Genomic DNA, 56,459 nt, shown 5'->3' with positions numbered 1-56,459 from the left:
TTCCCCTGCTCGGAGACGGCAAGTTAAGGCTGGTGATGGACCGCACGTTCTTGGGCAGAACAGACGCCCATGAGGACGCTTGCCCGCACCTGGCATTATGGTCAGACTCTGCTGAACATCCTCGTGCTGGGTGCCAGCCTCGGGGGGGCGGTGATTCCGCTGGTGTGGACGGTGCTGCCCCATCAGGGGGGGCAGTTGCACCGCCGCCCGCATCCTTTTGGTTGCTCGACTGCTGGGGGTGCTCCCCGCGAAGCGGTGGAGCGTGCTGATCGCGGACCGTGAGTTCACCCTGCAGGAATGGTGCCAATTCCTGCGTTGGAAACGTATTCGGCACTGTCTGCGCATCTGGGAAAACACCTGCGTCAACGACGAACTTGCCCGTGATCTCTTCATGACGTTGCAACCGGGTGAGGTGTGGACGTTGTTTGAGCGGACGTGGGTGTACGGCGGCTGGATGAACGTGGTCATCACCCTGTCCCCCGCAGGGGACAGAATGATCGTCGCCTCAGATTTGTCTGTCCTGGACGTCCTTGTGACCTATCGGCTCAGGTGGGGAATCGAATCCGCATTTTCCGCACTCAAAACCAGGGGACTGAACCTGGAAGCAACGCACATGACGGCAGCAGACCGGATCTCCAGACTGTTCGGATTGCTGTGCATTGCCCTGGCCTGGATGACCCGGGTCGGGGCGGAGGACCAGCAGGGAATACCGCCGAGACGCGATAACCGGGGGCGACTGGTACTCAGCCTCTCTCGGCAGGGCTGGATGCAACTCAGTCAGGCCGTGCGGTGGGGACTGGACACGTTCTGGACCTACCTTCAGCTCCTGAGGACGCCATTTCCTGCGACTGAAACGTCAATTTCTGGAAGTGTCAGGTGCTGAGGCTGCCCGGCCTTCAGTACTGACACCTTGCTCTCCAATCCCGCTAGGAGCTGAAAAAGCGCAGGTCAGGAGCGTAGTGACGCTGATCAGCATCAATCGCCAGGGGGCAGCCTCAGGCTGCCCCCATTGGGGATGGAGGTCGACGAAATCCTGGTCGGTCAGGAAAACGCCGATTTCGTCACGCAGGCGAAGAAATAGCGCACTTTTGGGAAACGCAGCGCGGGCGATGCGGGCGGTGTCAGCCGGAACCTCTGGAATTGCGGTAGGACTTGAGGTCGATCACGGACGGTCAGCCTACCTCCGTCTGGTTAAGGCAACACAACCCTCTGACCCCCTGGCACCCGAAGTTCTTAGGACTCTACTTCCACCGCTGTCAGTAAGTTGCCAGAACTCTGTTAGTAGAGTGAAGAGTACATGCCTTCAAGCACTCTCGTACGCTGGTCCCTTCTGCTGATCACTTATCTGGTTCTGTATGCCCTGTGGACCCTTGGACACTGGGGCGGGATCCGCGTCACCGCACGCATCGGCGGCACCCCGCTCATTCTTCCGGGCCTGATCGCCACTCTGATGGTGTTCTCGCGGTCACAACAGGAGCACGACGCCCGGACCAGGAGCGGCTGGTTGATCCTCGCGGTCGCTACCGGCATGTACACCGCCGGCTTGCTCATGTGGGGTTACGACACCGTGGTGTACCAGAGAATTCCTTTTCCCACCATCGCGGACGCGCTGTTCCTGCTGTTTCCATGGGCCATGTTCGCCGCACTGCTGCAACTCACCGGCACGCGCCTAGAAGGACTCGCACGGGCCAAAGTGATCACAAACACCCTGATTATGGTGTTTTCCATGGGGCTGATCGAGTGGTCGCTCCTGCTCCGGCATACCGTCAAGACAGCCGACAGTGTCCTGGCTGCCGCCGCAGCCGTCCTATATCCCCTAAGCGACCTGGTGATGCTCGGGGGCGTCGTGTTCATCCTGCAACACGAGTGGCAGCGGGAGCGGCGGTCCATGCTCTGGCCGATCCTGGGCGGCGTGCTGATCTTCGCTCTGGGCGACATCATCTATACGGTTCAGGTGGCCCGGGGAACGTACACCGCCGGATCACCTCTGGACCTGACCTGGGCGACCGCCTTCACCCTCTTTACCTTCGCTGCCCTCAGGGCGAAGTCATTTGCGCCGGTGCCACCAGGTACCCGCACGACTCGCGAAGAAACATCATCGCATCTCATCCTGTTCCTGAAATTTGGATCGTACGCCGCCCTGGCACCCCTGATGCTGGCACCGGATACAGGCGTGGGCGATGCGGCCATAGCTCTTTTGGCTCTGTTCGGCCTAGCGTACTTCATTCACAATCGTGACAGAATCGGCAGGCTTGAGAACCAGGTTCTGGGCGAGGATCTGCTTCAGGCGAACTCAAACCTGATCGAGGCTAACACCCATTTGAATGAGCGCGTCCAGGAAGCGGTGCACACGCTCGAAGTGCGCAACACAGAACTTGGATTACAGTCCCGGATCCTGGAGAAGCGAAATCAGGAGATCCAGACCACGAGTGACGTGGCGGATCTGCTTCAGGCTTGCCTGACCCTTGATGAGGCACGCACCGTTCTTTTGCGAGCGGCAGCAAAATTATTCCCGGGAACTAGAGGGTCTATCGCAACGATCAATTCATCCCGCAACCTGATCGAGGCGTTCGTCCATTGGAGTGCAGTGCCGTCTTCTCCTGAGGAACAGGTGTTCGCACCATCAGAATGCTGGGCGCTGCGCCGGGGACATCCTCATTCCCATGCGCGGGATGGAGACCGCGTCAGTATTCCGTGTCTGCCGCTTGGCCGGGATGTGCCAGCGGCCTACTTGTGCGTTCCGTTGGTTGCTCAGGGCGAGACGGTTGGTGTCCTTCGCCTTCAGACCGAGGATAAAGACCCGCAGGCTCTGCAAGCGATGAACGCAGCCATCCAGAGTATGGCGCGGCATGTGGCGCTCGCTCTGGCGAACCTACGGTTGCGCGAATCGCTGCGTCTGCAGTCAATCCGTGACCCTTTGACCGGACTGCACAACCGGCGCTACCTGGAAGAGACCCTGGAACGGGAAGTCCGCCGTGCCATCCGGGGCGGGCTGTCGATCAGCGTTCTCGTCCTCGACATTGACCATTTCAAGAAATTCAATGATTCGTTTGGTCATGACGCGGGCGATATGGTGTTGAAGGAACTTGCCGGGCTTATGCAGCGCGTCTTCAAAGAGGAGGATGTCGTGTGCCGGTATGGCGGGGAAGAGTTCCTGATTGCCTTACCCGATGCCAATGAGGCGCAGGCCATGATGCGTGCAGAGCACCTCCGGCAGGCTGTGGAAGGCTTGACCCTTTCGTTCCAGCATCAGCCTCTGGGTGCCATCACGATTTCAGTGGGTGTGGCGGCATTGTCCGAGCAGCGCTCGAAGCCTGCAGATCTTATTCAGGCGGCGGATCAAGCCTTGTACCGCGCGAAGAAGGGGGGACGCAACCAGGTCATGGCAGCTGCAGCTGATTCCGTGACCGGAGCGGCCTGAGTTGGAGGGCACCAAATTCCAGGGGCTGGGAGCAACGTGGTCCAGTGGAGCGTTACCGGAAGCGTCGAATTCGACACGCCCTATCGTGTTGCTAAATCGCCGTGGGACGGGGCTGCCCCCGCTTTTTGGTGCCCTCGATGTAACGGGGCAGGTTGACGCCGACTTTCCGGTCATGTCCAGCCCTCAGCCGTTCCGCACCACCCGTTCATACGCCTCCAGATACTGCGGCACGATCAGGGCAGGGGAAAAGCGCGTCACTGCGGCCTGCCGCGCCGCCGCGCCCATGCTGAGGTACAGGCCGCGGTCCCGCAGGACCCGCAGCGCCGCGTCGGCCATGCCGTCCACGTCACCCACCGGACTTAAAAAGCCGGTCACGCCGTTCTCGACGACTTCGGGAATGCCCCCGGCGCGGGCGGCCACCACCGGTACCTCGCAGCTCATGGCCTCCAGGGCCGCCAGGCCGAAACTCTCGTTGCTGCTGGGCAGCAAAAACAGATCGCTGATGCCCAGCACGGTCTCCACATCGGGGAATGATCCCAGAAAATGTGTCCTGCCAATCACGCCGAGTTGCTGGGCCAGCTCGAAGGCGCGTGGGCGCTCGGGGCCGTCGCCGATCATCAGCAGCCGCGCAGGCAGCTCGGAGGCCACGCGGGCGAAGATCCGCACCACATCCTCCACCCGCTTAACCGGCCTGAAGTTGCTGACATGCACCAGCAGCGCTTCCTCCGGATGGGCAAAGCGCAGCCGCACCTCCGGGTCCGTAATGCGCCGGAACCGCTCGGCGTCCACGAAATTGTGAATCACCTCGATCTCGCGGTCCAGACCGAAGACCTCGCGCGTTTGCTCGGCCAGAAAGCGCGATACGGCGGTCACGTGGTCACTGCGTTCGATGGCGTGGCGGGTGGTGTGCCGGAAGGCCGGTTCCGCGCCCACCAGCGTCACGTCGGTGCCGTGCAGGGTGGTCAGCACCCGCCCGGAACCAACGATGGCGCGCGCGTGAATGGCGGCTGTGGCGTGCGGGATCGCATAATGGGCATGCGCCAGCTCCACGCCGTATTCCAGCATCACTTCCGTCAGGGTGTTGGCGGCGGCCAGTTCCGGGTAGGGCTGCTCGAACAGCGCGTAGGCGAAGCCGCTGACCTGGTGAAAATACGGCCCGCGCATGCCGCCCTGGCCTGAAAGGCGAAACGGCTGCGCCGAGCCGACGAAATGTACCTCGTGCCCGGCCCGCGCCACCTGGAGACCCAGTTCGGTGGCCACGACGCCCGAACCGCCCGCGCTGGCATGGCACAGTACGGCGACTTTCACTGCTCTAACCCGGCCTGATCCGTCACGTTCATGGCTGGGAAGTATAGGGCCGCAACTTCAGGTCTGATGCGGCTTGCGGTAAAAGTCCGAACTTTCACCCGGCTGAAAGGAGAAGCAGCGCGTATGCGGTGTGCCGGCGTCTTCCGAGCGTGCCGGAGAAATGCGCTAGCCAGATGCCCCCGGTGCTCTTCCCGGCGGAGCTTTCCACGCCAAAGACATGACGGGACTTCTTGTGGGCGAAGCTTGAGACTCCTGCCGTGATCGCAGTTTTCGGAAAAGCCACCAGAGACAATTCCCTGCAAGCAGCGCACCGGCTGCGAATTCACGTTGCTCCGCAGATCACTGAGGTCCGGGAGCGGCAACTGCTGAACTGGCACAACACCAACTCCTGATTCTCGCCGCGTCCCCCTCTTTTGAATCGATCTACGCCGTCAACCCGTCCGCCTCCAGTTTTTCCAGATAGGCCGCGCCACCCTCCACGTCGGCCTTAAAGCCGGACGCTTGCCCGAAGACCAAAGTTTCAGCCAGCGTCTCGGACATCAGGTACTCCTGCCACGCCTCGGCGGCGGCGCGGGCGTCGCCTCCCAGGTCCAGGTGCAGGGTGATGCGGTCTTGTACCTCGAAGCCCGCCTTCTTGCGCCCGTCCTGAATGCCGCGCACCAGATCGCGTGCCAGCCCTTCCAGCTCCAGCCCGCGCGTTAGTGCCGTGTCGAAGGCCACCAGATACCCGGCCTCCTCCTGCGCGGCGTAGCCTTTGGGGGACTGCGCGTCCACCAGCACCTCGTCCGGCCCCAGCTCAAAGCGTTCGCCGGTAGGGGCGATGACCTCAAACTGCTGGCCGTCCCGCACCGCCCGCGCGATCTCGGAGGCGTCCGCCGCTGCCAATGCCGCACGCACCTGCGGCACCGCCTTGCCGAATTTTTTGCCCAGCAGCGGCAGATTGGGCCGCAGCGCGTAGCTGACCAGTTCGGCATACTGATCGAGCAGCTCTACCTCCTTGACATTCAACTCCTCCCGGATCTGCTCGCCGAAGCGCCCCAGCGCCGCCGTCATCCCCGGCGTGCGGGCGCGCAGCATCACGCGGGGCAGCGGCTGACGCTGGCGCATGCCGCTCTGGGCACGCACCGCCCGGCCCAGGCTGACCACTTTCAGCACCGCGTCCATCTCGCCCACCAGCGACGGCGCGGCCAGCGAGTCGTCCACCACCGGCCAGCCGCCCAGATGCACGCTCTCGGGCGCGTCCGGCGCGACGCTGCGGACCAGATTCTGGTACAGCGTCTCGGCCAGGAACGGCGTGAAGGGTGCTGTGAGTTGCGTGACCGTTACCAGCGCGTAGTGCAGCGTAGAATACGCGCCCAGGTCCACCTGCCCGTCCCCGCTCCAGAAGCGCCGGCGGTTGCGCCGCACGTACCAGTTGCTCAGATCCTCGGTCACGAAGTCCTGCAACGCCCGGCTCGATCCGGTGGGATCGTAGTTCTCCAGCCGCTCGGTCACGGTGGCGATCAGCGCCTGAACCTTCGCCAGCAGCCAGCGGTCCACCTCCGGCCTCTCCGAGACAGGCGGCGCGGCCCGCAAATCCGGTTGGTCCAGATTGGCGTACAGGACGAAGAAGCTGTAGGTATTCCACAGTGTCAGGAAGTAGCTGCGGAACGCCTCGCCCACCAGATTCATGCCGAAGCGCCGCGACAGCTCCGGCGGCGCGGACACGTACATGTACCAGCGCGCGGCGTCGGCCCCGTACTGCTCGAACACTTCCCAGGGGTCCACGATGTTGCCCTTGCTCTTGGACATCTTGAGGCCCTTCTCGTCCAGGATGTGCCCCGAGCAGATCACCGATTTGTACGCCACCGAGTCGAAGACCATCGTGCCGATCTGGTGCAGGCTGTTGAACCATCCGCGCGTCTGGTCGATGGCCTCGGCGATGAAGTCGGCGGGAAAGCCACCGTTCTCGAATTTCGCCCTGTTCTCGAAGGGGTAGTGGTGCTGCGCGAAGGGCATGGAGCCGCTGTCATACCACACGTCCATCACGTAGGGAACTCGGCGGTAGGTTTCGCCCTCCAGCTCGAACGAGATGTCGTCCACGAACGGGCGGTGAGGATCGAAGTCCGGCCCGGTCACTTCGGGCCGCCCGCTGAGTTCCGCCAGCTCCGCGTAGCTGCCGACGACTTTGTACTTGCCGCCGTCCGCCGTCTCCCAGATCGGCAGGGGCGTGCCCCAGTAGCGGCTCCGCGACAGGTTCCAGTCGATCAGGTTTTCCAGCCAGCCGCCGTAACGCCCGTTTTTGATGTGCGGCGGGTGCCAGTCGATGGTCCCGTTCAGCTCGATCAGCCGTGTCTTCATGGAGGTGTTGTTCAGATACCAGCTCTCTGTGGCGTAGTACATCAGCGGCGTGCCGCAGCGCCAGCAGTGCGGATACGAGTGCATGAAATTCCTGTCGCGCCACATGACTCCGCGTGCCTTGAGGTCACGGATGATGTCCTGGTTGGCATCCCGGAAGAACACGCCCTTCCACGGGCCGTAACGGTGCTTGCCCTCCGGGTCCACGCCCACGATCACCGGGAAGCCGTAATTCCTGGCCAGCCGCATGTCGTCCTCGCCAAAGGCCGGGGCGGTGTGGACGATGCCGCTGCCGTCCGAATCGGAGACATACGTATCCAGCCCGCTCATCCAGATCGGCGCGCCGTCGCCTTCCGTCTCATATGCCTCGGTGTACAGGGGCGTGTAGCTCAGGCGGTCCAGCTCTGACCCCCTGAACGACTTCACGACTTCCGCGCCCTCGCCCAGCACCTCGTCCAGCAGCGTGCGGGCCAGGATCAGCACCTTGCCGTCTTTATCCCTGGCGGCAACATATTCAAATTCCGGGTGGATCGCCACGCCCACGTTGTACGGCAGCGTCCACGGCGTCGTCGTCCACACCAGAAACGCCGCGCCTGCCGCCAGCCCGATCTTTTCCGGCTCCAGCAGATCAAGCGTCACGTACACGCTGGGGTCTTGAATATCCTTGTAGCCCTCGCTGACCTCGGCATTCGAGAGCGTGGTCCCGTCCTTCGGGCAGTACGGCGCGACGCGGAAGCCCCGGTACAGCAGCCCCTTCTTCTCCAGCTCGGCGACGCTCCACCACACCGATTCGATGTAGTCCCTGTGCAGTGTCATGTAGGCGTCGTCCAGATCCACCCAGTAGCCCATGCGCTCGGTGAATCTGCGCCACTCGGCCTCGTAGACGAACACGCTCTGGCGGCATTCGGCGTTGAATTTGTCGATGCCGTACGCCTCGACCTCGCGTTTGGAGTTCAGGCCCAGCCGCTTCTCGACGCCGATTTCCACCGGCAGGCCGTGCGTGTCCCAGCCCGCCTTGCGCGGGACGTGAAAGCCCTGCATGGTCTTGAAACGCGGAAACAGGTCCTTGAAACTGCGTGCCTGGACGTGATGGATGCCCGGCTGCCCGTTGGCGGTGGGCGGCCCCTCGTAAAAGGTATAGACCGGGCCTCCCCGCGTGCCTTCCAGGCTGCGCTCGAAGATCTTCTTGTCATTCCACCACTTCAGGGTGGCCTCCTCCAGCGCAGGAAATTTGGGGTTGGCTTCGACGGGTTTGAAGGTGGACATGGGAAAACCTCGGTGGGGGAGAGTGGTTTAGAGCAAAGGCGTCAATCGACGATGAATAACCTGGCTCCGGTCACCGTGCTGGAGCGGTGTGCCTCGGCGTGATCGGCCACCTGATAGCTGTGGCCGGGCATGAGGGTGAAGGTGCGGCCATCTTCCAGTTTGGTGTCCAATTGGCCGTCCAGCACCAGCAGGATGTGGCCCTTGCTGCACCAGTGGTCCGCCAGATAGCCGGGCGAGTACTCCACCATGCGGACGCGAATGCTGCCGAAGTTCTGCGTCCGCCAGTGCGCCACACCCGTGACGCCGGGATGCTCGGTGACCCGCACCGCCGACCAGTCGGTGACGCCAAACGGAATGTCTTGCATCTGCATGGTGACCTCCAGCCAAACTAAAAAAGACGACGCGCCTCAGCCTGAATGCTGGGACGCGCCGCCCCCGTGTCGATTCACTAAGGCGTGTGCGTGGTACCACCCAACTTCGCCGCGAACTGCTGCGGCCTCGTTGCATCGGCCCTCTGCCGGGGGGCGTCCGAACGGGTCTAGTTGGCCCGGTCGGGCCTTTCTTCCGTCTGCGCGGGAGGGGATCTTCGTCCCGGAGGCTGGTCTGTCAGGCTCGCACCGTCCCTGACTCGCTCTTGAGCGACTGCCCTGCCGAAGCTACTGTCCTCGCGTTCGCACTCGAATGACTCACCCCATTTTCAGGAGTGACCTGCATGGTAGGGCGGCGGAGTGGGGCGGGTCAATGCGCCGGATGGCGGAGCCGGCACAGCAGTGCTGGAGGCGAACACGGCGAGGCTGCCGTGCCAGCGAAAGCCTCTGCCCGGAAGCTGCATGTTTTGGGGGTATGCTGGGACCAGTCCCGCCTCCCTCTAACGTTAACTTCGTCAGGATGCCCCAGCATACGGGCGCTTAAAATCCTTGCCAGGAAGTGCCACATGAATGTTTTGATTCCGACCATGCCCTCCAAATCCATTCAGACTGCACCAGGTCATCACGGCGGGGAGGCGGGCGGCGGTGACTGAATTCAGCGGAGCCACTCCCTACACCGCCGCGCTGCCATTTCAGGAATTGCAGCAAAAGATTCTGCCGGAGCTGCACCTGATCGCCGCCGGGTACGGCATCGACAATTACCGCAAGCTGAAAAAAGACGCCCTGGCCCTGGCGATCATGGAATACCAGGCCGACGCCGAGGGCCAACTGCTGGCGCGCGGCTACCTGGAAATCAGCGCCGATGGCTACGGCTTCCTGCAATCGGACCTGCTGGACCCCAACAGCCGCACGGTGCTGGTCACGGCAGGACTGATCAAGTCCAACCATCTGCGCACCGGCGACGAGGTCATAGGCCGCGCCCGCCGCCCACGCGAGAACGAGCGTTTCGGCTCGCTGGTGCAGGTGGAGGCGGTCAACGGCCTGGACCCCGAGGCCGCCCGCCGCCGCCCGCGCTTCGATGACCTGACGCCCACCTTCCCGGAAGCCCAGTTGATCCTGGAAGACCCCGGCAACCCCGATGGGCTGAGCCTGCGCGTGGTGGACCTGCTGGTTCCCATCGGGCGCGGGCAACGGGCGCTGATCGTGGCACCCCCAAAAGCGGGGAAGACGACGCTCCTGAAACAGATCGCCAATTCCATCGTCAAGAATTACCCCGACGTGACCGTGATGGTCCTGCTGGTCGATGAGCGCCCCGAGGAAGTCACCGATTTCCGCGAGAGCGTGCAGGGTGCGCAGGTGGTGGCGTCCACCTTCGACGAGCCGCCGCAGCATCACGTCCGGGTGGCCGAATTCGTGCATGAACGCGCGCGGCGCATCGTCGAGGACGGCGGCCATGTGGTGATTTTACTCGACAGCATCACCCGCCTGGCCCGCGCCAACAACCTGGTCACGCCGCCCACCGGGCGCACCCTTTCGGGCGGTCTGGACAGCAACGCCCTGCACTGGCCCAAGCGCTTTCTAGGCGCGGCCCGCAACATCCGCGAGGGCGGCAGCCTGACCATTCTGGCCACCGCCCTGGTAGAAACCGGCAGCCGCATGGACGACGTGATCTTCGAGGAATTCAAGGGCACCGGCAACGCCGAACTCGTGCTCTCCCGCCGCCTGGAAGAGCGCCGCATCTTTCCCGCGCTGGACATCATCAAGTCCGGCACCCGCCGCGAGGAACTGCTGCTCCAGCCCGAAGTCCTCAAAAAGATGTGGCTGCTGCGCAAGGTCATCAGCGACATGGACCCCGCCGACGCCATGGAAATGCTGCTCTCGCGCATGGGCAAGACCCGTAACAACGTGGAGTTCCTGCAAAACCTGGCGGGCGGCTGAGAATTGCGCCCCGGTTGATCGGCTGACCCAAAAGTGCCGACCACTCCAGCTCTTTTCTCCACATCTGACCCCAGACACTCCATGTTTCTAGCCCTATCAGTGGGGGCAGTTGTGGCCTATGCTCGGTGTATGAGCGAATCAAATCCCACCGCTGCCCAATCCCACCTCAACTTCGGTTTCGCCGAGATGTTCAAGGGCGGCGTGATCATGGACGTGGTCACGGCGGACCAGGCCCGCATTGCCGAGGCGGCAGGCGCAACAGCCGTGATGGCTCTGGAGCGCGTGCCCGCCGACATTCGCGTGGACGGCGGCGTGGCCCGCATGAGCGATCCCAAGATGATCAAGGAAATCATCGCGGCGGTCACGATTCCGGTGATGGCCAAGGTCCGCATCGGTCACATCGTCGAGGCCCAGATCTTGCAGGCGCTGGGCGTGGATTTCATCGACGAGTCCGAAGTGCTGACCCCCGCCGACGAGCAGTTTCATATCCTCAAAACAGAGTTCAAGGTGCCCTTCGTCTGCGGCGCGAAGAATCTGGGCGAGGCCCTGCGCCGCGTGGGCGAGGGGGCCAGCATGATCCGCACCAAGGGCGAGGCCGGAACCGGCAACGTGGTGGAGGCCGTCAGGCACGCCCGTACCGTGCTGGGCGACATTCGCGCCGTCCAGGCCCGGCCCGCCGAGGAACTGATGACGGTGGCCCGTGACCTTCAGGCCCCCTATGAGCTGGTCAAGTCCGTCCATCAGAACGGCAAACTGCCGGTGGTCAACTTCGCCGCCGGGGGCATTGCAACGCCCGCCGACGCCGCCCTGATGATGGTGCTGGGCCTGGACGGCGTGTTCGTGGGCAGCGGCATCTTCAAGAGCGATAATCCCGAGCGCCGCGCGCAGGCCATCGTGAAGGCCGTGACCCACTTCCAGAATGCCGAGGTACTGGCCGAGATCAGCGAGGATCTGGGCGCACCCATGACCGGCATCAACATCGACGAGCTGATCCCCGCCGAGCGGCTCGCCTCGCGTGGCTGGTAAACCGCTCAGAATCGGCGTGCTGGCTCTTCAGGGCGCATTCCGCGAACACCGCCGCCTGCTGGAATCGCTGGCAATCACGGTGCAGGAGGTTCGCCTTCCCGCCGATCTTGCTGGACTCGACGGCCTGATCCTGCCTGGCGGAGAGAGCACGACGATGGCCCGCCTGCTGACGGGATACGCGCTGTGGGAGCCGATCCGCGCCTTCTATATGGAGGGTGGGGCCATCTGGGGCACCTGCGCTGGAGCGATTCTGCTGGCCCGCGAGGTCCGGGGCGCGCCCCCGCAATTTGGCGGCCAGCAGGACAGTCTGAAGCTATTGGACGCCACCGTGCAGCGCAATGCCTTTGGGCGGCAGATCAATTCTTTTGCCGCCCAACTGCTCGTGCAAGGACTGGACGCGCCGTTTCCCGCCGTTTTTATCCGCGCCCCCGCCTTCAGCGAGGTGGGAACCGCGACGGTTCTGGCCGAGTGGGAGGGACAGGCGGTGTTGCTGCGCCAGGACCGTGTTTTGGCGACAGCCTTTCATCCCGAATTGACAGGAGACGTGCGCCTGCACGAATATTTTGTAGCACTGGTCAGCCGAAGAGAGATCGTGGCAAATTAGAGAATCTAAATTTCACGAGCAAGATATATCGTGAATCATTTCACGTGCATGAGTTGCACGTCATCTTCCATCATAATCGCGAATGTTCAGCCGCAAATGCCATGCGGTGAGAGTCTAGCGACTCGAAGAGGGGAGTGGGAGCCTCAGCCTCACCATGCAGAAAGGCCAGCCAGCTCCGCACCAGCCCGCTGTCCCCGCCGCCGTGATTGCCGCCCACGTCCACCGTCCAGCGGTCCACTGCCCCATCCCGGAAATCGTGAAGCTCCAGTTGGCCGAGTTCCATCTGACCGCGCAACTCGCCATGTGTGCCCATCAGCTTGAGGGTGCGGGTGCTGTTGTGTGTAAAGGCGCTGACGGTCAACTGCGCAGTCACCCCGTTCTTGAAGGTGACGCTCACGGCTTGATGATCGGCGACATTGTTCAGTCCCAGATACACGCACTGGCCGTATGGACCCGTCGCCAGCGCCTCACCCAGACTCTGGCCCCCGGCGGTCAACACTGTATTGGGCCAGATCTCCTGTGGGAAAGAAGCGTAGATGCGGCGGGCATCGTAGGGGCACCCCACCACCGAACACGTCACGCAACGGTCCGAGGCAGCGGGGGGTGCATTCTCCGGGCGGAAGTGGAATAAACCGCCCTGACTGTGCACCCGTGACGGCGGCGCGTCCGCGAACCAGCGCAGCAGATCGAGGTCATGGCAGCCCTTGGCCAGCACGAAGGGGGCCGCTGGAGGAGAGGACCGCCAGTTGCCCCGCACAAAGGAGTGCGCGTAATGCCAGTACGCCACGTTCTCCGCGTGCTGGATGCCCACCAAGCGCCCCAGCCGCCCGGAGTCCAGGACCCGCCGGACCTCCTGAAAGAACGGCGTGGCCCGCAGCACATGACAGACGGTCACGCTCCCGGCAGACTGGGCCTCGGCGGCCAGCAGCAGGTCCAACTCGGCCTCCTGCAAGCAGACCGGTTTTTCCAGCAGCACGTCGTAGCCCAGCGCCAGCGCCCCCAGACATGGCCCGACGTGCTGATCGTCCGGCGTGGCGATCACCACCGCGTCGGCCACCCGCCCCAGCGCAAAGAAGGCGTCCCAGTCGGAGAAACAGACCGGTGGTCCCAGCCCATGCCGGGCGGCCACCTCCAGGAGACGGGCGGCGCGGGGGTCCACCAGATGCGTGATGCGTGCGCCCAGCGCGGCCAGATGACGGGCGTACACATCGCCGCCCCGGTTGCCGCAGCCGATGATGGCGACGGTAATGCCATTCAACGCCGCTCCACCCCCCAGCCCGGCCCCGGCGGCCTGGCCAGCTCGCCCGCCGTCCAGTCCAGCCCGGTAAACGGATCGTCGGCCAGCAGCAAGGCCCCGTCCAGATCGGCCCAGTCGCACAGTCCAGCCAGATGCGCGGCGGCGGCGATGCCCAGGCTGCTCTCGATCATGCAGCCGATCATGACGCTCAGGTCGTGGGCGCGGGCCAGCCGCAACGCCGCGAGCGCCTGCAACGGTCCGCCCAGCTTGGCGAGCTTGAGGTTCACGCCGTCAAAGGCCTCGGCCAGCGCGGTCACGTCGCGGACGTGGTGCAGGCTTTCATCGGCCACCAGCGGCACGCGCGACAGGCGGCGCAGTTCGGCGTGGCCTGCCAGATCGCCTGCCGCCAGGGGCTGTTCCAGCAGTTCCACGCGGGCGGCGTCCAGCACGCCCAGCATGCGTTTGGCCTGCGGGCGCGTCCAGCCGGCGTTGGCGTCCACGCGCAGGGCCACGTCGGGCACCTCCTCGCGCAAGGCTCCCAGAATGGCCTCATCGCGCGCCGTTCCCAGTTTGACCTTGAGAACCGTGTGCCCGGCCCCCACCGCCTCGCGCGCTTGTTGCCGCATCTCCGGCACCCCGGCCAGGCTGACCGTGAAGCTGCTGCGGGGCAACGGGGCGGGGGAGAGGCCCAGCAGTGTCCAGACCGGCAGGCCCACCGAGACGGCACAGTATTCCAGCGCCGCCATCTCCAGCGCGCACTTGACCGAGGGGTGGCCCTGCGGCATCCGTGCCGATAGACGTTCGTGCAAACCGTCCCAGTCCCAGAGATCAGTGAGCGCCCCGGCCAGCAGGGGCAGCACCGCCTCCACCGTACCCCGCGTCTCGCCGTAAAAGGCGTTGGGGGCCGCCTCGCCGCGCCCCGAGAGGCCGTCCTGCGTGAAGGTGACGACCGTGCGCGGATAGACACTGTGCGTCCAGCGCGCGATGCCGAAGGGCTGGGCGGTGTGCAGTTCCAGCGTCTCCCAACTGACGCTCACGGGGTCCACCGCCCAAACCCGCTGCAATTCGCTGCCAGCCGCTGCCCGTAGTCGCCCTCGCCGAAAGTTTCCACCGTCACGCGCATATGCGTGGCGTTGGCGTGGACCATCTGCCGCGCGTCCAGCATCAGCCCGACGTGACCGGGAAAGAAGGCCAGATCGCCGCGCCGGGGCGTCGTGACCGCCTCCAGCGCCCGCTGCTGCTGATCGGCGTCGCGGGGAATGGCCCGGCCGAACGTGCCAAACACCAGTTGAGTCAGCCCCGAACAATCCAGCCCCCACGCGCTGCGCCCGCCCCAGACATACGGCGCGTCCAGAAAGCGCAGGGCCAGCGCCGCCGGGTCCGGGTCAAGGGTGGGGGAGAGGGCGGCCTCTCCCACCCAGCCGTCGCTGTCGCCGCGCCACCACACGCGCGCCCAGCGCCGCCCGCCTTCCATCACCAGATCATCCGGCGTGCGCTTCACCCTGGCTCCCAGACACAGTTCCGCCACGATGGGCTGGCTGACCCTCGGTCTGGCAAAGGCGTGGGCACGGGGAACGGTAATACCCGCCGTCTCGCCGTTCAGCAGCTCCGTCAAACCGTCCGCCGGAGTCCAGCCCAGGTAGCCGTCATGCACCGTGCGGACGTAGACCCAGCCGTCTGCACCTTCCCACAGCAGTTCCAGCGCCTCGCCGGGGAGCGCCTCGGTGACCTGCGGGGCGTCGGGGCGGGGCCGGGCGCGCAGGCCCAGGCGAGCGGCGGCGGCCCTGGGGCGCGGGGAGACATAGGTCCAGTCGCCCCCGCCAAGCTGGCCACGCAGGGCTTCCTCGGCCAGCCGGGTATTGGCGAGATAGGCGTGGGTGCGGGGATCGGGGAGGAGCATGTGGAACAGGGTAGCGGGAAACGGGCGCTAGAGGTACGCCCTCAGCCAGCGCAGCCAGTTCTCGCCCGCAACCCCCGAGCGGTGCTCGCCGGGCAGCCCGTCCAGAAAGCGCGGCAACTCCGCGTACCGTCCGATTCCCACGGGCGTCTTCTCGGCCCCGAACCCGCCGTCCATATCGCTGCCGATGGCCACCCGGTCCCAGCCGATAAGTTCCGCGTAGTGGCAGGCGTGAGCGGCCAGCTCGTCCAGAGTCGCGCCCGTTTCCGCGCCCTCTTTGATGAACTGACTCAGGAACACCAGCCCGATGACGCCGTCCTGATCGGCGATGGCACGGGCCATCTCGTCGCTCAGGTGGCGGTGGCCGGAAACCAGCGCGCGTGAGTTGGAGTGCGAGGCGATCATCCTCGGCCCGATCCTGGCGGCTTCCCGGAACGCGGCGTCGTCCAGGTGCGAGGCGTCCAGCGCGATGCCCAGGTCACGCATGGCGGTGACCAGCGCCCTGCCCGCGTCGGTGAGTGGCCCCGGCGCACCCGTACCGCCCGCATAACGTGTGCCCCCCCACGCCGGGCCGATCAGCCGCACGCCCGCGTCCACCCAGAACGGCAGATCGTCGGCGTCCCGCACCGGGTCCGCGCCTTCCATCAGCAGCACCACGCCCAGCGGTGCGCCGGTGTCGGCCAGATGCGCCGTGACCTCGGTCCCGGAGCGCAGCAGCCGGATAAAACCGTCGTCCTCCCAGCGGCGGTACACGTCCAGTTGGGCCAGTGCCTGCGCCCGCGCCCCGGCGGGATCGGTATAGCCGCCTGGCGAATCGGGCGTGCGCGGCGCGGCAAACAGCGTGCCGAAACACACCCGCGCCCCCGCCGCCCGCAGCTCCGAAAAAGTGGTGGTGGCGGTCTGCCCCTGCACCGGATCGCCCGCCCGCAGGGATTCGAGGTCCAGGGTCAGATCGCGCCCAATCAGCGCGTTGTAGGCCAGGTCCAGATGCCCGTCGATCAGCATCAGCCGCGCACCACGTCGCCGACCAGGTCCAGCACCGCGCGCAGGTCGTGAATGGCGTCCTTCTCATGGCCGCGCAGGTCGATCACGCTGCCCTGCATGCCCAGCGCGCGGGCGGCGGCCACGTTCTCCAGCTTGTCGTCCACGAACAGCACCTCAGCAGGGCGCACGCCCAGCGCCCCCGCAGCATGAAGGAACGCTCCCGCGTCCGGCTTGTGGACGCCCACCACGCACGTCGCCACCGCCACGTCCACCAGATCGGCCAGCCCCACCTGCTCCAGCGTGCGGTCGATGCTGGGCAGTGTGTTGCTCAGCACGCCAATCTTCAGGCCACGGGCACGCAACCCCTGCAAGACCTCGCGGGCGTGCGGCACGGGCTTCATGAAACGCTCGTAGGGATACTCGGCCATGAACCGCTCGGCGTCGGAGGCCGGCAAACCCACCCGTTCCACCAGCTCCAGGCCGTACCTCTCCCAGAAGGCCGTCTCGTCGTCCTCGGTGCGCAGGTCCCACCACGTCAGCGCCCGCGCCTGCCACTGCCCCAGCATCGCCTCGCCCACCGCGCGGGCCTCCAGTCCGTATTCCCCGGCGGCCCAGCGCGCGGCCTCGCCATACACCTCGCGGTCCGTGTAGGCGATGGTGTCGTCCCGGTCGAACAGGACCGCTTTGAGCGAGACGGCAGGAAGCGGCGGCGTGGAGGTCATGCCGCCAATCCTAGTGGGTTTGATCGTGGAACAGATGACGGCGAACTGAATTATGCCTGAAGTTGGGAGCAGGCAGCTCGAATGGCATGTTTTCAGAAAGTTTTAGCAATTTTAGTGTCTCTTCTCAAATTTTGTGAGGATCAAACGCAACAGGATTGCTAAAGCGATCTCTAGACTCTATTCTCTAGCCATGCCCCTGGACGCCTATCCCGAACACATCCTGCTGACCCCCGGCCCCACCCCGATCCACCCGCGCGCCATGCACGCCATGACCCGCCCGATGCTGGGCCACATGGACCCGGAAGTGTTCGCCCTGAACCGCGAGATCCAGGCCGATCTGCGCGTGATGTACGGTGCGGAACCCGAGTGCTTCACCGCCTTGCTGGCCGGAACCGGCAGCCTGGGCATGGAGGCGGGATTTGCCAATCTGGTGGAGGAGGGCGACGAGGTGCTGGTCTGCGCCAACGGCAGCTTCGGGCGGCGTATGGCCGAGATGGCGGCCCGCTACGGCGCGCGGGTGCGGCTGGTCACGGCCCCGCTGGGCCAGGCAATCCGGCCAGAGGACGTGGCCGCCCAACTGAAACAGGCGGGCGACGTTCGCATGGTGGCGGTGGTCCACGGCGAGACCAGCACCGGCGTCCTGAATCCGGTGCCCGCAATTGCCGAACTGGTGCGCGGCACCGGGGCGCTGCTGACGGTGGACACCGTGACCACTGCCGGAATGGAACCTTTCTACATGCAGGACTGGGGCGTGGACTACGCCTACACCGGCGCGCAGAAGTGCCTGAGCGCGCCCCCCGGCGTGGCCCCGGTGGCGATCAGCGAACGCGCCCTGGCCCGCTACGCCGCGCGCCGCACCCCCACCCCGCTGTGGTACTGCGACTTCGAGGGCCTGCGCGACTACTGGACCCGCCACACCTACCACCACACGGTGCCGGTCAACCTGCATTTCGCCTTTCACGCCGCGTTGCAGGCCGCGCTGGAGGAAGGGATGGAGACCCGTCAGCGCCGCGTGCAGCAGGTGGGTGGGGCCATTCTGAGCGCGCTGAAGCCGCTGGGCTTCTCGCCCTACGTGCGCCGTGCCGGGGACCGCCTGCCCACCGTGCTGGCGCTGAGACTACCCGAGGGCTTCGACGACGCGGGCGTGCGTCAGGCACTGCGGGCACGGGAGATCAGCGTGACTGGCGGCCTCGGACCCACCGCAGGCGTGATCTGGAGGCTGGGGCTGATGGGTGAGGCGGCCCGCCCCGCCCCGTACCGCGCGCTGATGACGGCGCTGGAAGACCTGCTGGGCGAGCGCGGTCTGGTGGCCAGATTCGACGAGGCGCTGGACGGCGTGCTGGCCTGAGGCGGGGCGAAGTCCTGCCACTGCCATACAGCCACAACCAGCCGCTCCAGCTTCGTTATCCCTGGCCCACCAGTCGCCGTACCAGCCTGTCGTAGCCCTCGGGATAGACCGGGAACATCTGGCGCGACTGTGTATTCCACAGGGCATCGAAGCTGTGGTAGCTCATGTAGGCCAGCGGTCCCACCATGCTGTCGCTGACCCACACCAGCCCGGCCTGATCGTCGTAGCCGCGCACCACCCGGAAGTGCGGCACCTCGCCGGGCCGTTCATACCATTGCAGCACGATCACCGGAATGCCCAGCGCCAGCAGCCGTTTGATCTGCAAGAGCTGCCCGCCGCGCACCGAGAGGGTCCGCAACCTGAATTTCTGGAGTTCCGGGGCTATGGCGCTGATCTGCATGTAGCCGCCGTCCGGGCGTGCGGTGCGCTGAATGACGTTCTGAGCGATCTGCACCTTAAAAAAGCCCAGCACCGAGGACAGCGCGCTGGGGCCGCAGTTGTTCTGGGTCTGGAAGCTGAAGCCCAGGCCCGGCAGGTATGTCCGCATCGGCAGCTCATTGCCGAATGGGGAATCCGTCCCAGGCAGTGCCCAGCCGATAAAGCTGGTGACGGTGGCCGGGGGCGGCGTCTGCCATTTGGACGGCCCCCGCACCTGCACCGGATCGGGGCGCGGCGTGCCGGGCGGCAGCGGCGGCGGCTTCACTTTTACCTGTCTTTGCGGCGGCTGCGCGGGCGGAACTACAGATGCACGCAACCGCAGCACCTGCCCTGGCCGCAGCGCCGTCCCGCTCAGGCTGTTGAGCTTAAGCAGGGCCGGGACTGAGAGACCCGCTGCCCTTGCCACCTGGAACAGTGTGTCGCCACTTTTGACCGTGTAGGTCTGAGGCGCTATGGCCCCGGCCCACCCTCCGGCCCACAGCATCAGGGCCGTTCCCAGAAGCCGCCCCAGTGGGGCCAGACGCCTGCTGGGCGGCGCGTTCGTCGGTTGCTCGATCATTCCCCGTCACCATAAACCGCTGCGGGTTAAGGACGTGTGAAGAATTCCGCCCCGCTTCACGCGTGCAGGGTCTCGCGGCCTGATTTAACCCATGCGCCCCGTCTTGATCACGTCCGCGATCACCGGCGGCAATCCCCAGGCCATGATGTCGAAGGCGCTGGAGGCGTAGTCGTAGGTGACCTTGTGCAGCGAGACGCTGGGCCTACGCCCGGCGCAGTCCACGATCACCACGTCCGCGCCGGGTTCGTGGTTGAGGCTGAGGCCCACGCTGCCCGGATCGACGAAGGTGGTGTCGCCGATCACCCGGCTGAACGGCACGTGCGAGCCGCCCACCACGATCACCCGCGCGCCCAGCGTCTCGGCCAGGTCCTCCAGCTCACGCTTATCCGCCATCAGGTCCAGGCGCTGTTCGGGATCGTGGGGACTGCCGTGGAAATAGCGCACCCGGCCCACCGGGGTCATGATGCGCCCACCAGGCGGCAAACGGCGCAGGAAGTCGGTCTGCTCGGGCGTGAGCACCGTCTTGGTCCAGGTCAGCACCTGATCGGCCACGCCGCGCCGTTCCTCGCGGCCCCCCAGATCAATCGCGACACGCATGTCGCTGGACCCCAGGCCAGTAGACCAGCCCTCACGCACGACAGCGTCGATTACCGGCCCTGGCGACGCGCCGTAGCCCACCAGATCGCCCACCACGATCACCCCGTGGACCGCATTCCCAGTAAGAAAGCGCCTGACCGCCGTCAGGGCGTGGATATTTCCATGAATGTCGCTGATAAAGGCCAGTCTCAAGGTGTTTTTATCTTAACCTGCCGTCCGGTCCAGGGGCGGGCGAACGGCCTGATCTTTTCATTTGCCGCCCCCTATCATGGCGGGCGTGTTCTCCCTTCCTCCACCCCTGCTGGCCCTGCTGCTGGGCGCACTTCTCGGCCTGTGCGGCCTGCCCCTGCCGTGGAGCGTTCTGAGCGTTCTCCCCCTATCGGGGGTACTGGCCTACGCCGCCAGCGCCCGCACGGTGGAAGGCGTGCCGGGCCGGTTGTTCTGGTCGGGCGTGGGTTACTTCACCGTACACCTGTGGTGGCTGACCGCCTTTCTGGGCAAGATCTTTAGCTTTCCCCCGGCGGGCGTGCTGGCCTTTGCGTTGTTCGTGCTGGAGGGGCTGTTCCTGGCGGTGATGGCCTACCCGCTGACCCGGCTGGTCCGCTCACCGCTGGCCCGCGTGTGGGCGCTGGCGGGCGGCTGGGTGGTGCTGGAATGGACGCGCTTCCTGGGACCGCTGGCCTTTCCCTGGCCCACGCTGGGCTATACCCTGCTCCCCACGCCTGTCATTCAGATTGCGGACCTGGGGGGCGTGTTGCTGGGCAGCGTGCTGGTGGCGGGCACGGCGGCGGCGCTGGCCGGGCTGTGGGTGGGCGGCTGGGGTCTGAACAGGCAGGGGAGAGGCCGCCCGGTCCTCCTGGCCGCGCTGTGCTGGGCCGCCGCCCTTGCCTACGGCCTGACCCGCACGGCGGGCGAGGGTCCGGTGCAGCCGATGCTGGTGCTGCGAACGGACTTCGATTCGTTTGGACGGGCTGTTGGAGACTTGACGCCGGAGGAGCAGCTCGCTTCCCAGCTCGAAGCCTCTAGAAACCGGCAGCCTGGAGAATTAGTGGTCTGGAGCGAAACAGCATTAACTGCTTCTGGAGTGCAGACTATTTTGCCTCTGTTCCCTGGACTGGGGATCAGTGGGCTGGGAACGCCTTACGGTGAACGTCCAGAACGGAACAGTGCCGTCACTATCGACGCTCAGGGTCAGATCACCTCCAGAGAAGAAAAGGCCAAACTGGTGCCTTTCGGCGAATATTTTGTGCTATACAACGGCCCTTTACGGTCCATTTACCGTGTCATCGAAAATGTCTTGGGTTTTAAGCTGCGTGACATGGCTCCGGCCCAGACTGTCCATCCACTGACCTTAAACGGCGTTCAGTACGGCGCGTATATCTGCTATGACAGCGTGTTTCCCTGGGTGGCCCGCAGCCTGACCCGCCAGGGCGCGCAACTTCTGGTCAATCCCAGCAATGACGGCTGGTACAGCGGCTGGGGCGTGCAGCAGCACTTCATGATGGGCCGGATGCGCGCCATCGAGAACCGCCGCTGGCTGGTCCGCAGCGTGAACAGGGGGGTAGCCGGGGCGGTCAACGATCTGGGGCAGCCGGTGGACATTCTTGCCAGCGGGAATCAGACCCAGGCGTTAAGCGTGCGGCCCAGACTGCTGAGTGGACGGACGCTTTTTAACCGCCTGGGCGACTGGCCCGCGCTGCTGCTGGCGCTGGGGATGATCGGATATGGGGTGCGGGTGGACCGGCGGGAGCGGAGGTGATCAGTCCTGTGGATCGCGCAAACGCTCCATCGCTTCCATAGCTTCGCGCCTGACTTCCGTGTCCATCTTGGCGTAGATGGCCGAGGTGTTGACCGAAGCGTGGCCCAGCACATCCGCGACAACGTGCAGATCACGCGTGGCGCGGTAGAGATGCGTACCTGCTGTGCGCCTAAGGGTATGCAGTCCCCACAGTTCTGGTGACAGGCCAAGCGCCTGGTAATAGACGGCAGCAATCGTACGTGCGCCTTTGGTGGTCAGTCTGCCGCCGTAGTTCCGTCCGCTCAATGAAACGAGCAGCGCCTCGGTCCTGAGCTTGCCTGCTGCTTCCAGAGCTGAACGCGACATTAACCAGTGGCGCAGGCTGCGTTCCACCCGCGCCGTGATCGGAACCATGCGCCCCTTGCCCCCCTTGCCCAGCACTCGCAATTGCCTCTCGTTCAGGTCCGCGTCCACCGCATTCAGCCCTACCAGTTCTGCTGCGCGCAGGCCCAGGCTCCCGCCGAGTTCCAGTAAAAGTGTGTCCCGGTGGGCGTGCAAGGTGTCGTTAGGATGAAGGGCAGCAGGCAAAGCCAGTAACTCCGTGTACCGCGCTACGGACAACGCCTGTTTCTTGGCATGTGCTGGTGTTGTGTCACTGGGAGGCCGTACCCCGAAACTGGGATCGCTGGCAATGGCCCCGGCCCAGACCAGCGCTTTCATCAGGTTCCGCACGCCGTATAAATGGCGCTTAATGCTGGAGGCGGCCAGACCAGTCTGCTGCATGGTCAGCAGCCAGACCTCGAAGTCCTCGGCGGTCAATTGATTCAGCGCCCGCTCCGGCGACTCGGGTGGCCCGGTGAACGCCAGGAAACGCCGGAGCGATTCACAGTAGTGGTCCAGCGTCATCTGGCTGACGCGTGCGCCTCGGCTGGATTTGAGGCGCATGTAAGTCACCAGCAGATCAGCCAGAGCCTCAGCATTCTGCTCATGCGCGGCCCGCAAGCCCTCGCGCCGACGGTTGGCGGCGTTTGACCAGCGTGAGGCCAGGACCAGTGCTTCTCCTGTCAAGTTCCCGTCCTATATCCCATAAGTGAAATTATAGGACATAAATTGCCGTTTCTACCCTGAGTCTCGTCACGCCTCTCACGCCCCGGCCTCAGCCTCAAGGCCATGCGGACCTGGGGGTACAGTGGGTGGGCGCAGGCCACCTCAAGATCGGGGATAAAATCAAGCTGGCCGATGGCACCGTGGGCGTGATCGCCAATGTCGTCACCGTCCAGCAGACCCGGGAGATGTTCAATCTTACGGTCAGTGAAGCGCATACGTACTATGTGGGGCAGGAAGGGTGGCTCGTTCATAACCAGGGTGGGCCAACTACCCCAGGTGCAAACAGTAGATCGGCAGGGAACGGATGGACATACAATTCAAAAGTTGACCTTGATTTGCGTGGATCTGGATTAGCGCAAAGTGATGCTGTGAATGAGGCTTTCAGAAGAATTGGTGTGCCGCGAGATCAATTTGAAATCACTAGATGGGGAAAGACAGCAGAAGGTAAATCCTTCCCCGTTGAGTGGCGTGTTACTACTGGGCAGCATGCGGGAGCTGAGGTCAACATAGATTGGCCCCACTCAAAGAATGGGCCGGAAGTGCCTCACGTTGGTTATCAAACCGCAGGAAAACGCGGAAGCGGCGGTGCCGTTCGTGGACACATTCTTCTCGATCTTGTGACTTGCAACAGGTGAAATATGGGATACGTGGCAAAAGAGATTAGACAGGCTTCGGACACTCTTGGCATTCAATTCTTAGAAATGCCACCAGCAGAATCAGCGGAGTTCCACAATCGTATAGTCGAAAAGTTTAAAATGTACAAGAGCCAAACGCCTTATTGGGAGCAATTTTCACCGGAAATAGCTATACATGACCCTCAAGGATGGAAAAAAATCAGTAAATTCATACATGAGGCACCTGTCTATCTATATTTCGACGAGCATAATGAAACTTCTGTCTTCAAATTTGACAGCCCGAATGATTTAGAATCGGTACTAGCAGAAACGACGGGATTCGTTTTCTATATTTCACCTATTGATCTAGAAATTATAGTTAGTTTTAATGATCACGATATGCTCATGTTGGTTAGGCTAGGTGTCTCAAGCGTATCTGGTTAGCGGCATTGGCTTTCCCAATCACCCCCTGTCTCCAAGCTTCCCCTCCCTACCCCGGCGTCACCACTCACCTGCGACGATAGTTCTCCCCAGTCTGATTGGTCACTGTTACAGCCCAAACCCCTACTGACGAAGCGCGGCAGCCTCAGATTCTGGAGCTGCTGCGCGTTCTCCTCGGTGGCCTTATCTTCAGACATTCAATCCTCTACCCTTCTTTTCGGTTCTATCGTCCATCTGAAGTACACCCTAAATGGACAGACGCGCGACACGATAAACACGCCGTTCAGGTGTCCATCTGAAGTCACCTTACCTCTATCTATCCTGACAGGTGTCAGGGAACGCCTTGGGTTGAGACTGACAGATGGAGGGGACTGTGGGTATCAGGATTGAGAAGCGGACGTGATTCTGCTTCTCTCCCTATGTCTCCACCTCTTCCTCCCGGGCCGCCGTGATAAACCGCGCCGCTCCGGGCAGGATGCGCGCGGTGAACGGTGTGGTTTCCACCATCAGTTCGCCGTCGTATTGCAGCGGAAAGGGATCGGCGGCGTCCACGGTGATCTCGCGGGCGTTCAGGGTTTCGAGGTTGCCGCTGAACATCGGATCTCCCAGATTCAGCTTGGCGCGCAACGAGTCGATCAGGTTGGGAATCAGGCGCAACAGGTTGCCCGCCTTGAGCAGCACCACCGTAAACTGGCCGTCACTGGGATTGATGTCCGTGGTGATTGGCATGCGGTAATTGGCCATGCCGAAGTTGGCCACCATCACGCCGATGCCCTCGAACTCGCGTTCCTGCCCGTCCAGGGTCAATTTGAACGTCGTCTTCCTGGGGTTGAGCTGTTTCATGGCGCTCAGGACGTAGGCCATCACGCCGAAATGCTCCTTTAAGTCCTCGCTGTCCCGGATCATGGCCGCGTCCGCCCCGGCCCCGGCCAGCATGGCAAAACCCTTCTTCTCCCCGCCCACCTCGATCTCGCCCAGATCCACCTGGATGTTGTGACCGTTCAGTACCAGGGCGGCCAATTCCGGCGCAGTGGTGGGCAGGTCCAGATTCTGCGCGATCAGGTTGGCGGTGCCGGCGGGAAAGGCCAGGACTGGCACGCCCTTGCTGCGGGTGATGTAGGCCAGGCTGCTGACGGTGCCGTCGCCACCCGCCGCGACAAGCGCGTCAAAGTCCTCGACATCCTCGACCTGCCGTTCAAGCGGTGTCTCGCGGCTCATCTCGCGCTGGGTAACCTCGGCCCCGCCCTCCTGAAGCCGCCATACGAATTCCGGCAGCTCGCTGTCGCCCTTTCCGCTCTTGGGATTGAAGATCACCAGCACACGCTGGGGCTTGGGGTTGCTGGGGGGGCTGGGGGGGGAGGTTTGACCTGTCATCTTGGCGGTCATTAGACTGTGAAGTCGGAGGCTGTTGCTATGATGCGTTTCTTGGTTGCTTCTTCACTCATGCTTGGGGCGCTCGTGTCCTGCGCGCCTGCACAAACTACAAACCGGTTCGTGACGGTCACACCGGTGCTGATCAAGGTGTCCGGGGCGGCCATGCGCGGCGGCCAGGTCACCATCCAGGGCCGTTACCTGGGCGGTCCCACCACCGGCCAAGTTCGCCTGGGGGCCGATGAAACGGGCAAGGGCGGCTACCGCTTTCCCGCCGCCGCCATTCAGTCCTGGACCGACAGCGAGGTCGTGCTGACCATCCCCACCGACGCCCCGGTGGGCGGAAGCTGGCTGTTCGTGGAAGTCGCGGGCAAGCAGTCCACGGGATTGCCCTACAGCGTCCGCCAGTAAACCCTCACGCCAGCAGGCCGCCTTTCCCACGGTGGGGGAGGCGGCCTCTCCCCTGTTTGCCGCGTCATCTTTAACCCTCTGACCCCCGGACCCATAGTCTCCGTTAGACTCCGCAGGTTATGGCGATTACCCGCCCCAAGGGGACCAACGATCTGCTGCCGCCGGGCAGCCCGAAACTCTCACCCCTGACCAGCGCCGCCGCGCACGGCTGGCTGACCGAGACGGCGCGGCGCGTGCTGGAGCGGGCCGGGGCGGCCAGGATCGACACCCCCATCTTCGAGGAAGCCGAACTGGTCAGGCGCGGCGTGGGCGACAGCACCGACATCGTCCGCAAGGAGATGTTCACGGTCTACTACTTCGGCGATCACGGCGGATTCATTCTGCGCCCCGAGGGAACGGCGGGCATCGTACGGGCGTACCTCCAGAATGGCCTCAAGCAATTGCCCACGCCGCTGAAGCTGTGGACCTCGGGGCCGATCTTCCGCGCCGAGAACGTGCAGAAGGGCCGCTACCGTCAGTTCCATCAGGTGGATTACGAGGTGCTGGGCAGCGCCGATCCCCTGGTGGACGCCGAGGCGATTGCTTTAATGGTGGACGTGGTGCGCGAACTGGGTTTAAAGGAAGTGCGCGTCAAGCTGGGCAGCATCGGCGATCCGGCGGATCGTAAGGCGTACAACGCCTATCTGCGCGAGCTGTTCACGGTTCACGTTGACCGCCTCTCTGACGACTCCAGGGACCGCCTGACCCGCAACCCCATGCGGATTCTGGACAGCAAGAGCGAGGGCGATCAGGTGTTGATTGCCGAGCTGGCTGTGAAACCCATGCTCGACTTCCTGGGTCAGGAAGCGCGGGCGCACTTTGAAGCTGTGCAGGGCCACCTGAAGGGCTGGGACGTGCCGTATAACCTGGACCCCAGCATTGTGCGCGGGCTGGACTACTACCGCCGCACCGCCTGGGAGCTGCACCATGAGGGTGTGGGCGCAAAATCCGCGCTGGGGGGGGGCGGGCGCTACGACGGGCTGGCCCAGGTGCTGGGCGGGCCAGAGGTGCCGGGCATCGGCTGGGCCTTTGGTGTTGAGCGGCTGCTGCTGGCGCTGGAAGCAGAGGGCGTGAAGTTGCCTCAGGGCGAGGGGCCGCTGCTCTACGTTGTCGCCCTGGATGAGGAATACGTTCCACACGCCGCGAAGATTGTGGTAGACGCCCGCGCGGTGGCCCGCGCCGAGTTCGCCTACCGCGCCATGAAACCGGGCAGCGCCTTTAAGGACGCTGAACGCCGGGGCGTGCGCTGGATCGCCCTGCTCGGCTCACAGGAAGTCGAGAACGGCACCCTGAGCCTCAAGAATCTGAGGGGTGGCGAGCAGCGCGTCATCAGGGTCTCGGAGCTGGCGGCGTTCCTCGAAGGCGCGAACTGATCCCCTCTCTGGCTCCGCTCACCGCATCCCCTCCGAAGGAGTCCCAATGAAACGCACCGCCATGATCGGCCACCTCTCCCCCACCCACGCCGGTCAAACCGTCACCTTGCAGGGCTGGGTGAACCGCCGCCGCGATCTGGGCGGCCTGATCTTTCTGGAACTGCGGGACCGCAGTGGCCTGATTCAGGTGCAGGTGGAGCCGAATTCTCCCGCCTTTGCCCAGGCAGACCGTCTGCGGGCCGAGTACGTGGCCGAGATTGAAGGGGCCTATCAACTGCGCCCCGAAAATCAGCGCAAGGGCCTGGCTGCGGATTACGAGGTCATTGCCTTGCGAGTGAAGGTGCTGAATACCGCCAAGACTCCTGCCTTCGAGCTGGAAAAGGGTGCGGAGGTGGCCGAGGATATTCGCCTGAAGTACCGTTATCTGGACCTGCGCCGCCCGGAGATGCAGCGGGCGCTGATGCTCCGCAGCCGGGCGACGGCGGCGGTCACGGCCTTTCTGGACGCCGAGGGCTTCGTGGCCGTGGAAACCCCTATGCTCACCAAATCCACGCCGGAGGGCGCGCGGGATTTCCTGGTGCCCAGCCGCCTGAACCCTGGCGAGTTCTACGCCCTGCCACAGAGTCCACAACTGTTCAAGCAACTGCTGATGATCGCCGGTTTTGACCGCTACTACCAGCTTGCCCGCTGTTTCCGCGATGAGGACCTGCGCGCGGACCGCCAGCCGGATTTCACGCAGCTCGATATGGAAATGTCGTTCGTGGATCAGGAGGACGTGCTGGAGTTGCAGGAGCGGCTGCTCTCGCACGTCTTCAAGACTGTGCTGGACGTGGACCTGCCTCTCCCCTTTTCCCGCCTGAGCTATCACGATGCCATAGACCGCTACGGCTCCGACAAGCCCGATCTGCGGTTCGGGATGGAGTTTATGGACGTGACGGACCTTTTTTCGGGCGGCGAATTCGCCGCCTTTGCAGATGCCGGAGCGGTTAAGGTGCTGGTCGCGCCGGAACTGACCCGCAAGCAGATCGACGAGCTGGAGCGGGTGGCCAAGCAGAATGGCGCGCGGGGGCTGGCATGGGCTAGGCGCAACGGGGACGGATTCACGGGGGGCATCAGCAAGTTCCTGACACAGCAGACGGCGGCGCTCCTGGAACAGACGGGGGTGCAGGACGGTGGAACTCTTCTCTTCGCGGCAGGCGAGTGGAAGCGGGCGGCCACGGCGCTGGGCGCGGTGCGCCTGAGCCTGCGCGATCTGTTTGCTCTGGCCTCGGCTGGCCCGCAGTTTCATGTTTCCTGGGTGACCGATTTCCCCCAACTGGAATACGACGAGGACCGCGCGAGCTGGACCTACATGCACCATCCCTTTACCGCCCCGCACCCGGATGACGCCGGACTGTTCGGCACCGGGCGGCAGAGTGAGATTCGCGCACAGGCATACGATCTGGTTCTCAACGGTTTCGAGATCGGCGGCGGCAGCATCCGGATTCACGATCCGGCAGTGCAGCAGCAGATGTTCGCGGCCATCGGCTTGACCCCCGAGGAAGCGCGGCGGCAGTTCGGCTTCTTTCTGGACGCGCTGGAATCCGGCACGCCCCCGCACGGCGGCATCGCCTGGGGTTTTGATCGGCTTGTGATGGTCATGGCCGGGGCCACCAGCATCCGCGAGGTCATCGCCTTTCCCAAGAACAACCGTGGCGCAGACCTGATGGCCCTGGCCCCCTCCCCTGTTTCGGCAGCCCAGTTGACAGAGTTGGGGCTGGACTTGCTCCAGGATTAGATTTGGAGAGAAGCTGATCACGGGTTCTGCACTGGCAACCTTGTAGTATTAGTGAATAAAGTCACAATAGTTGAAGATTGTGAAATATTTGTGGACTATTGTCCGACTGCTTCCAGAAAATCCAGCGTATACCGCGCCACCGTACGTGGAAAAACGTCGGGCAGGGCGTGGGTTCCGCCTTTTATTTCGCAGACATAAGCTGAGGGGACCGCTTTGCGGATGGCGTCCACTGTCCAGAGCCGGACCACTGAGTCAGACATCCCGTTGACAAGCAGCGTCGGTGCCCTGATTCGCGACAGCAGACGGCCAGTGTCGTGATTGTCCTGATCCTGGGCCAGCTTGAGCATGCGGCGTACGCCGCAACGGGAGTAGGCCCGCAGGGCAGGAACCAGCAGGCCAATCCTTTCGCGGGGCAAGTCCACCAGCAATCTCACGAGCTGGGCAGAAACGCTGGGGTTTTCAGGGATACCGGTGGGCGCGCAGGCGATCAGTGCGCCCACGTGTTGTGGGTAGCGGGCTGCCAGATCGAAGCCCACTTCTCCTCCCAACGAATGTCCGAAGATGGGCACGCCCCTCAGACCCGCCGTCTCCAGCCAGGCCGCCAAATGATCGGTAAGCTGTTCGATGCAGTCCGGCAGGTGACGCAGGCCGTCGCTGTGGCCGTGGCCGGGAGGATCGTAGACGTAGACCGTGCGGCTGCGCGCCAGCTCACGCGTGAGGCGCACGTACATCCACGACGCGCAGCCCAGGCCGGGCACGACCACCAGCGGTGGTCCGCTGCCGCGCACCCAGGCATGGGTGGACAGGCCACCCACATCCAGGTACAGCGCGTGGCCCCCACTCACCCGGAAGCCTGCGGGCCACCGACAAATTCCAGCACGGCGGCGTTGAATGCCTCAGGCGCATCCACCATCACCACATGTCCGGCGTGCGGGATGACCTTGAGTTGCGCTCCGGTAATCGAGCGGGCCAGCATTTCGCCCAGCGGCAGCGGCACCAGGGCGTCTCGCTCGCCCCAGACCACCAGGGTTCTGGAGGTAATCAGGGGCAGGCAATCCTGCACACTGTCCTTGAGCAGATCGCTGGCGTTGCGCCACAAGTTCAGCGGCCCGGCCAGCAGGGCGTCGGTCAGGATACGCGGCACGAAACGTTTGCGCCCGGTGATCAGGGCGCGCGGCAGATTAAGGGCGGTCCGGTAGGCGTTGGCCTTGAGCAAGCCGCTGGCGCAGACCAGCACCAGATTCGCGATGCGCTGCGGGTGTCTGGCTGCCACGCGGATGCAGATGTGGCCGCCCATTGAATGACCGATCAGGGTGATGTCGCGCAGATCCTCGGCGTCCAGCCAACTGGCGATCAGGGCCGCACATTCACGGACGGACAGGGCGCGTTGACGGCGGGCGGTGCCGTAGCCGGACAGGTCCAGGGAGTAGACGCGGTGACGCTGCGACAGGCCCTTCAGATTCCTGCGCCACCAGCGCCCGGAGCCGCTCAGACCATGCACCAGCACTATCGGTGAACCCTCACCGGTGACGCGGTAATGCATCCTCACTCCTGACCGTTCATACACGCCGCTGGACACAGCGGGCAGCATAGCGCGCCGTATCTAGGTGGCTGCCCCATCTCCTCTATTCCACAGTTCTCATTGCACAGTATTGATTAAGTGAATCATTTCACGATAAATCCAATTCGTGAAAAATAGATTCGGTTATTCATCTTCCGACAGAGATAACAACTTCAGTACCGCTCGGATATGGTTGAACATTGACTGTACGGCCTACCTCGACCAAGACAGCGTTCCAACCTTTTCTCAGAGAAGCCAGATAGCCCTTGTTGGCGGTCACCATCACGTCTGCACTGACCCAGGGAATGAACAGCGCCGCCTTGCCCACCATCACGGTGGCCTCGGTTAACGCCTCGTTGTCATCATGACGCTCATTGCCGTTGAGATCACGATAGGTAAAAAATTTCAGTTCACCCGCAAACGCTGCGGCGCTGATCTGCACGGGATCAGTCACTCCCGGCCAGGACACGTTCTGCGGGGTCAGCACGGCCTGAGCGCGACCAGAGGGTGCGCCCGTGGGAACGTCGAGTCGGAACTTGCCACCACTAAGCGAAGCGCTGACTAACTCCTGCACTGGCTGCCCAAACGGCGTGACCGCAAAACCGCCAATACGGGTCTCCGGCGTCACGCCCCCCTGCACCATGCCCGTGACGGTCAGGGCCGAGGCTGAAGCCAAGGTCAGCCCCAGCGCCAGAGACAGCGGACGACGGATGTTCATGGGTTCAGTGTACGGCGGGCGGCTGATCTGGAGGTGACTTCCTCGCTGGGAAAATCCAGATCAGCCGCCCGGTGCAACAGGTTCAGGAGCGAAAGAGGCACGCGTCAGGATGACTGGCGGCTGTGGGCGTACCTCTAAAGCACAGCGCCCCTACGTAGATAGCCAATACAACGATGTTCAAAGCCAACAACCCTAGGGTTCTCGTGTCTGGCCGTGCCCAGAAAACTGACCAGGTCGAAGGTGGCGTGCCAGAGCATCAGCGGCAGCAACGAACCCGCCCGCAGGCGCAGCAGGGCCGCCACCGTGCCGAACAGCAATGAGAATACGATCTGCATGGCCGTCGCGGCCACGCTCTGGCCGCCCAGCAGATTCAGGGCGTGTGTCAGGGCAAAGGCCACCGATGACACCAGCACCGCCGTCATCACGCCGCGCGGCAGCAGCCACTTCATGAACAGGCCCCAGTATAGCCCTTCCTCGACGAAGCCGACCAATCCGGCCAGAGCAATCAGGGAAATGAGGTGGGCCACGCTCTGCGGCAGCGCGGGACGCTGGCTGAAGAGGTTGATCACCACAACCAGCAAAGGGACGAGGAACAGGCCCCAGCGGGCTGCCGTGAATTCGCTCAGCCGCTGTGGGCAGACCGCCCGCCACTGCCGACGGGCAACGTACATGACGGCCAGCCACAGGGCAAAGAAAGGATAGACCAGTGTCACGGGCTGAACCTGCTGGACGACTCCCGCCGCACCTGGCTGAGAACCCATCAGATACAGCGCCGTTCCCGCCGCGCCCAGCATGACTGCCAGAATGTCAACAGCCATGAAGATGTCCGAACTTTCGAAAACCACTGGAGTCAGTACTGCCAGCATCAAGTACTACCTGCGCGAGGGCATGCTGCCTGCGGGGCGTGCCACCGGTCCACGCGACGCCGATTACACCGAGAGCCACGTCGAGCGATTGGAAATCATTCGCAATTTGCAGGATACGGCCCAGCTTCCGATTGCCACCATCAAGCGGTTGCTCGGTGCCGTAGACGATCAGGCTGTTCCCATTCCGCAACTGGTGGCAATGGCCCACTCTTCCATATTGACAACACGCAAAGTCACGGCCCAGGAGCGGGAGCTGGCGGCACAATTGCTGACGGCGCTCGACTGGACAGTGCCGGAGCGGTCCCCCGTTTTCGGGCAACTGGCCCATCTGCTGGGTATTCTTCACCAGGGCCAGGCTCCGACAGACCCGGACGGACTGGCCCCCTGGCTTGCCGCTGCCGGGCAGGTCACGCAGACGGAACTCGGCCTGGTGCGAACTCAGGGCAGCCGCGCGCTGCTCGTTCATGATGTGGTGATTGGAACCTATCTCAGCAATCAATTGCTGGTCACGCTGCACATGGCGGCCCAGGTCAATCAGGCCATGAAGCAGTTCGGCGGCTGACCGTCAGAAAAAACGCAGAGGAGACTGCCAGCACACCGGCAGTCTCCCGTCAAAAGTCTTGAATTACTGGTGTAGCGCGGCCTTGACCAGATCGATGATCTCGGGCATGGTGTCGGCCACCGGCACGCTCGCGTCTTTGAAGGCGGCCAGCTTGCTCTCGGGAGTACCGACGTTGCCCATGATGATGGCTCCAGCGTGGCCCATGCGCTTGCCTGCCGGGGCGCTGCGCCCGCTGATAAAGGCCACGACAGGCTTTTTCATATGTCCTTTGATGTATTCAGCCGCCGCTTCCTCGTCCGCGCCGCCGATCTCGCCGATGACCACGATGGCGTCGGTGCCGTCGTCGGCCTCGAACATGGGCAGCACGTCGGCGAAGGTCGTGCCGATCACTGGATCGCCGCCGATGCCCACGGTGGTGGACGTTCCCATTCCGGCGTCGTTCAGCAGCTTGGCGGCCTCGTAGGTCAGCGTGCCGCTGCGGCTGATCAGGCCGATGCGTCCGGGCTGGGTGTAGATCTTGTTGGGCATGATGCCCACCTTGGCTTCCCCGTTGGTCACCAGACCGGGGCAGTTGCCGCCAATCAGGCGCACGCCCTCGCCGCCGTGTTCACGGCTCTGGGCGTCCAGCGCCTTGACTTCTTGCACGGCCTTCATCATGTCCACGGTGGGCACGCCCTCGGTGATCAGGATGATCAAAGGAATTGCCGCGTGGGCGGCTTCCAGCACGGCGTCGGCAGCCCCGGCGGGAGGCACGAAGATGATGGACACGTTCGCGCCCGTCGCCTCTTTGGCCTCGGCCACCGAGTTGTAGATCGGCCAGCCCTCGAAGTCCAGGCCGCCCTTGCCGGGGGTCACACCCGCAACGACCTGGGTGCCGAATTCCTTCATGGCGCGGCTGTGTGAGGCGCCCTCGCGTCCGGTCATGCCCTGGACGATCACCTTACTGTCTTTGTTGACGAGAATTCCCATTTATTTATTCGCCTCCTTGGCAGCTTCGGCGGCGGCATCGAACATGTTGGGGAACATCTGGATCAGCGGGCTGTTCACCTCGGCCAGCAACGCCTTGGCCTCTTCCTCAGCCGTCCCGGCGATCCGCATCCGGACGGGCTTGGTCAGGATGCCGTCCTGGAGCGCCTGAATCACGCCCTTGGCCACCTCATCGGCGCGGGTGATGCCGCCGAAGATGTTGATGAAGATGGCCTTGACGTCCTTGTCCTTACTGACCAGCTTGACCGCGTTGTAGACGATCTCGGCCTTTGCGCCGCCGCCGATGTCCAGGAAATTGGCAGGCTTGGCCCCGGCGCGGTTGACCACGTCCAAGCTGGTCATCACGATGCCCGCGCCGTTGCCCAGCACGCCCACATTGCCGTCGTCGAGCTTGACGTAGGCAAAGCCGTACTTGCTGGCCTCAATTTCCAGGGGGTGCTCGGCCTCCATCTCGCGCCAGTCGGCCAGGTCCTTGTGGCGGTACATGGCGTTGTCGTCGATCTCGAATTTGGTGTCCAGTGCAATCGGGGTGCCGCTGGCATCGACGAACAGCGGATTGATCTCCACCAGCACGGCGTCGCGTTCCAGCGCCGCCTGACTGAGCTTGACCATCATGTCGGCGATCTTGTTCAGGTTGCCCTTGAAGCCGGCCTGAATGGCGACTTCACGGGCCTCGTAGGGGCGCAGGCCGGTAATGGGATCGACGCGGTAATGCACGATCTTCTCGGGGGTCTCGGCGGCCACCTCTTCAATGTCCACGCCGCCCTCGGCGGAGGCCATCAGGGTAAAGCTCTGGACGTTGCGGTCCACGATCATGCCGATGTAGTACTCGACGCCCGCGTCGATATCCACGGCCCTGGTCACCAGCACCTTGTTGACGGTCAGGCCCTTGATGTCCATGCCCAGGATCTTCTCGCCGTTCTCGAAGGCCTTATCGGGGTCTGCGCTGAACTTGACGCCGCCCGCCTTGCCGCGCCCGCCGACATGCACCTGGGCCTTGACCACCACGGACTGGCCGTAGTCGCGCGCGATCTGACGCACCTCGTCGGGGGTCTTGGCGACCCGTCCCTCCTGCACATTCACGCCGAACTGGCGCAGGATTTCCTTGCCCTGATATTCGTGAAGCTTCACGTTTCTCCCTCCTTGGGGGGCGGCCTGAGCAGGCCCGTTCTCAAAAAATCTGATCTTGTCCCGGTAGAGGAGTATAGGCGTCCCATCCGATTGGCGGGCGCTTTCACGCGCAAACCCTCAACAGCGTGGTGTCTCCTGAACGGGGACAGGATGGGGCGGCAGCACGAACAGGCGGCGGGCGAAGTGTTAGCCTCCCAGTTTATGAGCCAACTGCAACAGTTGAGAGACGCCATGCGCGGCGCGGGCGTGGACGCCCTGTGGGTCAGCCATCCGGCGAATGTGCGGGCGCTGACGGGTTTTTCCTCGCCAGAGGACGGCAGGGTGCTGGTCACGCCGGACGCGGCCACGCTGTACACCGACGCGCGCTACACCGTCCAGGCGCGCGAGGAGTCGGGCCTGCCGCAATTCATCGCCCGGCCCCCGGAGACCTTCAAGCACGCAGCAGCTCTCTTGAAGGGTCAGACGGTCGGTTTCGAGTCCGACAGCCTGACGGTGGCGGGGCTGGACGATTTGAAGGAACACTGGCCCGACGCCAAGCTGGTGCCGTTGCGCGGCATGATCCAGGGGCTGCGGCAGATCAAGACGGCACAGGAGATAGCCGCCATCCGGGCGGCGCAGAATCTGGCGGATCAGGTCTTCAATGAAGTCCGGCCCATGATCATCGCCGAGGTGCGGGAACTGGACATCGCGCTGGAGATCGAGACGCGGCTGCGACGGGCCGGAGCCGGGAGCGCGTTCGGCGTGATCGTGGCAAGCGGGCCGCGTGGAGCCATGCCGCACGGGCTGGCCTCTGAACGGGTCATCGGGGACGGTGAACTGGTGACGGTGGACATGGGTGCGCGGCTCAGCGGCTACAACAGCGACATGACGCGCACCGTAGCTGTAGGAACGCCGTCGGACGAGATGCGGCGCGTGTATCACGCGGTGCTGGAGGCCGAGGAAGCTGCCATCAGGGCCGTGAAGCCGGGCGTGCGGGCGGCGGACCTCGACAGGATCGCGCGCGATGTCCTGACCGGACACGGCCTGGGCGAGGCGTTCGCGCATTCGCTGGGTCACGGCGTCGGGCTGGAGGTGCATGAAGGGCCGGGACTGCGCGGCACCAGCGAGGACGTGCTGGCGGCGGGCATGGTCATCACCATCGAGCCGGGCGCGTATCTGCCGGACGTGGGCGGCGTGCGCATCGAGGACTTGCTGCTGGTGACGACCGATGGCTATCAGGTGCTGAGCCACGCGCCCAAGGAGCCGGTTTGAAACGGGTGGCTCTGGCCCTGGCGTTGATCCTCTCCCCTGCTGGCAGCATGACCTGGGGGACAACCAGCGCGTCCACCGCCGTCTTTCAGAGCGGTTCGGCGGTGTTTTACGGCGGCAGGGCCACGCGGCAGACGGTCATGACCGCCGCGCACCGGACGCTGCCCTTCGGGACCTGGGTGCGGGTCACCCACACCGGCACGGGCCGCAGCGTGGACGTGATGGTCAATGACCGGGGACCGTTTGGCAATGCCCGCCGGGTGATTGACCTGTCACGCTCTGCCGCCGCCACACTGGGCATCCTAGGTCAGGGCGTCGCGCCGGTCACTCTGCGGATCCTGTCCAGACCCTGAAGGCACACCCCCGGCGCCTTGCACCCGGGTTCAAGGTTTCTTCCAGACGGGGGGTGTTAGAATCGTTCGGGCTTGAAATCACACCGCAACACGCACCTGATTTTGTACAGTTGAGCTTCACCCTCAAGGAGATGGTTTTGATGACGATGGAAACGGCACTGCTGACCCTGGACACGCTGGCGAAGTACCTGAAGGAAAAGGAAGTCCAGCTCGATATGGAAGAGAACAACGGCCAGCGCTTCATCCGCATGGGTTGGCGCTTCGAGATGGGCGACGCCGCCGTGCTGGTCAGCGTCAACGACGGTCCCAACAACACCTCGCGCCTGGAAGTCACCTGCGTGACGCAGAAGACCTACACCGAGCGCCGTGAAGAGGTGGTCAACATGCTCAACGACCGCAACCGCGAGCGCGCCTTTGCCCGCAGCATCGACACGGACGGCAACGTGTGGCTGGAATACGTGGGCTTCTACCCCACCCTAGCCGAGATGCCCCAGGAAACCTTCGACACGCTGTTCGGAGGCGTACTGATGCACTTTCAGGATGACTACGCCACGCTGGAGGGCCCCGGTCCCCATGGACCGCAATTGCAGCAGCCGCAGGCATAAGCATTTTCAGATCGCCCTGAACGGATGGAGGGGCCGGGGCAACCTGGCCTCTATTTTTTTAATATTGCTCCACTCTATGGTGTGCAAGTGAATCATTTCACGATATGTCTAATTCGTGAAATTTTTGTTTGCAACATACTTGCCGTTCTCGGAGAGTGGATCAGCTAACATTCGCAGTGTATGAAACTGCGGGCCTCATGGGTGATCGCTCTAATGTTTGCTGGAACTGGCGCTTCGTGCGCGGCCCCTCTTTCGGTCTGGAGCCATTTTATCGGTGCGGATGCCGACTGGCTGAGGGCGCAGGCTGGAGCCTTCACATTTCGCACCGGCCAGCACATCACCATTCATGCGGTCTCCTTTGATGAGGCGGTGACCAGTTTTATGGGTGACGAACGCCCTGAGGGCATTCCAGCCCCCGATCTGTTCGTCGGCGTCCCCCACGACTACCTGGCCCGATCTGTCCAGGCTGGTGTGGTTGCACCACTCAACAGTTTCAAGCTGGACTCAGCCGATGATGCCCTGGCCCTGACCGCAATGGAATTCGCGGGCAAACAATACGGTCTCCCCCTGGCGGCAGAGGCCGTTGCGCTGGTGTATAACAGGAAGCTGGTTGGGACCCCACCCCGAACGTGGCAGGACTTTTTGAACGCCGCCCGCCTCAATACCTGGGGTGGCAGATTCGGGGTGGTCTGGGACGCGCGCAATCCCTACCTGAACTACGGCCTGATCGCGGCTTACGGCGGATACGTTTTTGGCCGCAGGAACGGAGAGCCTGATTCGCAGGACATTGGGCTTGCCAGCCCGGGAGCCGTCAAGGCGGCGGCGCTGCTCAATGACCTGATCTACCGGGACCGGATGCTCACTGCCCACGTGGACGATGAAGCCGCAAAACGCCTGTTTCTGGAGGGGAAGGCAGCCATGTTCCTGGCCGGACCGTGGGACATGGCCGACCTAGTTCTGGCCGGGATGGACTTCGGTCTCGTGCCCCTTCCCTCGCCACCCGGAGCGACCCACGAGTGGAGTCCATTCGTCAGCGTGTACGGAGTTTTCGTGAGCGCGGCCAGCACACAGCAAACAGAGGCCGCACAGTTTGCCAGGCAGCTCACGGGCCGGGAAGCGCAGGTGGCCCTCGCAACCGCAGGCGGGCGGATTCCAGCCAGCAGCAAGGCCCGCGCCGACTTGCGAAACAATTCAGTCGTGAGCAGCTTTGATGAAGTCATCCTCAGAGGAACCCTGATTCCACACCTCACCGACAATAACTTCCTGTGGCAGCCCTGGGGCGAGGCCATGAACGCCGTGATGGCTCAGCCGCAGCCCAACTACACGCAGATCCTGTCCAGAGCTGTCGAGCAGATGAAGGCGGCCCTTAAGCGGTGACAGTCCCCGTTCAATCTGCACCCGCTAAATCTGTCCCCACCAGCTCTTCGAGCCGGTCCACGTACTGCTCAAGGGTGCGGAACGTCGCCTCTACCGGCTCCGGCGAGAGCATATCCACGCCGGCCTCCCTGAGCGCGTCAATAGGGTCCAGGCTGCCCCCGGATTTCAAAAAGTGCAGGTAGGTTTCGCGGGCGGCCCCCTCATCCTGCCCGAACTGTTCGAGGAGCTGGTGCGCCGCGCTGATGCCGGTGGCGTACTGATAAGCATAGAAGTTGGCGTACAGGTGGGTGGAAAACTGCGCCCACAGGATGCCGCTGCGCTCACGGTCCATCGTTACGCCGTCGCCGTAGCCCTGGGACAGCAGATCGGCGGTGAGCGTCATCAGGTCCGGGGCGCTGAGGGTGCCCCCCGCCTCGATGCGGCGGTAGCACTCCAGCTCGAAGGCGGCCAGCGTGGGCATGATGAAGAAGTAGCGGTGGAAGTTGCCCAGCGCCTCCTCGATGATGGCGACTTCCAGGGTGGTGTCCCCGGCGGCGCGGGCCTCTTTCAGCAGGTGCTGGCGGACCATCGCCTGGTTGAAATTGCTGGCGACTTCAGCGTGAAACAGCGTGTAGCGCGGAACGGAATGCGGGTGCTCGCGCATGGACAGCAGCGAGTGCATCGAGTGACCGATCTCGTGGGCCAGCGTACTGTAGCTGGCAAGCGTGCCGTTCCAGGTCATGAAGATGAACGGCTTGACCCGCCCGCCGCCGTTGCTGTACGCGCCCTGGCGTTTGCCGTCGTTCTCGGCGTAGTCGGTCCAGCGGTCCTCGGTCAGGCCGAAACGCAGGTCCTTCACATACTCCTCGCCCAGCGGGGCCATGCCAGCGGCGATCCAGTCCACCGCCTGCGCGTACTCGACTTTGCGGGGCGGGACCAGCGAGGCTTTCACGTCGTATTCGCGCAGTTCCCCCAGACCCAGCCAGTCGCGGCGCACGTTCCAGTAGCGGTGCCAGATCGGGGTGTTGGCGCGGTAGGTGTCCAGCAGCGTGGTCACGACTTCCACGGGAATGCGGTCCGGGGCGAGGGACGCGGTGATGGCGTCGGGGTACTTGCGGGCGCGGGCCAGGAAGACGCTCTGGCGGACGTTGGTGGCGTACATGGCGGCCTGCGCGTGGCGGGCGGCCAGGTGGGCATCGGCGTAGTTTTCCCAGGCCTGACGCCTCACCTCGCGGTCCGGGCCGCTGACCAGGCTGTCCACGTTGCCCTGCGTGACCGGGGTGCCGTCCGCCGCGCCAAAGCGCAGGTCCATGTTGGCCAGCGCCGGATGAATACCGCGCTCGGAGGCGAAGGGAGCGGCCACCGCGCCCAGCAGCTCCTCAACCTCACCGCTGCGGACGTGCGGACGGCTGCGGAGAATGCGCTCCAGCCTCACGCGCTGATCGGCGAAGTCGGGGCGCTGGAGCCACCCCGTGATGGTGGCCTCGTCCAGTGCCAGCAGCTCGGGGCGGAAAAAGGCGGTCACGGTACTGTACCGGGCGGCGATCCCATTGGCACGGTCCCGGCGCGCGGCGGCCTCCGAGTCGTGGCCGTCCACGCTGGCGGTCATGCTGGCGTAGGAGAAAAAGCGGGTCAGACGCAGTTCCTGATCGTCGGCGGCCTTCAGATAAGCCAGTAGTGCCTTGGGGCTGCTCAGTTTCCCGGCGTGGGCGGCCAGGGCGTCGATGGCCGCTGGCAGCGCGTCCGCCTCGGCGTCCCAGGCGTGCGGCGTGGCGTACAGCGCCTCGATGTCCCAGGTCTGCTCACGCGGCACGTCGGCGCGGGCGGGAAGGCTGCGGGGTTGACCGGACGGGTGGGCGGCTGTCATGTCCCCGAGGCTAGAGCATCCGGGGTGAACAAGTCAGCAGGAGCGGGGAGCCAGAGCGTTCAGATCTTCGGACGGCTACCCCAGCAGCCCAAGCGCGTACTCGCCCATCTTCCGGGGAATATCCACGCCCGTGGTGGACACGCTGTTCTTGAACTCCATGGTGTGGTTGATCTCGATGACCAGCAGACCGCGCTCCGAATCTTCTACCAGATCGACGGCGACGATTCTGCCGTCCACAGCGGCGGCGGCCCGCACGGCCAGGTCCGCCAGCTCGGGCGTGATTTCGCAGTTGCTGGCCTTTGCGCCGCGCGCCGTATTGGTGATCCAGTGGCCGGAGGTCCGGTAGATCGCGCCGATGCACCCGCCGCCGATCACGAAGGCCCGGATGTCGCGTTCGGGTTTGTGGATCAGCTCCTGCACGTAGAAGACGGCGTGCTGCGGGCCGCCCAGCACTTCCTTGTGCTCGATCACGGCCTCGGCGGCGTCGCGGTCATTGAGCTTGCTGACCATGCGGCCCCACGAACCGACGGTGGGTTTGAGAACCAGCGGATAGCCCAGCGCCTCAATCTGCTGCAATGCAGCGTCTCCGTCGAAGCTCACACCGGTGCGCGGTGTGGGCAGGCCAGCGGCATACAGGCGCGCGTTCGTCGCCAGCTTGTCGCCGCACAGTTCTATGACGTGGCCAGGGTTGATCACCTGCACGCCGAAGCCTTCCAGCGCGCGGGTGACCGCGTGGCCGCGCGTCTGGCTGACGCAGCGTTCGATGGCCACCTTCCACGGCACGCCTGCGGCTCCGGCCTCGTCGAAGGTCAGTTTCAGGTGCGGGACATACACCTTGTCGTAAGGCGTGCCCAGGGCGTCCAGCGCCTCGAACAGCATTTTCTCGTCGGGGCGGATGCGGTCATACAGAACGGCGAGTTCGGCCATGGCAGAAGCGGGGAGTAGCCCTCAGCAGATGGCGGCCAGAGCAGTGGTGCGCTGACCGCCAGACGCTGAAAAGGGCTTACTCTCCCCAGTCCTCCGCTTCCTGCGGGGCGGCTTCCAGGCGGGGCGGGTCCACCGAAACCACCTCATATTCCACGCCGGTTTCGTCGTCGATCACCAGTTCGCCCAGTTCGGGATTGTTCAGTTCGATGGGTGCTCCAGTGTCCGGGTTTTCAAATTGAATGGCAGTCATAGTTTCTCCTCTCGTTTGATACGTTAAGGCTTATCAGTCTTTTCAGATGTTATTGGCTAGACAGCGAGCGGCCTTCTGGCCCGTCCTCGAACTCCAGCTCGATGCTGGCCCGGCAGTGGGGACAATTCACCACGCTGACCTCACTGCCATCACTGGCATGCAGGGTGGGTGCGGTGGCGAGCAGTTCCTCGGTGACCTCGAATTCCTCGGCGCAGTTGGGACAGGTGGTCAGGATGCCCAGCAGTTCCAGCTCGAAGTCCTCGCCGCCGCCGTTGCGGGTGATTTCCATCTCGGCGTTGCACGAATCGCAGACGATCACGTCGCCCGGCTGCAATTCGGCGCGGTCCTGATCGGTCAATTCCAGCACCTCGGCGCAGACGGGGCATTCAATTTCCAGCGTTGCCATAGACGTCAGTTTAAGGGGTCTTCAGGCGGCTTCTCGCCTGCACCGTGTTCGCCGGGAAAGCGGCCATGCTTCTTGAAAAAGGCCAGGATGCTGCCCTCGGCCAGCGCCTCGCGCAGAAATTCGGGCGGGGGCGGAAGCTGCACGGTGCCGCGCGGGTGGGTCAGCACGCCCGTTTCGATGTCCAGCGTGATCTCTTCACCGTCTTCCAGCACGCCGGTCAGGTCGGCCTCGAAGGCGGGAATGCCCAGATTCAGGAGGTTGCGGTAGTGGATGCGCGCGAAGCTGGGGGCCACGATGGCCCCGACCCGCAGCTTCTTGAGCGCCTGCGGCGCGTACTCGCGGCTGCTGCCCAGGCCCCAGTTGCGCCCGCCGATCAACAGGTCACCGGGCCGCACCGTGGCGGCAAATTCAGGTCGGGTGTAGTGGAAGGCGAAGGTCTGAAACACGTCCTCACCGGCCATGAACGGCGCGAACTTGCCGGGCAGGATGTCGTCGGTGTTCACGCTGTCACCAAATTTCCAGACGCGGGGCATGGGGGCAGTATCGCGCCCGGGGCGCGGTTCGGCGGTTCAGAGGTCTAACCGCCACTTGCCCGCACACCAGTCTTACGGCTTTTCCCACTCGATCACGTCGCGGTGGCGCAGGTAGAACAGAAACTGCGATCCCAGCAGCACGATGTTAAACAGCACCGCCGACAGCACGCGGCCCGACAGGTCGTAGACCTTGCCCAGCGGCGTATAGGGGCGCATGGGCGTGACGAACAGCACCGCCGAGAGGGCCAGCACGAATACCACCAGCATGACGTTCAGGGCGTATTTATTTCGGTGGTAGAAGCCGCGCCACGCCCCACCCTGCGCCGCCCGAATTCGTCCGCCAGTCAGGTCCAGGCGCACGCCCTCCACGCTGACGGCCAGCGTGACGCGGGTGCCGGGAAAGAAGGTGAAGGCCCGCTCCCTGAGCAACCGCTCGGTCAGGCGTTCGGTCTGGTCCTGCACCTCGGTCAGATGGACGCCAAACACGCGCAGCACAACGAATGTGCCGCCGTCCAGGGTACTCACCAGGGCGGGCAGATGGTGGGCCGCCTGCGGCCACGACGCCAGATGCACCGCTCCGGCCCGGACCTCGGCCCGGTCCTGCGAGGTCACCAGACCGAACACGCCCTCGGCGTGGGCGGTCAGCGAGCCGCCGGATTCGCGCAGGGGAAGCTGTCGCCAGCCGGTAAAGACGCGCCCCCACAAGGCCGGGTCCTGAACGTCCGTGCCTGGCGTGACCGGAATGACGCAGATGGAGCGGAGGTAATTGGGCGCGGGCATGGGCTGGAGGGTACTTTACGCCATCAACGCGGGCAAAGCTGTTCAGCGCGCTTGCTAAAAAGCTGTCACGCCGAGCGGGGCCGGCCTCTTTGTATGGGACAGCCCCTCGACTTCGCGCAGGGCGGCGCATCTGTTCCTTGAAATGGTTGCCCTTTGATGCTTGGCAATCTGGCATTCCCACCAAGCTCAACATCTGAGCAACCATTCATATATATTGGAGTTCATGGATTCCTCCTCTCCGACCTCCGGTACTGCCCCCCTGCTGTATTTCGTGGACGGCATGGACTGCGCCAGTTGCGTGCAGAAAGTCGAGCAGATGGTGGGCCGCCTGCCCGGTACAGCGGCGATCAAAACCAGTTTCAGCAAGCAAACGCTGAGGCTGGAGCTGGACGAGTCGCAGACGGCCCGCACCGTTCTGGAAAAGAATCTGCGGGCGCTGGGCTACACGCCTTCTTTGCAGGCAACGGTGCCGCCGGCACAAGGCAGGCCGGCCTCTAGCGACCACGATCACTCGGCAGAGGACCACGCCGGACACGTCCACGCGGTCCTGCCCGCTGGAACGCCGTGGTACGCCGGCAGGCAGGGCAGACTGGTGATCTTTTCCGGCGTGCTGCTGGCGCTGGCCTGGGGGCTGGGTTTCGTCGCGCCGCCATACGCGGTGTACGGTTATATCGCGGCGACGGTGCTGGGCGTGTGGCCGCTGGCACGGCAAGCCTGGGCCAGTGCGCGGCTGGGCGATCCGTTTTCCATCAACATGCTCGTCTCGCTGGCCGCCGTTGGCGCGGTGTTGATCGGACAGGCGGCGGAGGGCGCAGTCGTTGTGTTCTTCTTCGCCGTCGGGGAGCTGCTGGAGGGTGTGGCAGCGGGCCGGGCGCGGGCGGGCATTCAGGCGCTGGCGGCGCTGGCCCCCAAGACCGCGCTGCTGGTGGAAGGAACTGGGACGCGCGAAGTTCCCGCCGATTCGCTGCAAGTGGGGCAGATCGTGCAGGTGCGCCCCGGCGGACGAGTTCCGGCAGACGGCACCATCCTGAGCGGCACATCCAGCCTGGACGACAGCCCAGTGACTGGCGAGAGCATGCCCGTCACCAAGACCGTGGGCGACACCGTCTTCGCGGGCAGCATCAACACCGACGGCGTGCTGAGCATCGCGGTGGAGAAGGGGGCCAGCGACAACACCATTGCCCGCATCATCGAGCTGGTAGAGGAAGCTGAGGGCAGCAAAGCGGCCACCGCGCGTTTTATTGACCGTTTCAGCCGCTCTTACACGCCAGGGGTGGTGCTGGTTTCGGCGCTGGTGGCCCTGGTGCCGCCGCTGCTGCTGGGCGCGCAGTGGTATCCGTGGCTTTACAAGGGCATCACGCTGCTGCTGATCGGCTGCCCGTGTGCGCTGGTGCTAAGCGTGCCTGCGGCGATCACGAGTGGAATTAGTGCGGGAACGCGGCGCGGCCTGCTGATCAAGGGCGGCGCGGCGCTGGAGACGATTGGCACGGTGAAAACGGTGGCCTTCGATAAGACCGGCACCCTGACGGCGGGCAAACCGCGCGTGACGGACGTGCTGGGCGTGGGCGCATCCGGGAGCGAGGTGCTGAGGCTGGCCGCCGCCGTAGAAGCGGGCAGTTCTCATCCGCTGGCGCGGGCGATCATAAAGGAGGCCGCGCGGATAAATGTCTCGGCTCCCACCGCGCAGGACGCCAGAGCCATCGCCGGGAAGGGCGTCAGCGCGACGGTGGAGGGGCGCAGTCTCTTCATCAGCTCTCCCCAGCATGCAGGCAGCACCCTCAATCTGACGGCTGACCTTCAGGGCAAGCTGACCGCACTGGAAGAAGCGGGAAAAACAGCGGTAGTGGTGCACAGTGTGGACGCGGTGCTGGGCGTGCTGGCCATCCGCGACGAACCGCGCGAGGACGCCAGAGCGGCCATCGCCCGCCTCAAGGAAATGGGCGTGAACGCCGTGATGCTGACCGGCGACAATGCCCGCACGGGCCGCGCCATCGCCTCCGGGCTGGGTCTGGACGTGCAGGCGGAGCTGCTGCCCGAAGACAAGCTACGGCTGATCTCCGAACTCAAGAAAAACGGCGGTGTGGCAATGGTGGGCGACGGCATCAACGACGCCCCGGCGCTGGCGCAGGCGGATGTGGGCATCGCGATGGGCGGCGGCACCGATGTGGCGCTGGAAACGGCGGACGCGGCCCTGCTGCGCGAGCGGGTCGGGGACGTGGCCGATCTGGTGCAACTGTCGCGCGACACCATGACGAATATCAAGTGGAATATCGCCTTCGCGCTGGGCCTCAAGGCCATCTTTCTGGTCACGACGCTGCTGGGCTACACAAATCTGTGGATGGCGATTCTGGCCGACACCGGGGCCACGGCCATCGTGACCGCCAATGCACTGCGGCTGCTGGGCTGGAAGGGAGGCCCGGTCAAGCAAGCCCGAGCATCAGGCGGCCTGCCCGCGTCCGGGAGCGTGTAAGCATGCCAGAGATCACCGTCTACACCGTTCCCAACTGCGCCGATTGCGAGGCGGTCAAGCGTTTGCTGACCAGCAAGGGGGCGGCCTTCACCGAGAAGGACGTGCGGGAAGACCCGGCGGCTTTGGTGGAGATGCAGGCAAGGGCCAACGTGCGGATCGCGCCCGTGACGGTCATCGGTGAACAGGTCTTCTTCGGGTATTTTGATGATCAGCGGCCCGGCATTCTGGCAGCGCTGGCTCAAGGCGAATGACCACCTCGCTGACCCAAATTCTGCTTCTCACGCTGATTCCGGTGGCCGCCACCATCCTGGGCGGCGTCAGCGCCAGCTTCCGCCCGCCTGGCGCGCGCCTGCGCAGCTTCGTGCAGCACTTCGCGGCGGGCGTGGTCTTCGCCGCCGTGGCTGGAGAACTCCTGCCGCAGATCACGGCGGAACACCAACCCCTGGGCGTGGTCACCGGCTTTGCGCTGGGCGTGGGCGTGATGCTGGCCGTGCGGGCGCTGGTGGGACGGCTGGAGCCGGAGGAAGAGGAGACTGAGGCGGCTGACGGAGATGCGCCACGTTCTGCCACCGGCTTGCTGGCGGCAGTGGGCATCGACATCCTGATTGACGGCCTGCTGATCGGCGTGGGCTTCGCGGCGGGCGAGCGGGTGGGAACGCTGTTGGTGGTGGCGCTGACGCTGGAACTTCTGTTCCTAGGCCTATCCGTGGCGGCCAGCCTGGGCTAGCGTGGAGTTCCCAGAGGACAGAGCATCCTGACCGTAAGCGGCCTGAGCCTGCTGGTGATCGTGGGAGCCACCCTGGGCGGCACGCTGCTTCAGGGCCTCTCGGGGCTGCCGCTGGAAATCGTGCTGTCCTTCGGTGCGGCGGCGCTGCTGTTCCTGGTCACCGAGGAGTTGCTGGTGGAGGCGCACGAGGTCAAGGAGACGCCGTGGATCACCAGTGCCTTTTTTCTGGGCTTCATCGCCCTGTACCTGATTGAACTGCTGTCATAAGAAGGAGAATGGATGAAAAGATTTGCTTTCTGGAGTGCGCTTCTCAGCGCTACAGGCAGTTTCTTGTGGCTGTTGCCCCGGATCAAGCGCGAGTACCGCGAGGAGGGCCACCTGCTGGGCCAACGGTGGGGGGGTGCTTACGGCCTTCATCTGCTGGCCTTCGTGCTGGGGGTCAAGTGGCGTGAGTCCCAGCAGTCTCGGCCCCTCCTGACTGGTCTGGGCTGCACAGCAGCGGTCCTGGGAACGGCGCTGTTCGTGTCCGGCTGGCGCACGTTGCCCGTGACCGACGATTCGGCCCTGACCACCTCTGGCCTGAAATCGGGCGGCGTCTATCGCCTGAGCCGCAATCCACAGGATGTCGGCTGGGCTATCACGTTGCTGGGCCTCTCACTGGCGCGGCGCTCATGGACAGGCGCGGGTCTCACCGGGCTGTTGTGGGCAGCATTTATTACCTACCTGCCCACCGAGGAAGCCTTTCTGGAACAGACTTACGGGGAGGCGTACCGGCGCTACAAAGCGCGCACTCCCCGCTTCCTGGGCTGGCGGCCCTCGTGACGGCGGCGCAACCGCGCAGCGGGTACACTCCGGGAATGAGAATGCTTTCTCAGGAAGGCGTGTGCGAGGTGAATTGCGTTCACCCCGAGGCGGTGGCGCAGGCCCGCGCGGCTCAACCAGACGGAATGGACGTCGAGACGGCTTCCGCCTTTCTGAAACTGGTGGCCGATCCCACGCGCCTGAAACTACTGAGCGCCCTGAACACCCGCGAGCTGTGCGTCTGCGATCTGGCGGCGGTGGTGGGCCTGTCCGAGAGTGCGGTGAGTCACCAGCTCCGGCTGCTGCGGGCCGGGCGGGTGGTGGCCTTTCGCAAGGCCGGGCGGGTGGCGTATTACCGGCTGCTGGACCACCACGTCACCAGCTTGATCGAGAGCGCACTTGACCACGCCAGAGAGTAGGTCAGGCCGCAAGACGGGGCGCTGGCTGGGGCTGGGCGCGGCCTTTGTCGAGCGAACTGGGCCGCGCGGGCGCGCCGGAGGTTCAAGATCAGTCGGATGGGAAGGGCGACACGACGCTGATCACGCCCCATGGGCGGCCACGATCACGGTGCCGGATTCAGAGATGCGTCAGACTCGGCGCGAATGACCGGCGCGGCCCAGAAAAATTCAGTTCAGAACGACAACGTGGCCCTCTCGCACCGTTTGCGGGACCTGCTCAGCACGCTGGGGCTGGTCTGGCGGGCCAGCCCCCGGCACAGCGTCACCTACGCGGCCACGACACTGATCGCCAGCGTTCTACCTGCCGCCAACTTGTACATCGGCAAACTGCTGCTGGATGAGGTGGCGCAGGCAGCGGGCGGCGGCGTGACCTATGCGGCGCTGCTGACGCTGCTGGCGATTCAGGTGGCGCTGGGCGTGTTCGGCAGCCTGTTGAGCACGGTGGGAACAGCCTCTCAGCAATTGCTGGGCGACAGCCTGCAACACAGCGTCAGCCGCCGGATTCTGGACAAGGCATCGGGCCTGTCGGTGGAGGCGTTTGAGAACGCCGAGACGTATGACCGACTGCAACAGGCATACCGCGAGGTGGGTTCGCGTCCGCTGGGGGTGGCGACGCAACTGGTGGGGCTGGCGGGGGCCGCCGTGACGCTGGTCTCGGTGGGCGCACTGATGGCGCGGCTGGGCGTGTGGGTGCTGCCGCTGGTGTTGCTGGCCAGCGTGCCGGGGGTGATCGTCAGCAACCGTTTTGGCATTGAGGGCTACCGCATGCTGCGCCGCCAGACCCATGACGCGCGGGTGCAAAATTATCTGGGCAGCCTGCTGACCTCCGACACACTGGTCAAGGAGGTGCGGCTGTTCGGCTTCGAGGGCCACCTGCTGGGCCGCTGGCGCGAGTATTACCTGGGCTTCCGCAAAACATTGGAGGACCTGGTGCGCCGCCGCTCGGCGTATGGCTTCTCGGCGGCGCTGGCCTCGGCGCTGCTGATCGGGCTGGCGAGCGCGCTCATTTTGCGGCGGGCGGCGGACGGGCAGATCAGCGTGGGCGACTTCTCCATCTTCGTGCTGGGCATCGCGCAGGTGCAGAGCACCGTGGCAGGGCTGCTGAACGGCGTGAGCGGCATTTACCAGAACCTGCTGTACATGCGAAATCTGTTCGACTTCCTGGAATTGCCCAGCCGCGATCTGGACGCCGGAGAGGTCTGGGACGGGCCGATTGACACGATTGAATTCAGGGACGTGGGCTTCCGCTACCCGCTGACCGAGCGCGACGTGCTGCACGGCGTGAATTTCACGGTGCGGCGTTCTGAGGCGCTGGCGCTGGTGGGCGAAAACGGGGCGGGCAAGACCACGCTGGTCAAGCTGCTGACCCGGCTGTTCGAGCCGAGCAGCGGCACCATTTTGCTCAACGGCATGGACGCCGCCCGCTTCAGCCCGCGCAGCGTGCAAAAGCAGATGAGCATCATCTTCCAGGATTTCGGGCAGTACCAGATGAGCGCCCGCGAAAATGTCGGGCTGGCCGAGGTGGCGCGGCTCTCGGAGGAAGGCAGCGTGGAGGGCGCGGTGGAGCGGGCCGGAGCAGCATTCGTGGACGAACTGCCGGAAGGGCTGAATACGCCGCTGGGACGGCTGTTTCAGGGCGGGCGGCAGTTGTCGGGCGGGCAGTGGCAGCGGCTGGCGCTGGCGCGGCTGTACTTCCGGGACGCCTCGGTGCTGGTCTTTGACGAGCCGACGGCGGCGCTGGACGCCCGCGCGGAGTCGGCGACCATCGAGGCGCTGCGCTCCCAGACCACGGACCGCATCACGCTGCTGATCTCGCACCGCTTTTCCACCGTGCGGCTGGCCGATCAGATCGTGGTGCTGGACGGCGGCGTGATCGTGGAGGCGGGCAGCCACGCGGAGTTACTGGCGCGGGGCGGGCAATATGCCGCCCTGTACAACTTGCAGGCGCGGGGGTATGGGGCGGCAGACCCGGTCAGCGGCCCGGCTTGAGCTTCCCCTTGCGGGCGTCTTCCTCGCGCCATTCCCCGGCGATCTCGGCGGCCTTGCCCGTCACCCACGCCAGCGCGTCGCTGTTGGGATACGAGATGGCGCTGTGGTCCTCACGCGAGGAGATGAAGCGCTCAATGCCGCTGCGGGTGCCGTCCAGGCGCATGTTGGGCGTGACCTCGAACAGGTAATTCACCGGAAATCCGCCGCTGGGACTGGGTCGGGCGGGCAGGCGTTTGCTCTGCACCTCCAGTGCGCGGGCCACGTTGGGCCACACGATGTCCTTGACTCCCACCGTGCGCCCGGCCACCGGCAGGCCGTCACAGGCGTTGAGCGGGGACGGCTCGGTGCCGTGGACCTGGCCCAGTGCCCGGATGCCCGCCCCGAAGTCCGACTTCCAGGCCACACAGATGCCGTCCAGATCGACTTGTAGGGCAATCGGCACCGAGGGATTGACCCGCGACAGGTGGTGCAGCCATACCGACCCCTGTGAATGACCCAGCAGCACCAGCCGTGGCGGACGGGCGAGCTTCATCCAGGTGGTCTTGACCCGCTCGAAATCGACGCGGAGCGCCTCATACCCGCGCTGCGGTCCGCCGATGTACTCGGAAGAGAAGGTAGCGGCGGCGTTGCTGGCGTAGCCGGAGACCTCGACGCGGTAGCCCGCCGCCGTGAACACGTCGGCCAACCGGTCCAGCGTGCCCCGTGACCCCAGGTAATCCCAGTTGTCGCGCGGGGCCAGGCAGGGCGGCGCGCAACGGCCCGACATGCTGAAGATCACCACGTCCGGCGGCGGCCCATTCAGATTCAGGGCCGGGGTCAGGGCCGGGTGAACCACATACAGCGGCGTGCAGCCCACCAGCGCCAGCATGCCCAGGGGCAGGGCCAGCAGACGGGCAATCGGGCGGCGGGACACCCTCGCAGTCTAGGCATGAACCTGCGCCTCCGGTACGGACGCAGCTTTGCATTCTGGTCACACTCGGGGGGCAGGGGAGGCCTCCGTTTCGGCGTTCAGACGATCCCCCTTTCCCTCAGGGACGCGTTGTGGGTATTCTGAATGGCCATGACGCTTGACCAGGCCGAAACCGCTTTCCCTCCCACCGCCCGCCGGGGCCTGCTGATCGTGATTACCGGGGCGTCCGGCGTGGGCAAGGGCACCCTGCGCGAACGCTGGCTGGCCGGGCAGGACGTCTTTTACAGCACGTCATGGACCACCCGGCAGGCCCGGCCCGGCGAGCGGCCCGGCGTGGATTACGTGTTCGTGCCGCCGGAAGTCTTTGAGAGCAAGGCCAGGGGGGGCGGTTTTCTGGAACACGCCGCCTTCGTGGGCAACCGCTACGGCACGCCCATCGAACCCATCGAGGCCGCGTTGGCGCGCGGGCAGGACGTGGTGCTGGAGATCGAGGTCGAGGGGGCCATGCAGGTCAAGGCGCGCGTGGGAGAGGAGGCCGTGCTGGTCTTTATCATGCCGCCCAGCCTGACCGAGCTGCGCCGCCGGCTGGAGGGCCGCGCCACCGAGACCCCCGAGCGCATCGAGAAACGCCTGCGCCGCGCCCGCGAGGAAATTCAGGAGGCCCACGCCTTCCGCTACGTGATCGTGAACGACGATCTGGACCGCGCCGTGGCCGAGTTGCTGGCCGTGCAGCGCGCCGAGCGTGCCGCGCAGGTGCCCCGTGAACAGTGGACCGGCGCGGAACTGGCGGCGGTCACGGCGGCACAGGCCGTCAGGAGCGAGAGCCTGAACACTCGGGATTTGCAGCGCGTTGTGGAGTCGTAGGGACGCGCGTGCCACTTAAGCTCCTTCAGGGAGACATTGCCGCGCAGGACTGCGCCGCCGTAGTGACCGCCGCGAACAGGGAACTGGCCGGGGGCGGCGGTGTGGACGGCGTGATCCACCGCGCCGCCGGTCCGGAGCTGCTGCGGGCCATTCGCAAGATTGGAGGTACACCCACCGGGACAGCGGTGATCACCCCGGCGTTCGGTCTGGAGAGGCGCGGCGTGCAGTACGTCATCCACGCGGTGGGTCCGGTCTGGCGCGGCGGCAATCACGGCGAGGCTGAACTGCTGGCCGGGGCCTACCGCCGCAGTCTCCAGTTGGCTGCGGAGAACGGCTGCCCCTGCGTCGCCTTTCCCTCGATCAGCACGGGTGTGTACGGTTATCCAGTCGAGAAGGCCGCGCCCGTGGCCCTGGCGACGATCCTTGAATTCCTTGCTGACCATCCTGGGCTGGAGGTCCGCATGATGCTGTATGACGGGGGCAGCCTGCATGTCTTTCAGCGGGCCTGGGCGCGGCTGGCGGGCCAGCCGGGAGCCACCTCAGGTTCCCCGCCCGCGCGGTCAGCCGCCTCAAAGTAGATGCTCATGCACGGCGCTTAGCATGCGCGCATATGTCTTTGCACCTGAATCTGGCCCACCTGCCCATCCGGCGAAGCTCCGCGCGGGCGCTGCTGCTTTCCGGGGCCACGGTCCTCGGCGCGCTGACGCTGGGGGCCGCCTCCGCGCAGACCGCCGCGCCCACGCCCAGGCCAGCCGCCTCGTCTGCCGCCACGACGCAGGCGGTCAGTGCCATTTCCATCGAGATCAGTGCCGCCGCCAAGGGCCAGATCATCAGTTGCCCCGCCAGCCTCAAGCTCAGCCCGCGCGCGGTCTGCCTGTATGCGGCAAACGGCGTGGCGACGCTGCGCCCCGTGATCGCCGGCAAGCTCAGCGGGCGCACGGTGGGCGGCTGGAAGACCACCGGCAAGGCCAGTACCCTGCTGGTCAGCGAGCGGGCAGGCGGACCGCTGGGAGCCTTTGTGCTGCTCAGCGCCCTGAACGACAAAGAGAGCCTGGTGGTGGTGGACGCCGCGCAGGCCAAGGCTGCCCCCGCCGCCACCAGGCCCGCCACCCCGGCAGGCGTGATCAGGGGGCAGCCCTACGTGCTGGGACGCGATCTGGCCGGCGTGGTGGGCGTGACCAGCCAGGGCGGCGGCAACTACCGCCTGACCACCGAGGAAGGCTCGGTGCTGACGGTCACGGTGGGCCGCAAGACCGCGCAGTCGGCGGGCGGCAGCGTCGAACTGCCCCTGGCACCCGCCACAGACGGCACCAATCTGATCTTCCCGCTGGACGGCCTGCGCTCGCTGGGCTGCACCGTCACCCCCGCCGGAACCAACCTGACCGTGGCCTGCGGGTCCGACAGCATCGGTCTGCGGCCCATCGTCTTTTAAATCGGAGGTTCAGGCGGCGGCGGACGTGCCAGACACGGTTTCCGCCGCCGGACCTGTTGAGCGGCGCGGCCTGAACATTCTTCAGATGGTCTTAGCCTTTGGCTCATAACGCCTGGGGGGGCAACCCGCCGGGCGCGAAGTGCGTAATCATAGCTGCAATCGCCCGCCCAAACGAGGCGTTGTTCACATCCCCAAGGAGGACCCATTCATGACCATTCTCGACCGACTGTCCCGACTGCTGCGCGCCAATGTCAACGACATGATCAGCAAGGCCGAGGACCCCGGCAAGATCATCGAGCAGGCCCTGCGCGACATGCGCGCCGCCTACGGCGAGGCCCGCAGCGAGGTGGCCGACGCCATGAGCCAGAATGCCAAGCTGGAACGCGAGGCTGGCACCAACCGCCGCCTGGCCGACGAGTACGGCAAGAAGGCCGAGGAAGCCCTGCGCGGCGGCAATGAGGACCTGGCAAGAGAAGCGCTACGCCGCGCCCAGAACTCCAAGGACCTGGCCCAGGGCTTCGACGAGCAGCGCGCCACCCAGACCAGCACCGTCGATCAGCTCAAGATCCAGCTCCGGGCGCTGGAAGCCAAGATCGACGAAATGGAGTCCAAGAAGTCGCTGCTGGCGGCCCGCCAGAAGACCGCGCAGGCCACCGAAACCCTGGACCGCGCCACAGGCTTCAACAAGGCCGGGGGCGCGATGGACGCCTTCGAGGAAATGGAGCAGCGCGTCTCCGGTATGGAAGACCGCAACAAGGCCGTGACTGAGCTGCGGACCGACAACGACATCGATGCCCAGCTCAAGGACCTGGGCCGGGACCGCGATATCGACGACGCGATGGCCGCCTTGAAGGCCAAGGTGCAGGGCGACTCGGGGGCCAAGAGCTGATACGGGTTCCGGACGTGGAGTGCAGGAATCGGGACAGCGCCGATTCCTGCACTCCACGTCCGGAACCCGTTTTTCTCCTTCTCACTCCGCTCGGATTTTCAGGTGTTTTCAACACCTTTCAATCGGAGTCCGTATGACCTCACGGCCCGGCGAATCATTTCAATTTCCTCTCCCCTGCGGACCATCGCGGGGGAGTTTTCGATTGCGCGTGACCCCGCAGTAACGCCAGGCGGCTAGACTGGGCAGCACATGAATAAAGTGTATTCAAACGCCCAGGCGGCGCTCTCGGACGTGGTCCGTGATGGGCAGACCGTCGCGGTGGGCGGTTTTGGCCTGTGCGGCATTCCCGAGGCGCTGATCCTGGCCCTGCGCGACAGTGGCGCTAAGGACCTGACCGCCGTGAGCAACAACGCTGGGGTAGACGGCTTTGGCCTGGGCCTGCTGCTGGAAACCCGCCAGATCAGGAAGATGATCAGCAGCTACGTGGGCGAGAACAAGGAGTTCGAGCGTCAGTATCTGGCCGGGGAACTGGAGCTGGAGTTCACGCCGCAGGGCACGCTGGCCGAACGCATGCGCGCGGGCGGGGCAGGGATTCCCGGCTTCTACACCAAGACCGGCGTGGGGACGGTGGTGGCCGAGGGCAAGGAAGAAAAAGACTTTGAGGGAGAGAAATACATTCTGGAACGGGGCATCGTGGCCGATCTGAGTCTGGTCAAGGCGTGGAAGGCGGACACCAGCGGCAACCTGGTGTACCGCAAGACCGCGCGCAACTTCAATCCAGTGGTGGCGACCTGCGGCGCGGTCACGGTGGCCGAGGTCGAGGAAATCGTTGAGGTGGGCCAGCTCGATCCCGACCGCATTGACACGCCCGGTGTTTACGTGCAGCGCGTCGTCCTGAACGCAATGCCAGAAAAACGCATCGAGCAACGGACGGTCCGGGCCTCAGCCCCAGCCTCGTCCGCCGCCGGAGAGGAGGTCTAGAGGTGCCCTGGAACCGTGACGAGATGGCCGCCCGCGCCGCCGCAGAATTGCAGGACGGCTTTTACGTGAATCTGGGCATCGGTCTGCCCACGCTGGTGGCCAACCACATCCCGGACGGCGTGTCGGTGATGCTGCAATCCGAAAACGGGCTGCTGGGCATCGGTCCCTTTCCCACCGAGCAGGAGGTGGACCCAGACCTGATCAACGCCGGCAAGCAGACGGTGACGGCGTTGCCGGGGGCGAGCTTTTTTTCCAGCGCCGACAGCTTTGCCATGATCCGGGGCGGGCATATCAACCTCGCCATCCTGGGGGCCATGCAGGTCAGCGCGCATGGAGACCTGGCCAACTGGATGATTCCGGGCAAGATGGTCAAGGGCATGGGCGGCGCGATGGACCTGGTGGCCGGGGTGCAAAGGGTAGTGGTGTTGATGGAACACACGGCCAGGGGCGGCGCACACAAAATTTTGCACGAATGCAACCTGCCGCTGACCGGGGTGGGCGTGGTGGACCGCATCATCACCGATCTGGGGGTGCTGGACGTGACCGAGGCTGGGCTGAGGCTGGTGGAACTCGCGCCGGGCGTGACGCTGGAAGACATGCAGGAGAGGACGGGGGCTAGGATTCAGAGCTGACCTCCGCCATCACCGGGCCGTCCGGCCCCAGCGTCACGTCGGCATTCAGACCAGTGGGACCGCCGCCTGGCACGTCCAGCGTGGAATTACGAAGCACCAGCGCGGCGATCACGCCCGCCTCCAGCAGTGCCAGATGGTTGCCGATGCACATCCTGGCCCCCAGACCGAAAGGCATGAACGCTCCCGGCGCGCGGGTCTGCCCCAGCCAGCGCTCCGGCCTGAAGGCGTCCGGCTGGGGCCAGAAGCGGGCGTTGCGCTGGATTAAAAAGATGTTGACGCTGACGTTGCTGCCCTCCTGAAGCGGCACGCCCGCCACCGTGACCGGCCCGGTGGCCTGCCGGGGAACCAGCCACGCGGGTGGGTACAGCCGCAGCGTTTCCTGAATGCAGGCGTTGAGCAGCGGCATCTGTGGCAGGTCGACAGCCTCCGGCGCGCGGTTCCCCAGCGCCGCGCGGACCTCGGCATGGACCTGTGCCTGAATATCGGGGCGGCGCGACAGGCCCAGGAACAGGAAGGTCAGCAGGGTGGCCGTGGTCTCGTGTCCGGCCAGGAACAGGGTCATGACCTCGTCGCGCAGCTCGGCGTCGCTCAGGCCCCCTCCACCATTCTCGTCACGGGCCGCGAGCAGCAGGCCCAGCAGGTCCGTGCCTGCCGCGCCAGTCGCCTGGCGTTCCTGAACAATCCGGTTCACGATCTCGTCCAGCGCCCGCGCCGACACCCTCTCGCGCTGCCGGGCGGGTGTGGGCAGGGATTAGTCCAGGACCGAACGCAAGCGCTGCGCCGTGTGGGTCAGCAGCGGCGGCAATTCGCGCTCCACGACGCGCAGATCGGCCTCGGGCAGCGCCGCGCCGAACAGCACCGCCGCCACCGCGCGCAGGGTCACGCGCCGCATCTCGGAGTCCAGATTTACCGCCCGGCCTGTCGTGGTTGCCACCCTGACGGCCTGACACAAAGTATGAGAAAGCGTCCCCGGTAGGGGACACTTTCTGTCTGTGACAACCGAAAATGCTACCGGGGACGCGCCCCGACTCTATCAAGCCGTCCTCGCCCACCTCCAGAGTGGATTGTGGAATGACGTCCGCAACGCCCACACACTGGCCTGGATGGTCACCGGACTGCTGCTCTCCCAGTGCAGCTCCATCCCCGCCTGGCTCCCCTACATCCACTCCCGTGCCACGTTCGCGCAAAGCAGCGAACGCCGCGTTCGTCGGTGGCTGGAGAATCCAGCCATAGAC

General features: G+C 64.7%; 56 protein-coding genes and 2 pseudogenes (1 of these 58 running past the window's edge). 31 read left to right on the top strand and 27 right to left on the bottom strand.

Annotated features, from left to right (window positions below):
• Nucleotides 1–883: pseudogene (locus Q322_RS22305) on the top strand (transposase); it begins 259 nt to the left of the window's first position.
• A 414-nt stretch (nt 884–1,297) separates the two neighbouring features.
• A complete protein-coding gene (locus Q322_RS21615) occupies nt 1,298–3,421 on the top strand; it encodes a GGDEF domain-containing protein (RefSeq protein ID WP_051668279.1) in 2,124 nt (707 codons plus the stop codon).
• Between the two features lie 183 nt (nt 3,422–3,604).
• Here Q322_RS21615 and bshA read toward each other — a convergent pair whose 3' ends face one another.
• From bshA to Q322_RS0106005, 3 genes are all read right to left on the bottom strand, one after another.
• Nucleotides 3,605–4,729 carry an N-acetyl-alpha-D-glucosaminyl L-malate synthase BshA gene (gene bshA / locus Q322_RS0106020; RefSeq protein ID WP_029476876.1) on the bottom strand — a complete coding sequence of 375 codons (1,125 nt, stop codon included), beginning with the start codon at nt 4,727–4,729 and terminating at the stop codon, nt 3,605–3,607.
• Between the two features lie 423 nt (nt 4,730–5,152).
• On the bottom strand, nt 5,153–8,332 hold the full coding sequence (gene ileS / locus Q322_RS0106010) for an isoleucine--tRNA ligase (protein WP_029476874.1): 3,180 nt from the start codon (nt 8,330–8,332) through the stop codon (nt 5,153–5,155).
• Between the two features lie 41 nt (nt 8,333–8,373).
• Entirely contained in the window at nt 8,374–8,703 is a 330-nt protein-coding gene (locus tag Q322_RS0106005; protein WP_029476872.1) for a DHCW motif cupin fold protein, read from the bottom strand.
• 642 nt (nt 8,704–9,345) lie between these two features.
• On the opposite strand from Q322_RS0106005, the gene rho reads away from it, so the two are divergent.
• The 3 genes from rho (at nt 9,346) to pdxT (ending at nt 12,268) form a co-directional block, all read left to right on the top strand.
• The gene (gene rho, locus Q322_RS0106000) at nt 9,346–10,638 is read left to right on the top strand and encodes a transcription termination factor Rho (protein WP_034417778.1); all 1,293 of its coding nucleotides are present in this window, start codon (nt 9,346–9,348) and stop codon (nt 10,636–10,638) included.
• A gap of 129 nt (nt 10,639–10,767) precedes the next feature.
• The gene (pdxS, locus tag Q322_RS0105995) at nt 10,768–11,664 is read left to right on the top strand and encodes a pyridoxal 5'-phosphate synthase lyase subunit PdxS (protein WP_029476870.1); all 897 of its coding nucleotides are present in this window, start codon (nt 10,768–10,770) and stop codon (nt 11,662–11,664) included.
• Between the two features lie 16 nt (nt 11,665–11,680).
• Entirely contained in the window at nt 11,681–12,268 is a 588-nt protein-coding gene (gene pdxT / locus Q322_RS0105990) for a pyridoxal 5'-phosphate synthase glutaminase subunit PdxT (protein WP_156952912.1), read from the top strand.
• A gap of 70 nt (nt 12,269–12,338) precedes the next feature.
• Here the strand turns inward: pdxT and Q322_RS0105985 are convergent, their stop codons facing one another.
• Genes Q322_RS0105985 through Q322_RS0105965 form a run of 5 tightly spaced genes read right to left on the bottom strand, consistent with a single transcriptional unit; the run spans nt 12,339 to nt 17,108 of the window.
• Nucleotides 12,339–13,526, bottom strand: coding sequence for a Gfo/Idh/MocA family protein (locus Q322_RS0105985; RefSeq protein ID WP_245593161.1), 1,188 nt, complete (start codon nt 13,524–13,526; stop codon nt 12,339–12,341).
• Complete coding sequence (locus Q322_RS0105980; protein WP_415831122.1) at nt 13,523–14,542, bottom strand: dipeptide epimerase; 1,020 nt, start codon at nt 14,540–14,542, stop codon at nt 13,523–13,525. Before Q322_RS0105980 ends, Q322_RS0105985 begins: the two co-directional genes overlap by 4 nt.
• Entirely contained in the window at nt 14,539–15,405 is an 867-nt protein-coding gene (locus Q322_RS0105975) for a C40 family peptidase (RefSeq protein ID WP_029476864.1), read from the bottom strand. The genes Q322_RS0105980 and Q322_RS0105975 overlap by 4 nt, the downstream gene beginning before the upstream one ends.
• 27 nt (nt 15,406–15,432) lie before the next feature.
• On the bottom strand, nt 15,433–16,407 hold the full coding sequence (locus Q322_RS0105970) for a dipeptidase (RefSeq protein WP_029476862.1): 975 nt from the start codon (nt 16,405–16,407) through the stop codon (nt 15,433–15,435).
• A complete protein-coding gene (locus Q322_RS0105965) occupies nt 16,407–17,108 on the bottom strand; it encodes an HAD family hydrolase (protein WP_029476861.1) in 702 nt (233 codons plus the stop codon). Before Q322_RS0105965 ends, Q322_RS0105970 begins: the two co-directional genes overlap by 1 nt.
• Before the next feature lie 190 nt (nt 17,109–17,298).
• Between Q322_RS0105965 and Q322_RS0105960 the strand changes: the two genes are divergently transcribed.
• Complete coding sequence (locus Q322_RS0105960) at nt 17,299–18,456, top strand: alanine--glyoxylate aminotransferase family protein (protein ID WP_029476859.1); 1,158 nt, start codon at nt 17,299–17,301, stop codon at nt 18,454–18,456.
• 55 nt (nt 18,457–18,511) lie between these two features.
• On the opposite strand, the gene Q322_RS0105955 is transcribed toward Q322_RS0105960, so the two are convergent.
• Together Q322_RS0105955 and Q322_RS0105950 are read right to left on the bottom strand one after the other, a co-directional pair.
• Nucleotides 18,512–19,453, bottom strand: coding sequence for a LysM peptidoglycan-binding domain-containing protein (locus tag Q322_RS0105955; protein ID WP_245593160.1), 942 nt, complete (start codon nt 19,451–19,453; stop codon nt 18,512–18,514).
• Between the two features lie 84 nt (nt 19,454–19,537).
• Complete coding sequence (locus Q322_RS0105950) at nt 19,538–20,242, bottom strand: metallophosphoesterase family protein (RefSeq protein ID WP_029476856.1); 705 nt, start codon at nt 20,240–20,242, stop codon at nt 19,538–19,540.
• Nucleotides 20,243–20,318: 76 nt separating this feature from the next.
• Between Q322_RS0105950 and lnt the strand changes: the two genes are divergently transcribed.
• Complete coding sequence (gene lnt / locus Q322_RS0105945; RefSeq protein ID WP_029476855.1) at nt 20,319–21,809, top strand: apolipoprotein N-acyltransferase; 1,491 nt, start codon at nt 20,319–20,321, stop codon at nt 21,807–21,809.
• On the opposite strand, the gene Q322_RS0105940 is transcribed toward lnt, so the two are convergent.
• Complete coding sequence (locus tag Q322_RS0105940; RefSeq protein WP_029476853.1) at nt 21,810–22,856, bottom strand: tyrosine-type recombinase/integrase; 1,047 nt, start codon at nt 22,854–22,856, stop codon at nt 21,810–21,812.
• Nucleotides 22,857–22,981: 125 nt separating this feature from the next.
• On the opposite strand from Q322_RS0105940, the gene Q322_RS24445 reads away from it, so the two are divergent.
• On the top strand, nt 22,982–23,530 hold the full coding sequence (locus Q322_RS24445) for a polymorphic toxin type 47 domain-containing protein (protein WP_156952911.1): 549 nt from the start codon (nt 22,982–22,984) through the stop codon (nt 23,528–23,530).
• Between the two features lie 12 nt (nt 23,531–23,542).
• Nucleotides 23,543–23,953: a hypothetical protein gene (locus tag Q322_RS23145; protein WP_156952910.1), complete on the top strand. Its 411-nt coding sequence runs from the start codon at nt 23,543–23,545 to the stop codon at nt 23,951–23,953.
• A gap of 414 nt (nt 23,954–24,367) precedes the next feature.
• On the opposite strand, the gene Q322_RS0105925 is transcribed toward Q322_RS23145, so the two are convergent.
• Nucleotides 24,368–25,324 (bottom strand): diacylglycerol/lipid kinase family protein, encoded by a 957-nt coding sequence (locus Q322_RS0105925; RefSeq protein ID WP_029476850.1) that lies wholly within the window; start codon nt 25,322–25,324, stop codon nt 24,368–24,370.
• Nucleotides 25,325–25,444: 120 nt separating this feature from the next.
• Here Q322_RS0105925 and Q322_RS0105920 point away from each other — a divergent pair, with 120 nt between their 5' ends.
• The 3 genes from Q322_RS0105920 to aspS all read left to right on the top strand — a co-directional run bounded on the left by Q322_RS0105920 (nt 25,445) and on the right by aspS (nt 28,921).
• A complete protein-coding gene (locus tag Q322_RS0105920; RefSeq protein WP_342667655.1) occupies nt 25,445–25,732 on the top strand; it encodes an IPT/TIG domain-containing protein in 288 nt (95 codons plus the stop codon).
• Nucleotides 25,733–25,851: 119 nt separating this feature from the next.
• Nucleotides 25,852–27,144 carry a histidine--tRNA ligase gene (hisS, locus tag Q322_RS0105915; protein WP_029476848.1) on the top strand — a complete coding sequence of 431 codons (1,293 nt, stop codon included), beginning with the start codon at nt 25,852–25,854 and terminating at the stop codon, nt 27,142–27,144.
• Nucleotides 27,145–27,190: 46 nt separating this feature from the next.
• Nucleotides 27,191–28,921: an aspartate--tRNA ligase gene (aspS, locus tag Q322_RS0105910; protein WP_029476846.1), complete on the top strand. Its 1,731-nt coding sequence runs from the start codon at nt 27,191–27,193 to the stop codon at nt 28,919–28,921.
• A gap of 95 nt (nt 28,922–29,016) precedes the next feature.
• Here the strand turns inward: aspS and Q322_RS0105905 are convergent, their stop codons facing one another.
• The 4 genes from Q322_RS0105905 to Q322_RS0105890 form a co-directional block, all read right to left on the bottom strand.
• A complete protein-coding gene (locus Q322_RS0105905; RefSeq protein WP_029476844.1) occupies nt 29,017–29,766 on the bottom strand; it encodes an alpha/beta fold hydrolase in 750 nt (249 codons plus the stop codon).
• A complete protein-coding gene (locus Q322_RS0105900) occupies nt 29,763–30,464 on the bottom strand; it encodes an alpha/beta fold hydrolase (RefSeq protein ID WP_245593159.1) in 702 nt (233 codons plus the stop codon). Before Q322_RS0105900 ends, Q322_RS0105905 begins: the two co-directional genes overlap by 4 nt.
• A 166-nt stretch (nt 30,465–30,630) precedes the next feature.
• Entirely contained in the window at nt 30,631–31,200 is a 570-nt protein-coding gene (locus Q322_RS0105895) for a hypothetical protein (RefSeq protein ID WP_029476842.1), read from the bottom strand.
• A 134-nt stretch (nt 31,201–31,334) separates the two neighbouring features.
• Nucleotides 31,335–32,018 carry a CPBP family intramembrane glutamic endopeptidase gene (locus tag Q322_RS0105890; protein WP_029476840.1) on the bottom strand — a complete coding sequence of 228 codons (684 nt, stop codon included), beginning with the start codon at nt 32,016–32,018 and terminating at the stop codon, nt 31,335–31,337.
• Between Q322_RS0105890 and Q322_RS21610 the strand changes: the two genes are divergently transcribed.
• Nucleotides 32,017–32,628, top strand: coding sequence for a MerR family transcriptional regulator (locus tag Q322_RS21610; protein WP_029476838.1), 612 nt, complete (start codon nt 32,017–32,019; stop codon nt 32,626–32,628). The genes Q322_RS0105890 and Q322_RS21610 overlap by 2 nt on opposite strands.
• 63 nt (nt 32,629–32,691) lie before the next feature.
• On the opposite strand, the gene sucD is transcribed toward Q322_RS21610, so the two are convergent.
• Together sucD and sucC are read right to left on the bottom strand one after the other, a co-directional pair.
• Nucleotides 32,692–33,597, bottom strand: a complete 906-nt coding sequence (gene sucD, locus Q322_RS0105880; protein WP_029476837.1) for a succinate--CoA ligase subunit alpha — start codon at nt 33,595–33,597, stop codon at nt 32,692–32,694.
• Nucleotides 33,598–34,746: an ADP-forming succinate--CoA ligase subunit beta gene (gene sucC, locus Q322_RS0105875; protein ID WP_029476836.1), complete on the bottom strand. Its 1,149-nt coding sequence runs from the start codon at nt 34,744–34,746 to the stop codon at nt 33,598–33,600. It lies immediately after the preceding gene.
• Nucleotides 34,747–34,947: 201 nt separating this feature from the next.
• On the opposite strand from sucC, the gene Q322_RS0105870 reads away from it, so the two are divergent.
• The 4 genes from Q322_RS0105870 to Q322_RS0105855 all read left to right on the top strand — a co-directional run bounded on the left by Q322_RS0105870 (nt 34,948) and on the right by Q322_RS0105855 (nt 38,329).
• Nucleotides 34,948–35,997 (top strand): M24 family metallopeptidase, encoded by a 1,050-nt coding sequence (locus Q322_RS0105870; protein WP_029476835.1) that lies wholly within the window; start codon nt 34,948–34,950, stop codon nt 35,995–35,997.
• Between the two features lie 5 nt (nt 35,998–36,002).
• Nucleotides 36,003–36,347, top strand: coding sequence for a septal ring lytic transglycosylase RlpA family protein (locus Q322_RS0105865; RefSeq protein ID WP_281173624.1), 345 nt, complete (start codon nt 36,003–36,005; stop codon nt 36,345–36,347).
• 140 nt (nt 36,348–36,487) lie between these two features.
• On the top strand, nt 36,488–36,952 hold the full coding sequence (locus Q322_RS0105860; RefSeq protein ID WP_029476831.1) for a YbjN domain-containing protein: 465 nt from the start codon (nt 36,488–36,490) through the stop codon (nt 36,950–36,952).
• A gap of 180 nt (nt 36,953–37,132) precedes the next feature.
• Nucleotides 37,133–38,329: an extracellular solute-binding protein gene (locus Q322_RS0105855; protein WP_029476830.1), complete on the top strand. Its 1,197-nt coding sequence runs from the start codon at nt 37,133–37,135 to the stop codon at nt 38,327–38,329.
• A gap of 10 nt (nt 38,330–38,339) precedes the next feature.
• Here the strand turns inward: Q322_RS0105855 and pepF are convergent, their stop codons facing one another.
• From pepF to Q322_RS0105825, 6 genes are all read right to left on the bottom strand, one after another.
• On the bottom strand, nt 38,340–40,175 hold the full coding sequence (pepF, locus tag Q322_RS0105850) for an oligoendopeptidase F (RefSeq protein WP_029476828.1): 1,836 nt from the start codon (nt 40,173–40,175) through the stop codon (nt 38,340–38,342).
• A 75-nt stretch (nt 40,176–40,250) separates the two neighbouring features.
• On the bottom strand, nt 40,251–41,102 hold the full coding sequence (gene lysX / locus Q322_RS0105845) for a lysine biosynthesis protein LysX (RefSeq protein ID WP_029476826.1): 852 nt from the start codon (nt 41,100–41,102) through the stop codon (nt 40,251–40,253).
• A 76-nt stretch (nt 41,103–41,178) separates the two neighbouring features.
• Nucleotides 41,179–41,352 carry a lysine biosynthesis protein LysW gene (gene lysW / locus Q322_RS0105840; RefSeq protein WP_029476825.1) on the bottom strand — a complete coding sequence of 58 codons (174 nt, stop codon included), beginning with the start codon at nt 41,350–41,352 and terminating at the stop codon, nt 41,179–41,181.
• 49 nt (nt 41,353–41,401) lie between these two features.
• On the bottom strand, nt 41,402–41,758 hold the full coding sequence (locus tag Q322_RS0105835; protein WP_029476823.1) for a hypothetical protein: 357 nt from the start codon (nt 41,756–41,758) through the stop codon (nt 41,402–41,404).
• 5 nt (nt 41,759–41,763) lie between these two features.
• Complete coding sequence (locus Q322_RS0105830; protein ID WP_029476821.1) at nt 41,764–42,291, bottom strand: LeuD/DmdB family oxidoreductase small subunit; 528 nt, start codon at nt 42,289–42,291, stop codon at nt 41,764–41,766.
• A 72-nt stretch (nt 42,292–42,363) separates the two neighbouring features.
• Complete coding sequence (locus Q322_RS0105825) at nt 42,364–43,071, bottom strand: hypothetical protein (RefSeq protein ID WP_029476820.1); 708 nt, start codon at nt 43,069–43,071, stop codon at nt 42,364–42,366.
• A gap of 223 nt (nt 43,072–43,294) precedes the next feature.
• Here Q322_RS0105825 and Q322_RS0105820 point away from each other — a divergent pair, with 223 nt between their 5' ends.
• From Q322_RS0105820 to Q322_RS24775, 7 genes are all read left to right on the top strand, one after another.
• Nucleotides 43,295–45,541 carry a heavy metal translocating P-type ATPase gene (locus Q322_RS0105820; RefSeq protein ID WP_051668277.1) on the top strand — a complete coding sequence of 749 codons (2,247 nt, stop codon included), beginning with the start codon at nt 43,295–43,297 and terminating at the stop codon, nt 45,539–45,541.
• Between the two features lie 2 nt (nt 45,542–45,543).
• The gene (locus tag Q322_RS0105815; RefSeq protein ID WP_029476816.1) at nt 45,544–45,792 is read left to right on the top strand and encodes a glutaredoxin family protein; all 249 of its coding nucleotides are present in this window, start codon (nt 45,544–45,546) and stop codon (nt 45,790–45,792) included.
• Nucleotides 45,789–46,268: a ZIP family metal transporter gene (locus Q322_RS24440; RefSeq protein WP_245593158.1), complete on the top strand. Its 480-nt coding sequence runs from the start codon at nt 45,789–45,791 to the stop codon at nt 46,266–46,268. The genes Q322_RS0105815 and Q322_RS24440 overlap by 4 nt, the downstream gene beginning before the upstream one ends.
• A 54-nt stretch (nt 46,269–46,322) precedes the next feature.
• Entirely contained in the window at nt 46,323–46,535 is a 213-nt protein-coding gene (locus Q322_RS24435; protein ID WP_245593157.1) for a ZIP family metal transporter, read from the top strand.
• Nucleotides 46,536–46,547: 12 nt separating this feature from the next.
• A complete protein-coding gene (locus Q322_RS21605; RefSeq protein WP_029476815.1) occupies nt 46,548–47,090 on the top strand; it encodes a methyltransferase family protein in 543 nt (180 codons plus the stop codon).
• A gap of 35 nt (nt 47,091–47,125) precedes the next feature.
• The gene (locus Q322_RS0105800; RefSeq protein ID WP_029476814.1) at nt 47,126–47,488 is read left to right on the top strand and encodes an ArsR/SmtB family transcription factor; all 363 of its coding nucleotides are present in this window, start codon (nt 47,126–47,128) and stop codon (nt 47,486–47,488) included.
• A gap of 183 nt (nt 47,489–47,671) precedes the next feature.
• Nucleotides 47,672–49,516 carry an ABC transporter ATP-binding protein gene (locus Q322_RS24775; protein ID WP_051668276.1) on the top strand — a complete coding sequence of 615 codons (1,845 nt, stop codon included), beginning with the start codon at nt 47,672–47,674 and terminating at the stop codon, nt 49,514–49,516.
• Here Q322_RS24775 and Q322_RS0105790 read toward each other — a convergent pair.
• A complete protein-coding gene (locus tag Q322_RS0105790) occupies nt 49,500–50,429 on the bottom strand; it encodes a hypothetical protein (RefSeq protein WP_245593156.1) in 930 nt (309 codons plus the stop codon). The genes Q322_RS24775 and Q322_RS0105790 overlap by 17 nt on opposite strands.
• Nucleotides 50,430–50,576: 147 nt before the next feature.
• Between Q322_RS0105790 and gmk the strand changes: the two genes are divergently transcribed.
• From gmk to Q322_RS0105760, 6 genes are all read left to right on the top strand, one after another.
• Nucleotides 50,577–51,290, top strand: coding sequence for a guanylate kinase (gene gmk, locus Q322_RS0105785; RefSeq protein WP_162176594.1), 714 nt, complete (start codon nt 50,577–50,579; stop codon nt 51,288–51,290).
• Nucleotides 51,291–51,298: 8 nt separating this feature from the next.
• Nucleotides 51,299–51,868 carry a macro domain-containing protein gene (locus tag Q322_RS0105780; RefSeq protein WP_051668275.1) on the top strand — a complete coding sequence of 190 codons (570 nt, stop codon included), beginning with the start codon at nt 51,299–51,301 and terminating at the stop codon, nt 51,866–51,868.
• 32 nt (nt 51,869–51,900) lie between these two features.
• On the top strand, nt 51,901–52,722 hold the full coding sequence (locus tag Q322_RS0105775; RefSeq protein WP_245593155.1) for a hypothetical protein: 822 nt from the start codon (nt 51,901–51,903) through the stop codon (nt 52,720–52,722).
• A 208-nt stretch (nt 52,723–52,930) separates the two neighbouring features.
• A complete protein-coding gene (locus tag Q322_RS0105770; RefSeq protein WP_029476805.1) occupies nt 52,931–53,611 on the top strand; it encodes a PspA/IM30 family protein in 681 nt (226 codons plus the stop codon).
• A 249-nt stretch (nt 53,612–53,860) separates the two neighbouring features.
• Nucleotides 53,861–54,592: a CoA transferase subunit A gene (locus Q322_RS0105765; RefSeq protein WP_029476804.1), complete on the top strand. Its 732-nt coding sequence runs from the start codon at nt 53,861–53,863 to the stop codon at nt 54,590–54,592.
• Between the two features lie 2 nt (nt 54,593–54,594).
• Nucleotides 54,595–55,224: a CoA transferase subunit B gene (locus Q322_RS0105760; protein WP_029476802.1), complete on the top strand. Its 630-nt coding sequence runs from the start codon at nt 54,595–54,597 to the stop codon at nt 55,222–55,224.
• Here Q322_RS0105760 and Q322_RS20675 read toward each other — a convergent pair.
• Together Q322_RS20675 and Q322_RS24425 are read right to left on the bottom strand one after the other, a co-directional pair.
• Nucleotides 55,208–55,972, bottom strand: coding sequence for a cytochrome P450 (locus Q322_RS20675; RefSeq protein ID WP_281173623.1), 765 nt, complete (start codon nt 55,970–55,972; stop codon nt 55,208–55,210). The two genes, Q322_RS0105760 and Q322_RS20675, sit on opposite strands and share 17 nt — an antisense overlap.
• 3 nt (nt 55,973–55,975) lie before the next feature.
• A complete protein-coding gene (locus Q322_RS24425) occupies nt 55,976–56,158 on the bottom strand; it encodes a hypothetical protein (protein WP_245593153.1) in 183 nt (60 codons plus the stop codon).
• A gap of 58 nt (nt 56,159–56,216) precedes the next feature.
• On the opposite strand from Q322_RS24425, the pseudogene Q322_RS0105750 reads away from it, so the two are divergent.
• A pseudogene (locus tag Q322_RS0105750) lies at nt 56,217–56,459 on the top strand (transposase); the annotation flags it as partial.

Origin of the sequence: Deinococcus frigens DSM 12807 (assembly GCF_000701425.1) — a bacterium.
In the GTDB taxonomy this organism is placed as follows: domain Bacteria; phylum Deinococcota; class Deinococci; order Deinococcales; family Deinococcaceae; genus Deinococcus; species Deinococcus frigens.
The sequence above is the reverse complement of the archived record's forward strand: the minus strand, read 5'-3'. Positions and strand labels throughout refer to the sequence as shown.

Coding starts and splice junctions, on each gene's coding strand:
- Q322_RS21615 (WP_051668279.1), top strand. CDS start 1,298: ATGCCTTCAAGCACTCTCGTACGCTGGTCCCTTCTGCTGATCACTTAT.
- ileS (WP_029476874.1), bottom strand. CDS start 8,332: ATGTCCACCTTCAAACCCGTCGAAGCCAACCCCAAATTTCCTGCGCTG.
- Q322_RS0106005 (WP_029476872.1), bottom strand. CDS start 8,703: ATGCAGATGCAAGACATTCCGTTTGGCGTCACCGACTGGTCGGCGGTG.
- pdxS (WP_029476870.1), top strand. CDS start 10,768: ATGAGCGAATCAAATCCCACCGCTGCCCAATCCCACCTCAACTTCGGT.
- Q322_RS0105975 (WP_029476864.1), bottom strand. CDS start 15,405: ATGCTCCTCCCCGATCCCCGCACCCACGCCTATCTCGCCAATACCCGG.
- Q322_RS0105970 (WP_029476862.1), bottom strand. CDS start 16,407: ATGCTGATCGACGGGCATCTGGACCTGGCCTACAACGCGCTGATTGGG.
- Q322_RS0105965 (WP_029476861.1), bottom strand. CDS start 17,108: ATGACCTCCACGCCGCCGCTTCCTGCCGTCTCGCTCAAAGCGGTCCTG.
- Q322_RS0105960 (WP_029476859.1), top strand. CDS start 17,299: ATGCCCCTGGACGCCTATCCCGAACACATCCTGCTGACCCCCGGCCCC.
- Q322_RS0105955 (WP_245593160.1), bottom strand. CDS start 19,453: ATGATCGAGCAACCGACGAACGCGCCGCCCAGCAGGCGTCTGGCCCCA.
- lnt (WP_029476855.1), top strand. CDS start 20,319: ATGGCGGGCGTGTTCTCCCTTCCTCCACCCCTGCTGGCCCTGCTGCTG.
- Q322_RS0105925 (WP_029476850.1), bottom strand. CDS start 25,324: ATGACAGGTCAAACCTCCCCCCCCAGCCCCCCCAGCAACCCCAAGCCC.
- hisS (WP_029476848.1), top strand. CDS start 25,852: ATGGCGATTACCCGCCCCAAGGGGACCAACGATCTGCTGCCGCCGGGC.
- aspS (WP_029476846.1), top strand. CDS start 27,191: ATGAAACGCACCGCCATGATCGGCCACCTCTCCCCCACCCACGCCGGT.
- Q322_RS0105900 (WP_245593159.1), bottom strand. CDS start 30,464: ATGCATTACCGCGTCACCGGTGAGGGTTCACCGATAGTGCTGGTGCAT.
- Q322_RS0105895 (WP_029476842.1), bottom strand. CDS start 31,200: ATGAACATCCGTCGTCCGCTGTCTCTGGCGCTGGGGCTGACCTTGGCT.
- Q322_RS21610 (WP_029476838.1), top strand. CDS start 32,017: ATGAAGATGTCCGAACTTTCGAAAACCACTGGAGTCAGTACTGCCAGC.
- Q322_RS0105890 (WP_029476840.1), bottom strand. CDS start 32,018: ATGGCTGTTGACATTCTGGCAGTCATGCTGGGCGCGGCGGGAACGGCG.
- sucD (WP_029476837.1), bottom strand. CDS start 33,597: ATGGGAATTCTCGTCAACAAAGACAGTAAGGTGATCGTCCAGGGCATG.
- Q322_RS0105870 (WP_029476835.1), top strand. CDS start 34,948: ATGAGCCAACTGCAACAGTTGAGAGACGCCATGCGCGGCGCGGGCGTG.
- Q322_RS0105860 (WP_029476831.1), top strand. CDS start 36,488: ATGACGATGGAAACGGCACTGCTGACCCTGGACACGCTGGCGAAGTAC.
- Q322_RS0105855 (WP_029476830.1), top strand. CDS start 37,133: ATGAAACTGCGGGCCTCATGGGTGATCGCTCTAATGTTTGCTGGAACT.
- pepF (WP_029476828.1), bottom strand. CDS start 40,175: ATGACAGCCGCCCACCCGTCCGGTCAACCCCGCAGCCTTCCCGCCCGC.
- lysX (WP_029476826.1), bottom strand. CDS start 41,102: ATGGCCGAACTCGCCGTTCTGTATGACCGCATCCGCCCCGACGAGAAA.
- lysW (WP_029476825.1), bottom strand. CDS start 41,352: ATGACTGCCATTCAATTTGAAAACCCGGACACTGGAGCACCCATCGAA.
- Q322_RS0105835 (WP_029476823.1), bottom strand. CDS start 41,758: ATGGCAACGCTGGAAATTGAATGCCCCGTCTGCGCCGAGGTGCTGGAA.
- Q322_RS0105830 (WP_029476821.1), bottom strand. CDS start 42,291: ATGCCCCGCGTCTGGAAATTTGGTGACAGCGTGAACACCGACGACATC.
- Q322_RS0105825 (WP_029476820.1), bottom strand. CDS start 43,071: ATGCCCGCGCCCAATTACCTCCGCTCCATCTGCGTCATTCCGGTCACG.
- Q322_RS0105820 (WP_051668277.1), top strand. CDS start 43,295: ATGGATTCCTCCTCTCCGACCTCCGGTACTGCCCCCCTGCTGTATTTC.
- Q322_RS0105815 (WP_029476816.1), top strand. CDS start 45,544: ATGCCAGAGATCACCGTCTACACCGTTCCCAACTGCGCCGATTGCGAG.
- Q322_RS24440 (WP_245593158.1), top strand. CDS start 45,789: ATGACCACCTCGCTGACCCAAATTCTGCTTCTCACGCTGATTCCGGTG.
- Q322_RS21605 (WP_029476815.1), top strand. CDS start 46,548: ATGAAAAGATTTGCTTTCTGGAGTGCGCTTCTCAGCGCTACAGGCAGT.
- Q322_RS0105800 (WP_029476814.1), top strand. CDS start 47,126: ATGAGAATGCTTTCTCAGGAAGGCGTGTGCGAGGTGAATTGCGTTCAC.
- Q322_RS24775 (WP_051668276.1), top strand. CDS start 47,672: ATGACCGGCGCGGCCCAGAAAAATTCAGTTCAGAACGACAACGTGGCC.
- gmk (WP_162176594.1), top strand. CDS start 50,577: ATGACGCTTGACCAGGCCGAAACCGCTTTCCCTCCCACCGCCCGCCGG.
- Q322_RS0105775 (WP_245593155.1), top strand. CDS start 51,901: ATGTCTTTGCACCTGAATCTGGCCCACCTGCCCATCCGGCGAAGCTCC.
- Q322_RS0105770 (WP_029476805.1), top strand. CDS start 52,931: ATGACCATTCTCGACCGACTGTCCCGACTGCTGCGCGCCAATGTCAAC.
- Q322_RS0105765 (WP_029476804.1), top strand. CDS start 53,861: ATGAATAAAGTGTATTCAAACGCCCAGGCGGCGCTCTCGGACGTGGTC.